At 47.9% G+C, this 57,671-nt stretch carries 47 protein-coding genes and 2 pseudogenes (1 of these 49 running past the window's edge); 21 read left to right on the top strand and 28 right to left on the bottom strand.

Features of this window, described 5'->3' with window-relative positions:
- From CIK99_RS00235 to CIK99_RS00215, 5 genes are all read left to right on the top strand, one after another.
- Positions 1-292, top strand: partial view of a TolC family protein gene (locus tag CIK99_RS00235; protein WP_094378561.1) — the 3' end only. It extends 1,055 nt beyond the left edge of the window; the window shows 292 of its 1,347 coding nt (coding positions 1,056-1,347); its start codon lies off the left edge, out of view; it ends in the stop codon at positions 290-292.
- A gap of 143 nt (positions 293-435) precedes the next feature.
- Positions 436-1,689: an efflux RND transporter periplasmic adaptor subunit gene (locus tag CIK99_RS00230; protein WP_094378559.1), complete on the top strand. Its 1,254-nt coding sequence runs from the start codon at positions 436-438 to the stop codon at positions 1,687-1,689.
- A 76-nt stretch (positions 1,690-1,765) separates the two neighbouring features.
- Positions 1,766-4,096: an ABC transporter permease gene (locus CIK99_RS00225; RefSeq protein WP_158215858.1), complete on the top strand. Its 2,331-nt coding sequence runs from the start codon at positions 1,766-1,768 to the stop codon at positions 4,094-4,096.
- A gap of 20 nt (positions 4,097-4,116) precedes the next feature.
- Positions 4,117-6,462: an ABC transporter permease gene (locus CIK99_RS00220; protein WP_094378555.1), complete on the top strand. Its 2,346-nt coding sequence runs from the start codon at positions 4,117-4,119 to the stop codon at positions 6,460-6,462.
- Between the two features lie 43 nt (positions 6,463-6,505).
- On the top strand, positions 6,506-7,171 hold the full coding sequence (locus CIK99_RS00215) for an ABC transporter ATP-binding protein (protein ID WP_094378553.1): 666 nt from the start codon (positions 6,506-6,508) through the stop codon (positions 7,169-7,171).
- Between the two features lie 600 nt (positions 7,172-7,771).
- On the opposite strand, the gene CIK99_RS15495 is transcribed toward CIK99_RS00215, so the two are convergent.
- From CIK99_RS15495 to CIK99_RS00190, 6 genes and pseudogenes are all read right to left on the bottom strand, one after another.
- Positions 7,772-7,978 (bottom strand): hypothetical protein, encoded by a 207-nt coding sequence (locus tag CIK99_RS15495; RefSeq protein WP_173805273.1) that lies wholly within the window; start codon positions 7,976-7,978, stop codon positions 7,772-7,774.
- Positions 7,920-8,093, bottom strand: a complete 174-nt coding sequence (locus tag CIK99_RS15970) for an AAA family ATPase (RefSeq protein WP_371590802.1) — start codon at positions 8,091-8,093, stop codon at positions 7,920-7,922. The genes CIK99_RS15495 and CIK99_RS15970 overlap by 59 nt, the downstream gene beginning before the upstream one ends.
- 282 nt (positions 8,094-8,375) lie before the next feature.
- Positions 8,376-8,519 carry a hypothetical protein gene (locus tag CIK99_RS15490; RefSeq protein WP_173805275.1) on the bottom strand — a complete coding sequence of 48 codons (144 nt, stop codon included), beginning with the start codon at positions 8,517-8,519 and terminating at the stop codon, positions 8,376-8,378.
- A 154-nt stretch (positions 8,520-8,673) separates the two neighbouring features.
- Positions 8,674-9,528 (bottom strand): annotated as a pseudogene (locus CIK99_RS00205) (IS3 family transposase); the annotation flags it as partial.
- The gene (locus CIK99_RS00200; protein WP_094378547.1) at positions 9,513-10,049 is read right to left on the bottom strand and encodes a helix-turn-helix domain-containing protein; all 537 of its coding nucleotides are present in this window, start codon (positions 10,047-10,049) and stop codon (positions 9,513-9,515) included. The gene CIK99_RS00200 and the pseudogene CIK99_RS00205, both read right to left, overlap by 16 nt.
- Before the next feature lie 455 nt (positions 10,050-10,504).
- Positions 10,505-11,410 carry an Abi family protein gene (locus CIK99_RS00190; RefSeq protein ID WP_094378543.1) on the bottom strand — a complete coding sequence of 302 codons (906 nt, stop codon included), beginning with the start codon at positions 11,408-11,410 and terminating at the stop codon, positions 10,505-10,507.
- Between the two features lie 51 nt (positions 11,411-11,461).
- On the opposite strand from CIK99_RS00190, the gene CIK99_RS14790 reads away from it, so the two are divergent.
- Positions 11,462-11,650, top strand: coding sequence for a hypothetical protein (locus CIK99_RS14790; RefSeq protein ID WP_144007843.1), 189 nt, complete (start codon positions 11,462-11,464; stop codon positions 11,648-11,650).
- 142 nt (positions 11,651-11,792) lie between these two features.
- On the opposite strand, the gene CIK99_RS00185 is transcribed toward CIK99_RS14790, so the two are convergent.
- The 5 genes from CIK99_RS00185 to CIK99_RS00165 form a co-directional block, all read right to left on the bottom strand.
- Complete coding sequence (locus tag CIK99_RS00185; RefSeq protein ID WP_094378541.1) at positions 11,793-12,176, bottom strand: hypothetical protein; 384 nt, start codon at positions 12,174-12,176, stop codon at positions 11,793-11,795.
- Between the two features lie 7 nt (positions 12,177-12,183).
- On the bottom strand, positions 12,184-12,726 hold the full coding sequence (locus CIK99_RS00180) for a hypothetical protein (RefSeq protein ID WP_216822778.1): 543 nt from the start codon (positions 12,724-12,726) through the stop codon (positions 12,184-12,186).
- A 22-nt stretch (positions 12,727-12,748) separates the two neighbouring features.
- Entirely contained in the window at positions 12,749-14,815 is a 2,067-nt protein-coding gene (locus tag CIK99_RS00175) for a hypothetical protein (protein ID WP_144007842.1), read from the bottom strand.
- A 127-nt stretch (positions 14,816-14,942) separates the two neighbouring features.
- The gene (locus CIK99_RS15640) at positions 14,943-15,797 is read right to left on the bottom strand and encodes a helix-turn-helix domain-containing protein (RefSeq protein WP_254047660.1); all 855 of its coding nucleotides are present in this window, start codon (positions 15,795-15,797) and stop codon (positions 14,943-14,945) included.
- Positions 15,798-15,839: 42 nt separating this feature from the next.
- Positions 15,840-16,922, bottom strand: coding sequence for a DHH family phosphoesterase (locus tag CIK99_RS00165; RefSeq protein WP_094378535.1), 1,083 nt, complete (start codon positions 16,920-16,922; stop codon positions 15,840-15,842).
- A gap of 165 nt (positions 16,923-17,087) precedes the next feature.
- Here CIK99_RS00165 and CIK99_RS00160 point away from each other — a divergent pair.
- Positions 17,088-17,306: pseudogene (locus CIK99_RS00160) on the top strand (winged helix-turn-helix domain-containing protein); the annotation flags it as partial.
- Between the two features lie 55 nt (positions 17,307-17,361).
- On the opposite strand, the gene CIK99_RS00155 reads toward CIK99_RS00160, so the two are convergent.
- The 8 genes from CIK99_RS00155 to CIK99_RS00120 form a co-directional block, all read right to left on the bottom strand.
- Positions 17,362-18,213 carry a hypothetical protein gene (locus tag CIK99_RS00155; RefSeq protein WP_144007841.1) on the bottom strand — a complete coding sequence of 284 codons (852 nt, stop codon included), beginning with the start codon at positions 18,211-18,213 and terminating at the stop codon, positions 17,362-17,364.
- A gap of 12 nt (positions 18,214-18,225) precedes the next feature.
- Complete coding sequence (locus CIK99_RS00150; protein WP_094378531.1) at positions 18,226-18,879, bottom strand: hypothetical protein; 654 nt, start codon at positions 18,877-18,879, stop codon at positions 18,226-18,228.
- Positions 18,876-19,391, bottom strand: coding sequence for an RNA polymerase sigma factor (locus CIK99_RS00145; RefSeq protein ID WP_094378529.1), 516 nt, complete (start codon positions 19,389-19,391; stop codon positions 18,876-18,878). Before CIK99_RS00145 ends, CIK99_RS00150 begins: the two co-directional genes overlap by 4 nt.
- Before the next feature lie 17 nt (positions 19,392-19,408).
- Complete coding sequence (locus tag CIK99_RS00140; RefSeq protein WP_094378527.1) at positions 19,409-20,248, bottom strand: head GIN domain-containing protein; 840 nt, start codon at positions 20,246-20,248, stop codon at positions 19,409-19,411.
- Between the two features lie 389 nt (positions 20,249-20,637).
- Positions 20,638-21,762 (bottom strand): PAS domain-containing sensor histidine kinase, encoded by a 1,125-nt coding sequence (locus tag CIK99_RS00135; protein ID WP_094378525.1) that lies wholly within the window; start codon positions 21,760-21,762, stop codon positions 20,638-20,640.
- A complete protein-coding gene (locus CIK99_RS00130) occupies positions 21,752-23,110 on the bottom strand; it encodes a sigma-54 dependent transcriptional regulator (RefSeq protein WP_094378523.1) in 1,359 nt (452 codons plus the stop codon). Before CIK99_RS00130 ends, CIK99_RS00135 begins: the two co-directional genes overlap by 11 nt.
- A gap of 172 nt (positions 23,111-23,282) precedes the next feature.
- Positions 23,283-25,625, bottom strand: a complete 2,343-nt coding sequence (locus CIK99_RS00125; protein ID WP_094378521.1) for an ABC transporter permease — start codon at positions 25,623-25,625, stop codon at positions 23,283-23,285.
- A complete protein-coding gene (locus tag CIK99_RS00120) occupies positions 25,622-26,299 on the bottom strand; it encodes an ABC transporter ATP-binding protein (protein WP_094378519.1) in 678 nt (225 codons plus the stop codon). The genes CIK99_RS00125 and CIK99_RS00120 overlap by 4 nt, the downstream gene beginning before the upstream one ends.
- Positions 26,300-26,478: 179 nt before the next feature.
- Here CIK99_RS00120 and CIK99_RS00115 point away from each other — a divergent pair, with 179 nt between their 5' ends.
- Positions 26,479-26,997: a response regulator gene (locus tag CIK99_RS00115; RefSeq protein ID WP_094378517.1), complete on the top strand. Its 519-nt coding sequence runs from the start codon at positions 26,479-26,481 to the stop codon at positions 26,995-26,997.
- Between the two features lie 2 nt (positions 26,998-26,999).
- Entirely contained in the window at positions 27,000-27,857 is an 858-nt protein-coding gene (locus CIK99_RS00110; protein WP_094378709.1) for a PAS domain-containing sensor histidine kinase, read from the top strand.
- A 76-nt stretch (positions 27,858-27,933) separates the two neighbouring features.
- Here the strand turns inward: CIK99_RS00110 and CIK99_RS00105 are convergent, their stop codons facing one another.
- The 4 genes from CIK99_RS00105 to CIK99_RS00090 form a co-directional block, all read right to left on the bottom strand.
- Positions 27,934-29,316 carry an ammonium transporter gene (locus CIK99_RS00105; RefSeq protein ID WP_094378515.1) on the bottom strand — a complete coding sequence of 461 codons (1,383 nt, stop codon included), beginning with the start codon at positions 29,314-29,316 and terminating at the stop codon, positions 27,934-27,936.
- Positions 29,317-29,397: 81 nt separating this feature from the next.
- On the bottom strand, positions 29,398-31,065 hold the full coding sequence (gene asnB / locus CIK99_RS00100) for an asparagine synthase B (protein WP_094378513.1): 1,668 nt from the start codon (positions 31,063-31,065) through the stop codon (positions 29,398-29,400).
- Positions 31,066-31,162: 97 nt separating this feature from the next.
- A complete protein-coding gene (locus tag CIK99_RS00095) occupies positions 31,163-32,446 on the bottom strand; it encodes an ammonium transporter (protein ID WP_094378511.1) in 1,284 nt (427 codons plus the stop codon).
- A gap of 103 nt (positions 32,447-32,549) precedes the next feature.
- Positions 32,550-32,906 (bottom strand): P-II family nitrogen regulator, encoded by a 357-nt coding sequence (locus CIK99_RS00090; RefSeq protein WP_094378509.1) that lies wholly within the window; start codon positions 32,904-32,906, stop codon positions 32,550-32,552.
- Between the two features lie 315 nt (positions 32,907-33,221).
- Between CIK99_RS00090 and dapF the strand changes: the two genes are divergently transcribed.
- The 5 genes from dapF to CIK99_RS00065 all read left to right on the top strand — a co-directional run bounded on the left by dapF (position 33,222) and on the right by CIK99_RS00065 (position 39,694).
- Positions 33,222-34,082, top strand: a complete 861-nt coding sequence (dapF, locus tag CIK99_RS00085) for a diaminopimelate epimerase (protein ID WP_094378507.1) — start codon at positions 33,222-33,224, stop codon at positions 34,080-34,082.
- Positions 34,083-34,125: 43 nt separating this feature from the next.
- Complete coding sequence (locus tag CIK99_RS00080) at positions 34,126-35,355, top strand: LL-diaminopimelate aminotransferase (RefSeq protein ID WP_094378505.1); 1,230 nt, start codon at positions 34,126-34,128, stop codon at positions 35,353-35,355.
- A gap of 51 nt (positions 35,356-35,406) precedes the next feature.
- A complete protein-coding gene (locus tag CIK99_RS00075) occupies positions 35,407-36,117 on the top strand; it encodes a hypothetical protein (protein ID WP_094378503.1) in 711 nt (236 codons plus the stop codon).
- A 37-nt stretch (positions 36,118-36,154) separates the two neighbouring features.
- A complete protein-coding gene (locus tag CIK99_RS00070) occupies positions 36,155-38,344 on the top strand; it encodes a glutamine synthetase III (RefSeq protein WP_094378501.1) in 2,190 nt (729 codons plus the stop codon).
- A gap of 255 nt (positions 38,345-38,599) precedes the next feature.
- Positions 38,600-39,694 carry a glycosyltransferase family 4 protein gene (locus CIK99_RS00065; RefSeq protein ID WP_094378499.1) on the top strand — a complete coding sequence of 365 codons (1,095 nt, stop codon included), beginning with the start codon at positions 38,600-38,602 and terminating at the stop codon, positions 39,692-39,694.
- Here the strand turns inward: CIK99_RS00065 and CIK99_RS00060 are convergent.
- Complete coding sequence (locus CIK99_RS00060) at positions 39,679-41,112, bottom strand: lipopolysaccharide biosynthesis protein (protein WP_094378497.1); 1,434 nt, start codon at positions 41,110-41,112, stop codon at positions 39,679-39,681. The genes CIK99_RS00065 and CIK99_RS00060 overlap by 16 nt on opposite strands.
- A 152-nt stretch (positions 41,113-41,264) precedes the next feature.
- Here CIK99_RS00060 and CIK99_RS00055 point away from each other — a divergent pair, with 152 nt between their 5' ends.
- From CIK99_RS00055 to CIK99_RS00045, 3 genes are read left to right on the top strand one after another with little or no spacing between them, the layout of a single operon-like run.
- Entirely contained in the window at positions 41,265-42,146 is an 882-nt protein-coding gene (locus CIK99_RS00055) for a phosphorylcholine transferase LicD (protein WP_094378707.1), read from the top strand.
- A gap of 8 nt (positions 42,147-42,154) precedes the next feature.
- Positions 42,155-42,871: a 2-C-methyl-D-erythritol 4-phosphate cytidylyltransferase gene (locus tag CIK99_RS00050; protein ID WP_094378495.1), complete on the top strand. Its 717-nt coding sequence runs from the start codon at positions 42,155-42,157 to the stop codon at positions 42,869-42,871.
- An 8-nt stretch (positions 42,872-42,879) separates the two neighbouring features.
- Positions 42,880-43,920: an NAD(P)-dependent oxidoreductase gene (locus CIK99_RS00045; protein ID WP_094378705.1), complete on the top strand. Its 1,041-nt coding sequence runs from the start codon at positions 42,880-42,882 to the stop codon at positions 43,918-43,920.
- Here the strand turns inward: CIK99_RS00045 and metG are convergent.
- The 3 genes from metG to CIK99_RS00030 form a co-directional block, all read right to left on the bottom strand.
- Positions 43,885-45,951: a methionine--tRNA ligase gene (gene metG / locus CIK99_RS00040; protein WP_094378493.1), complete on the bottom strand. Its 2,067-nt coding sequence runs from the start codon at positions 45,949-45,951 to the stop codon at positions 43,885-43,887. The two genes, CIK99_RS00045 and metG, sit on opposite strands and share 36 nt — an antisense overlap.
- Before the next feature lie 496 nt (positions 45,952-46,447).
- Positions 46,448-48,364, bottom strand: coding sequence for an alpha-glucuronidase (locus tag CIK99_RS00035; RefSeq protein WP_094378491.1), 1,917 nt, complete (start codon positions 48,362-48,364; stop codon positions 46,448-46,450).
- Between the two features lie 14 nt (positions 48,365-48,378).
- Entirely contained in the window at positions 48,379-52,260 is a 3,882-nt protein-coding gene (locus tag CIK99_RS00030) for an ATP-binding protein (RefSeq protein WP_094378489.1), read from the bottom strand.
- A gap of 524 nt (positions 52,261-52,784) precedes the next feature.
- Here CIK99_RS00030 and CIK99_RS00025 point away from each other — a divergent pair.
- Positions 52,785-54,182, top strand: coding sequence for an MFS transporter (locus CIK99_RS00025; RefSeq protein ID WP_094378703.1), 1,398 nt, complete (start codon positions 52,785-52,787; stop codon positions 54,180-54,182).
- A gap of 116 nt (positions 54,183-54,298) precedes the next feature.
- The gene (locus CIK99_RS00020; RefSeq protein WP_094378486.1) at positions 54,299-55,339 is read left to right on the top strand and encodes a family 43 glycosylhydrolase; all 1,041 of its coding nucleotides are present in this window, start codon (positions 54,299-54,301) and stop codon (positions 55,337-55,339) included.
- A 73-nt stretch (positions 55,340-55,412) separates the two neighbouring features.
- On the opposite strand, the gene CIK99_RS00015 is transcribed toward CIK99_RS00020, so the two are convergent.
- Positions 55,413-55,892, bottom strand: coding sequence for a DUF255 domain-containing protein (locus CIK99_RS00015; RefSeq protein ID WP_094378484.1), 480 nt, complete (start codon positions 55,890-55,892; stop codon positions 55,413-55,415).
- A 270-nt stretch (positions 55,893-56,162) separates the two neighbouring features.
- Between CIK99_RS00015 and CIK99_RS00010 the strand changes: the two genes are divergently transcribed.
- Both CIK99_RS00010 and CIK99_RS00005 read left to right on the top strand, forming a co-directional pair.
- Positions 56,163-56,822, top strand: a complete 660-nt coding sequence (locus CIK99_RS00010; protein WP_094378482.1) for a hypothetical protein — start codon at positions 56,163-56,165, stop codon at positions 56,820-56,822.
- A gap of 50 nt (positions 56,823-56,872) precedes the next feature.
- Positions 56,873-57,265: an MBL fold metallo-hydrolase RNA specificity domain-containing protein gene (locus CIK99_RS00005; protein WP_094378480.1), complete on the top strand. Its 393-nt coding sequence runs from the start codon at positions 56,873-56,875 to the stop codon at positions 57,263-57,265.
- Positions 57,266-57,671: the final 406 nt, after the last annotated feature.

The raw sequence follows: 57,671 nt of genomic DNA, 5'->3' as shown, positions 1-57,671 counted from the left end.
CCGTCTTGCCGAGATTGAGCGCGAGGAAACACGACTGAATGTCAGCAGCGACTACCGTCAGGCTCTCATCGACCGCGACGGATATATGAAAGAGGTGGCACTGATGGAGCGAAAGGTAACAAGCGACTCCATAGCCCATCACCTCAACACCCGCAAATATGAGGAGGGCATGCTCTCCACCTTCGACCTCCATACCTCGGCGCAGACTCTGCACAACTCGCGCGTGAGACTGTTGCAGACAAGGCTGATGGTGGAGATAAAGAAGAGGTTGGTGGAATATTATTGTGACTAAGAATATTTGGGAAGTTAAAGAAGGAGTTTCCTTGAGCAAAGCGAAAAAAGGACGAATGTTCAAGCCTCTGCACTTCCTTTACTGAATCGCAAAGACTAATGTCTTTAACTTCTTTAACTTCCTTAACTTCAAAATAAAAAACAATGGACATAAAGATTGAAAAGAAGAAGTATTTGGTACCGAAGAAATACTGGCCCTGGTTGGGCGGTGGTGCCGTTATTGTGGCTGTGCTCGTGTGGCTCGCCACTGGTAATTTTGCATCTACATTGAAGGTGGAGCGTCGTGGACTGAGCATTGGCAAGGTGGAGCGAAAGGAGTTTAACGACTATGTGTCGGTGGATGGACAGGTGGTGCCCATTCAGGTGGTGCAGGTGTCGCCCGAAGAGGGAGGCATAGTGCGCGAACGTGTAGTGGAGGAGGGTACAACGGTGAAGAAGGGCGATGTGCTTGTGCGCCTCTCCAACACCAATCTCGACCTCGAGATACTTCAGGCGGAAAGCGAACTTGCCGAAAAGCAGAATATGCTGCGCAATACGCATATCACCATGGAACAAGACAAACTTGCCAACGAGAGTGAGGAGGCACAACTTGCCCAGGATGTCATCACCAAGCGTCGTGCATGGGAGCATCAGGAGAAACTCTATAAGGAGCGTCTCGTGAGCCGTGAGGAATATCTGAAGGCGAAGGAAGATTATGAACTCTCGTCGAAGAAACTGTCGCTCGTGAAGCAGAAACTGAAGAAGGACGCACAGTTGCGCCAGTCGCAGGTTGACCAAATGGGAGACAACCTCGCGGCAATGCAAAAGAATGTCCTGCTCGTACGCCAACGCAAGGAACGACTGGAGGTGAAGGCTCAAACCGATGGCGAGGTGGGACTCCTCGACGTGGAACTCGGACAGAGTATCTCTGCTGGACAGAAGATAGGAGTAATCAACGACCTGTCAGACTATAAGGTGCGTGCACAGGTGGATGAACATTATATCGACCGTGTTCATCAAGGACTCACCGCCACTTTCTCACAGGGCGGTAAGAGCTATTTGCTCCGCGTGAGGAAGGTTTATCCTGAGGTGAAAGAGGGACGCTTCAAGATTGACTTTGTCTTCGCCGGTGAGCGTCCGAAGAACATCCGCACTGGTCAGACCTACTATGTTGACCTCCAACTTGGCGAGTCGAAGCAGGCAGTTCTTATTCCCAAAGGCACGTTCTATTCGGTGACAGGCGGCAACTGGATCTTCGTGCTCGACAAGGATGGTTCCAAGGCTTATCGCCGCAATATCCGCATCGGGCGTCAGAACCCGCAATACTACGAGGTGCTTGAGGGTCTGGAGCCTGGGGAGCAGGTGATCGTAAGCGGATATGAGGCATATAAGGACAATGAGGTGTTGGTAGTGGATTGATTATTTTATAGAAATGATTATGAGAGATATTATTAATGCTATACGGAATCTTGGACGGCGGGGACAACATAACGTTGTGAAGATATTATGCCTCGCCGTGGGCTTGGCGCTTGGATCGGTGATGATAGCCGAGGTGTGGTATGAGAAGAACTACGACACTTGGTTTTCGGGGCATGAACGGACTTACAGGGTTTATCTGTCTTTCTCGATGAACGGACAGGAAGGCGAGAGTCGATTTACATCAGGTGCCACGGCAATGGGACTGCGGAAATATTGTCCGCAGGTGGAGGCGGCTACTCGCTGGTGCGAACTGCTGGGCAAGGGACAGTTTATTGCTGCCGGTGACAAGAGGATAATGGAGCGGTGCAGGGTAGCCGACAGTTGTCTGTTTGATGTCTTTCCCCAGACAATTATTGCGGGCGATGTCAAGAAGACTCTATCTCAACCGTTCTATTGCGCGGTTAGCCGCGATTTGGCTGAGCGGCTTGGAGGAGTGGAGGAGGCCCTGGGCACGAGAATCACATCGCGCGACTTCCCCAAAGTGTCGCTTACAATCGGGGCTGTGTATGAGGACTTCCCACTGAGTTCCGACTTGCGCAACGAGCATTTGTTTTGCTCGATGGCGACTTGGAACAAGGTAAGCGATTGGGACTCACCCAACAACTGGGTGGGCAATGAGTGCTATCATGCTTATGTAAGATTGCGCGAGGGCGCGAAGCCCGATGACATAAAGATTGGTGTGAAGAAGATGATAGAGGAGAACATCGACCAGAATATGCTGAAGGAAGCGGGAATTGAGTTAGATTACTATCTGGTGAAAGCCAACGAGGTACACATGGATAGCGACTTCGCAAAGACTATGGTGATGCTGCTTTCGGTGTTAGCAGCCGTGTTGCTGTTCTCCATGGTGATGAACTATTTGCTGATTATCATAGGCAACGTGCTTACGCGAAGCCGCGAGATGGCAGTCAGGAAATGCTTTGGGGCGGGCAATGGAAACATACTATCGATAACGTTCTCCGAGACGCTCGTCCACCTTATCATAGCCTCTGTGCTTGCCACGTTATTAATATATGTATGCAAGGGAAGCATCGAGCAGCTTCTTGGTGCTCCCGTAGAGGTCGTGGTGTTTAATCGCGGGACATGGCTTCTTTCCGCTATCCTCTTGGCTATTATAGTTGTGGGCGGCATGGTGCCGGCATGGCTCTATTCCCACGTTCCCGTCACATCGGCTTTCCGTGGCTACCATACATCGCGCCGCCGCTGGAAGTTAGGTTTGCTTGCGTTCCAGTTTGTGGCTTCGGCAACTCTCGTGGCAATGCTTGTTGTGATACATCGTCAATACACAATGATGATGGACCGCTATATGGGTTACGACTACGACCGTCTGGCTATAGTGGAGGTCAACGGAGGTCAGCAGGACGAGAACTATTCAAAGTGTGAGGAAGAACTGGCACGACAGCCGGAGGTGGAGATGGTGTCTAGTTGCACTTGTCTGCCTCTCGACTATGCCAGTGGAAATAACGTGATGGTGCCGGGCGACCCTCGCAACCTGTTCAACATTGCTGACCTTTATTATGTTGGCAATGGCTACATCAAACTGATGAATATGAAAATCATCGACGGCAAGGGATTCACCGAAAACTCCGACAGCACGATGCGTGAGGTGATGGTGAGCCGCTACTTTGTGGAAAAGATGGACTCGCTGCTGCATTGGAATGGCAGGGCCGTGGGCAAGAAGGTCTTTATCAGTGAGCACAGTCAAGAATTGAACGACCTCTTTACCATCTGCGGAGTGTATGAGAACATACATATCGGCAACATCACCGATCCCGACACCCGCCCCAGCGTGATGTTCTACAACCGCAAGAACAATCCATACATCTTGGTGCGCCTGCACCATTTGGACGAGGCATCGATGAAAGCCGTTCGCCGTACGGTGGAAAGACTTTGCCCCGGGCGAGAGGTCCAGGTGGTTACCTATCCTTCGTTGGTAGCCGACAGCTATCAGGACGTTGATTCGTTGCGCAAGGTGGTTATGGCTGCTGGTGTAGTGACATTCCTCATTGCCTTGATAGGTCTTGTGGGCTACACCATCGACGAGGTGAACCGCCGTCGCAAGGAGATAGCCATAAGGAAGGTGAACGGTGCAAAGACCAAAGACATTCTCGTCATCTTCGTACGTTCGATAATGTGGATAGCCGTGCCGTCGCTCATTGCGGGCTGCATAATTGCCTGGCAGCTCTCGCGCCAATGGCTCATGGCGTTCAGCGAGAAGATAACACTGTCGCCAATGGTCTTTATCGGCTGTATGATAATCCTGCTGATTTTGGTGATTGCAATCATTATAGCAAACAGTTATAAGATAGCAAGTGGAAATCCAGTGAAATACTTGAAGGATGAGTGAATTAATTATGGAGTTAAGATATGAACATTAAGTCTTATATTACGTTTCTTTCGAGAAACAAGGTATATACCGCCATCAACGTCTTCGGACTCTCAGTCTCGCTGATGTTCGTCATGTTGATTGGCGTGTATGTGTGGCAGGAATATAGCGTGGACAGGCAGCACTCCAAGGCGGAGAGGATCTACACGTTGGGCATCGACATGGGCGGCGACGACCGGGTGATTGGTGTGTCGCGACAGGTGGCACCATACCTTAAGAGTCGCTACCCGGAGATTGAGATGACTTGCGGTGTGGCAAGTGACGAGACATTGATTTATATCAACGACTACCAGTTGGTGAAGAAATATGGGTTGTATGTGGATTCCACATTCTTCCAGATATTCGACTTCCCGCTTGTCAGAGGCGATTGCCGGAGTGTGCTGCGAGGGAAGGATGACTGCGTGGTTACTGAGGACCTTGCCCGTCAGCTCTTTGGCGACAGCGACCCGATAGGCAAGCACTTGAAGTTGGGTTATTATAACAAGGTGCTAAAGGTGACGGGAGTTATGAAGGAGATGGAAAACAGTTCGTTGCAGAAGGCGGATTTCGTTTGCCGCTTCGAGCATGTATCGAACGAAAGTCTTGTTAAGGGCCTGTCTAATGCCTGTGGTTCGGAACTCTATCTGCTTACCAAGCCGAATACCGACCTTCGGGCGAAGACTGCCGACATAACACAGTATTTCAAGGAGTTCTTTTGGATATACCAGTTGGAGGACATGGAGGCGAAAGCTATTGTCATGCCTTTCTCCGAGCAGTATTTCAGCGAGATAAGCGACGGCAGTCGGCATACCTCGCGAGGCAGTCTGAAACTAGTCAGGATGTTGTTTGCCTCTTGTCTTGTGGTGCTGCTGTTTGCCGTGTTCAACTATATCAACCTCACGGTGGCACAGGCAGGCCGACGGTCGCGCGAGATGGCTATGCGAAGGCTCCTTGGCAGCCATCGCAGTGGCATCGTCAGTAGGCTGATGTCCGAGAGCATCATGCTCTGTCTCTTGTCGTTGGTGCTGAGTGTGTTGTTGGCAGCAGCCTTTGCGCCGTTCTTCTCGCAGTTGCTCGAAACCAAGTTGCTGCTCGCCGAGGCGCTCACTCCGCTCAGCATCGGTGGTGTGTTGCTCTTTGCCCTGCTGCTTGGTGCTGTGGCTGGAGTCGTTCCTGCTGTGGTGTTATCGAGGGCGGAGCCGATAGAGGTTGTCCGCGGTACATTTGCCCACCACACGCGGATGGTCTTCAGTCGTGTGTTCATCGTCCTGCAAAACCTGATAACCATCGTGATGATAGCCGTGGCACTGACCATGTCGCTGCAGATGCACCACATTATCAGCGCGCCGATGGGTTTCAACAAGGATAACGTAGTGGTAATAAGAAATCGAGGCGACAGTATTCAGGCTTCTACCTTTACCAAGGAGGTGGAGAAACCGGCCTGCGTGAAACTCGTGAGTGCGTCGATGGGTACGCCAAGCGACGGCGGCAACAACAATACCATGACTTTGGACTCGAAGAAAACCGTCAGCCTGCAAATGCTGTTTGGCGACCGGAACTTCATGAAGATGTATGGCTTGAAACCGAAGAAAGAGAACACCGACGGCAGCAACATAAAGCTGTACGTGACGGAACAGACGCTACGCGAGATGGGTAATGAGTTACACGAACTCCGTTGGACCTCTATCTTGGGCGACAAGAGCGCGAACATCAACTCGCATGCCTGCGGAGTGCTCAACGACTTCCATATACATAATATAGAGCAGGAGACGCATCCAATGATTATCTTCATAAAGGATAGAATCATCGATCCGTGGCAGTTCTCCGTGCTCATCACGGGCAATCCTGTAGAGGCGCTCGACCAGATAAAGGACACCTATAAGAAGATTTACAACTATGACATGCCCGACGAGTACCCATTTATCGACCAGCAAATATCGGCATATTATACGGAGTCAATCCGTTTGTCGCATATCGTCTCTCTCTTTGCAACAATGGCATTGCTTGTGTCGTTGTTGGGGCTCGTCGCCATGTCCACCTATTTCATTCAGCAGCGTCAGAAGGAGATTGCCATCCGCAAGGTGTTTGGTTCGTCGAGTTCGCAGGTGTGCCGCAAGCTCATCCGCACGTTCCTCGCTTATGTGGCAATAGCCTTTATCATAGCCATACCAGTGATATGGTATCTCATGAGCGACTGGCTCTCTCAGTTCAGTTATCGTATCACGCTCTCGCCGTTGATATTCCTCGCTGCCGGTGCCGTATGCTTCCTCATCTCGTTGCTATCGACAATAATACAGAGTTGGGTGGCGGCGAATGAGAATCCGATAAAACATATTAAAGATAATTAATGGAGTTATAACTCCCCATCATAACTCCCCAAATAAAAAAACTATGATTAAAGTAGAAAATTTATCAAAGTCGTTCCGCACGGAAGAGGTGGAGACGATTGCATTGAATGGAGTGTCGTTCGAAGTGAAGGACGGCGAGTTTGTGGCTATTATGGGTCCCTCGGGATGTGGCAAGTCAACGTTGCTCAACATCCTCGGATTGCTCGACAATCCCACGAGTGGAAAGTATTGGCTCGACGGGAATGAAGTGTCTGCACTGAAGGAGAAAGACCGCACCGACGTGCGCAAGGGACAGATAGGCTTCGTGTTCCAGTCGTTCAACCTCATCGACGAGCTGAACGTGGAGGAGAACATCGAGCTGCCGCTCACCTATCTCAACATCCCCGCCAAGGAGCGAAAGCAGAGGGTGCAGGAGATTATGAAGCGCATGGCTATAAGTCACCGCGCCAAGCACTTCCCCCATCAGCTCTCGGGCGGTCAGCAGCAGCGTGTGGCTATTGCCCGTGCCGTGGTGTTCGGCCCCAAGATGATACTTGCCGACGAGCCCACGGGTAACCTCGATTCAAAGAACGGTATAGAGGTGATGAAACTCCTTACCGAACTACATCGTGAAGGCACCACCATCGTTATGGTAACCCACAGCGACCGCGATGCCTCAATGGCACAGCGAGTGATCAAACTCTTCGACGGAAAGATAGTTGAAGAGTGAATCAAGTAATCATTAAGCTGTATAACAGACTGCTGTAATTTATTATATAAGGCTATAATTATTTCATCATAATGAGTGTTTAGATGTTATACGAACACATGTTTGTTTTACGTTCCGCAGTGCGGAACGTATATTCCGCAATGGGGAATGTACATACCGCAGTGGGGAACGTACATTCCGCACTGCGGAATATAAAACAAAAGCCCTTTCCTGATACAATTACAAATAGCTTTCGTTATACAATTACAATAGCTTTCGTGATTATTTATAGATAACTGTCTTCATACATTAATAACAGGCAGGGAGGTAATGTCACTCTCACGCGCGTACACGCGCGCATCCTATGTTTTTTCAATTTCTTCTATCACTTCTATCACTAATAATGTTAACTATCATATATACAGGAGGTTATATAGTGATAGAAGGCGTGATAGAAGAGTGATAGTAGTGATAGAAGAAAGGCTTTTTAACGTCAAAATCTGTGATTTTCACATAAATTCACTATAAAAAGGGGGCATTCCGAAGGTTTATACCCTATAATAATTAACAGTTCCTCAACTCGAAGTCGAAGAGTGCCTGTGGCTTGGGAAATAACGATTGTTACTTCTGATTGAGAAACTCTCTTGCCATTCGTGTAAGTTCATCGGTATCTATCGGCTCCAAAATCACTTCTTCTGGTTCCAAATCAAGAAGGAACTGCATATAGGTTGGGAGTGTCAACAGGTCACCATCACGCCCAATGTTGTAGTCACCAAACTTGATGAAATGCTTTACGCCATATTTCTCTGGGTACATCCTTTGAATCATAGAAAGCTTCTTTCCTTCTTTTTTGCTTGATGAAATTGATATATACCACATGCTTGTAGTTCTCCTCTGCGAATAACTGGGAGATATATGTCTTTCCGCATTGACGAATGCCCATGATAACAAGTGGGAAATGGTTCGGTTGCTCCCTCCACTTCTTTAGCGTCTCAGATATTTTTCTTTTAAACATGATACATTAATTTTTGTTTGCAAAGATACGTTTAACGACTTTCGCAATAGTTGATGTCATTTTTCCAGCGACTTTTATGTATTTTTATGCCTTTTTCCTGACGAGATTCACATTTCCGTTGCTTTTTTCCCGAAAATAGCATCTATTAGTTCAGAGCCGAAATCCTTATAGGTTTATTGTTGGAATATGCCGAAATACTCAATGGAAATCCTATCCGAAAAGTCCATTAGTTAAGTTTACGGCATCCGCTTTCTTCTCCATCACCACGTCGGCATAAATCTCTGTGGTGTGGACGCTGGTATGCCCAAGAAGTTTGCTCGTCGTATAGATGTCTGTCCCGGCTGTCAGGGTCATTGTGGCAAAGGTCTACGACTTCAATACAGCTACTAAACTGAACAGTCAGCTGGTGAAGGCGCTCATGAACACCGGCCAGCTCGTGGCAGTCATTGGCGACCTCATCGTCGGGACAGGGGACAGGTCATGAAGTGAACCCAAAAAGTTGGACGGGTTAATAACTGTGAGCCTGTTCGAATGCCTTTCTGTATAAAACAGGTGACATACCGTTGAGTCTCAATTTTATTCTTTCATTATTATAGTATTCCATATACTCTTTTAAATCAGTTATAAAACAATCCATCGATGTGTATTTCTTTGCATACAGCAGCTCAGACTTCATTATTCCAAAGAAGTTCTCCATTACGGAATTGTCAAGACAATTTCCCTTTCTCGACATACTCTGAATAATATGGTGGTTTTTCAGACTCCTCTGGTATGCGGCATGCTGATAGTGCCATCCCTGGTCAGAGTGCATCAGCATGCCTTCTGTAGAGCCAACTTCGTCATAAAGTTGGTTAAGCATGTCCATCACCATCTTGAGGTTTGGAGACTCTGAGATTACATATGATAGAATCTCACCATTAAACATGTCAAGCACTGGTGAGAGATAAATTTTGGAACCGCCTATGCTTATTTGGGTTACGTCGGTAGCTACCTTTTGCAAAGGCCTGTCTGCCGTGAAATCCCTGTTAATCACATTGGACACAGTCTTGCCGACATCACCCTTGTATGACCTGTATCTCACTTTACGCACCTCACATTTAAGCCCCAACTCATCCATAAGCCTTTTGACTGTCTTATGGTTGATGCCATGGACATCTTTTCGCAACTCCTCAGTCACTCTCCGATACCCGTACCGGCCTTTGTGCTTGTGGAATATTGTTGCTATTTTGTCCTTCACATCCTTGTATTTGTCATCATTGCCAATATTTTTCATGTGATAGTAAAAAGTGCTGCGTGCCATCTTCTTCAACTCCAGCAGGAGATTGAGATCCACATGCTCCTCGCGCCTTAGTTCGTCAATGGCCCGCGCCCAATCCTTCTGTTTCGGGACTCTCTTTCCTCGACTAAGGCTTTCACTTTTTTTAGCAGCAGGTTCTCCGCCCTGAGGCGTTCGATCTCCTTGCGGAGCCTCTCGTTTTCCTTCTCACACTCTTCCTTTGGTAATCGTCTCATAATGCTCTTGGATTGTTCTCTTGGCGATGGTTGCTTACTTGCAAGCGCATCCTTTCCACCCTTGTTGAACTTGGACAGCCAGCCGACTAAGGTACTAGACGCGATACCATGCTTTGAACTAATCTCAGGCAAAGTTAGCTCAGATTCTTGATATTCACGAATTATTTCGCATTTTTTTTCAAATGAATACTGATTTTTCTTACATATACGCTTGTTTTCAAGCCCGGAGACACCTTTTTCTCTATAAATGTATAACCACTCATAAATTTGATGGTGTCCAATGTGTAAACGGTCAGACACTGAACGAGGAGAGTTCCCCGCCTCTACTAATCTAATAGCTTCTAACTTTTCTTCTAATGTTCTTCTTCGCATATGAACAGTAAGGGTTGTGTCCAACTTTTTGGGTTCATTTCAGTCAGTGTCCCGCTTTTGAGGTTATATTTTTGTCTTTTCCTGCGAGACAATGACTGAAGTGAACCCAAAAAGTTGGACGGGTTAATAACTGTAAACCTGTCCCCGATGATTCCTAGATTGGAAGGAAGGTGAGACTAATGATGACGTCCAAAGTGCAAAAGGTGCAGTTCAAAGTGCAAATTTTGCACTTAACCTTCCCCTAAAGTGCAAATCCTGCACTTTGGAAGAGATTGCTGTGCTCCGAGTTGTGCAAACAAATCCAACAGCCACACAGAATCAGATGGCTGCCACGATAGGAAAGTCGGAACGGACTGTTAAAAGCATCACTGTCTCACTACAGGAAAAAGAAATCCTGCGACGTGTTGGAGGAAAGCGAGACGGTAGATGGGAAATCCCGTCTTGATAAATTGACTTTAGCTTTGAGTGCTCCACAGTGGTTCGTCCTGCCAGTTGCCTAATGGGAAGCCCATCGAACGAGTTTGTATATCGGGGTTATCTTTTACCAGTTTAACCAATGCTTCTGTAAAATCAGAATTGGGCACGATGCTTTGCTCCATATATGCGAGATAACACAACTGATGATACAGCTTGTTTGGACGAAAACTATTTGTTGACACCCATGACTCAGGCAATCTCTGTGGCATAGTAGGCATAGTCGGAAAACGTTTGTTCCATATTCTTGCATGATGTGCGCATGCATTTCGTAGCACAACAGCGCATTTTATCCAGCTCTCCAAATACGTATATTGGGGCAAATTGAAATCTCTTGCCACTTGCTTCTTCACCTTTACATTCTTGAAGTTGCAGAAGAGCTTCGATAATGTTCCGAACGATACCACCTCCAAGGTCTTCCAAGCAGGAGGGAACTCAGGTGATGTATAGTTACGTCGATACTCCGAAATAAACACTTCCTTGGAACGGTTCACCTCGGAGGCAATGTTGTTGATGCACGTCTGATGAATACTTTCGTTAATGAAGAGATCATTTCTCATAAACCAGAAAGGTCCATGAGCTAATGAGAAATAATGAATAATCCGAGTACGAAGAGCCACCTCTATATCTTGAATTGAAGTAAAAACCAACGAGCGCAACTTTCGGTCAAAGTTGTATAAAGCGATTGCCGTATGCAGATGACTGTTTGGTCTGAAGGCGTGTGTGTCAGAGTCTGACTCCATTGGAACAAGATAACTTGTCAATCTAAAATAACTTATGGAGCGAAGACAGCGTAAAGCCTTGTCTTCATCATCAATTATCAGCCCTCGTTGTTTTAACAGACTAAGTTGGTCTGAAAAGTCAATAGCCTGTTTGGTGTACTGCATACTGCCATTGTTTGATGTTACATATACTCTATAAAAACACGAAGTCCTGCCGTGGTACGCATTCAAGGAAGAGGCGTGGCAGGAACTGTTGCTGCAAAAGTAAAACATTTATTTGGATTGTGCAAGGAATTTGAGGAAAAAATGTGCAAGGTGAGTGCAAAAAAAGCAAATTTACTTGTTTTTATTGCCGAGCCGCAGCCATTTTTATACAAAAAGTGCGGAAATGGAGGTTGTTTTTAACAGATGTTGGGTGTTTCGAGATGCTAAATGCGGCATCTGCAAACCAAAGTTGGGCATCTACACACCAAGGGTCATGGGGAGAGGTACGTTGGTTCACTCTTTAGGGTCGATGAACTGAAGTGAACCCAAAAAGTTGGACACATTACTTACGTTCAAATGCCAATTCTAATTTTTGGATGCCCCTCTTATTCGCATTGGCAAGAATAAGTACGTATGTAAGTTGCTCTCCTTTATTCATTGTGGTAGTCACGTAGCGGAAATCATCTTCCGTAACGATATATTTCAGCATGGGACCGCCGCCAGATGCCAACACAAGACGTATCTTGTCAGAAATAGGAGAGATAACGTATGCATAGCGGGCCATATACGTTGTACTATTGAACCTCACCAAATCAGTGTCTGTTGGGTCTAAAGTATTATTCAGATATATGCGGCAGTTCTTGTAAGATGGTCTTTCATTTCCCTCAGAATTGTATATTGTTCCGTTGCCATCCACAAATATAGGCGAGGACACGGAATACTTCATTACATCATTACCATACCTTCCAATCGTCAATCTGCTTGACAAGTCGCGAAACGGATTTCTTGCAATCATCTGGATAAGTCAGCATTTGTACGAACAAAAGTTTTCCACGTCTTACATATTTTGCATGATACTGATGACCGCTGATTTTACTGTCATCAATGTAAAGTGGACCTGACAGGAATATAGAATCGTTTTCCCATCGTTGTTCCGTGGCATGACAGACTGTGGCAAGGCTGTCCATAATATTCTCCACGGAAATACCGCCTGGACAATATGTCACGAAAACGGTCTGTTCTATCTGCACCATATTCCAAAAGCGGAACTGGCAGCTGCCAACGTCAATAATAAGTGAATCAGGAGTTTGTTCAAAAAAAGAGGGATAGTGTACGGTATATCCATAAAAACTATTTTTATAGCATTTCATAGGAGTAGAGTTCATCAATTGCTCTATTTTTTCGGGCAGCAGCATGAAGTCCTTCTTTTTAAGATTAAGGACTACAGCAGCCGACACAATCACGACAAACATTGTTATGTAGGTTATTTTCCGCATATATTTCCGTCACTACTTTCCTTTACTTTGCCACTCCTGTCTCCTTGTCCTTCAAGGAGTTTGTGTCGCGGTCGATGCCTTTGAAGTTGCGGCCTTTCGACAATATCCACGTCAGTTTTATGCCGATGGCATTTGACGTGTCGCGGTTGCGGGCTACAAGGAGCTTGTGGGCGAGGTGGTTGTGGTTTTCCACTTCTTCAATCTTGGCATTACGCTTGAACAGGTTTTGGCAGAAGAGACCTGCCGTGATATTCTTATATTTATAAGAAACACTTACAAAGTCGGAGAAGATGTTGCGGCTCTCGTATTCGTTTTCCATGAAATGATACCCGTTGTCCATAGTTGCCATTATCGTCCAATTGCCAAGCCAGGCAGTGAGACCTATGTTGAAGTTGAACGACGTGAGGCGGTGGCTATAGTCCTGTCCGTCGTTCCAGATGTTCAGCATTTCTGCCGACAGATAGGCATTGAGATGCTGGGGAATGATGTCGCAGTTGGTGTAGCTCTGCAGCATGAGCATGTCAATGCGTCTGCCTTCGAGGAAGGTCTTGGCGAAGCGTCCGTCCTCCGTGCGACGTACATGTTGCATGGCGGGATGGTCGTTGTGGCGATAGAATGTCATCAGTTGGGTGTATAGGCGTGGCGACTGATAGCTGAGGGTTAGCGTGTGGTCGTCGCGTCTTTCCATAATCAGTTCAGGATTGCCCTCCGAATATTCCATCCCGTTTGTCATGATTGACATTCCGCTCATGTTCTGCAGTTTTGAAGATGCAGGAGCGGAGGTGAGGGTGTAGTTGAGCCTAATACATTGTGAGAGGGGCAGTGAAAGGTTCAGTTTCGGACGAAGCCACACTCTGTCGTACTTGGTCTCTCCTTGGCGATAATATTCACGACTAAGCCCGAGTCCAACCATATATCCGATTTTCCCCAATGAGCCTTGTATTTGTGAGAAGGCATAGATGTTGCTTGAATGTATTTGCGACACGAGATTGGCATCTCCCGAATAGTCGTTGTCGATATATTTCTGGACATAGCAAAGTCCTGCAGAGAGGGTGAAGGGCTTCATGCGGTTTTCGTATATCGCCTCCGACTTGAGCGACCAAGCCTTTCCTAGTGTGTTGTAGCCAAAAGAAGTATCGTCGGATGTAAACTGATATGCATAATCGGTATGTGTGTATGAGCCTGTCGCATTGGCGATGAGGCTTTGGCTATTGCCAATTTTTGTTGAAAAATACAGGTCGAGCAGAGGGCTTAAGGTCTTCTCGCTGTTGTCAATTATCTCAGTCGTGTTTCTCCCGTCAGAGTATGCGACATCAGTCTTGTTGAAGTATCGTGGATTGTTATCTATTGATGTAGATAGAGTCGTGAGGAACGCTGTACCATCGGCATTTATCATGCTGTATCTTGCCTGTATATCATGCATTGTGTTTCTGTTGATGATGTCATTGGTATTTCTTTCCACCTTATTATATGTATTGTCCGACATGAGATAATCGGCATTTTCCACTGTGCTCATGCCGTTGGAGTGGCTGTAATATCCGGAATAGTTTATCGATAACTCGTTGTTTCCGCTGTTTAACTTGGTATAGGCATTACCCTTAACCATATCAGCCTTGGGCACGAGCGTGCCGCTTGCCCCTACTACATATCCACTTGTGACCTTTCGTGTTATGATATTTAAGACAATGCCTACATTCTCCCCATACCTAACTCCAGGCCTATCGATGAGTTCCACCTTCTCAACCTCTTTCGGTTGCATCGACTGTATATCGGCAGTCGTCGCTTCCACGTCGTTGATTCTCACTTGCACATTGCCCATAAGAGAGTTGGCGGCAGATATGGTCTCGTTGATGTCGTCAACTTTCACGTTAGGCAGTGGTAACATCTTTAAAAGAGTGTAACTGGATGATGCTGACTTGGTCATTTCCTCGGATGGGAAAATCAGTTTACCGTCGGTGCGGTTGACGACCCTTGCACCTCTCACTACCACTTCCTCAAGTTGCACACTATCGTTAGGGGCATCTGTCTGCGCTTTTAGCTCAGGCGATGTCCACATTGTCAATAATACGAAGATTAATGTACTTTTCATCTTTTGCATTCCTTTTTTACATTAGCGAGAAACCTTCCACGCTTTCGGAATGCAAAAGTAATAAGTAACTCTGAGATAAACCGTTTTTTTATACTGACATTTGTCTGACAATTATTCTGTCAGAAAGTCAACTTCCTGATTTTCTTTGCTTTAGAACATAAGCCCTGCCCCGGTCAGATATGATGTCGTAATTGCTTGTCTTGTCCAATTCGCGTTTCAATCTGCTTATCAAGGCATATAATGTCTCGTTAGCATCATCCTTCTTTGGCCATAGTACATCACATATTTCATGCTTTGACAGACGGTGAGAGTCGGAGGCAACAAACATCTCCATGAGCTGGCGCTGCATAGGAGTGAGATGGGTAGCACTGAAACAATCCATCGTTATCGGTTGACTTTGTCTTCCTCCTTCGCACCTCGGCCATTCAAGCGAGCTTGATGGCTCTCGGTTTGTCGTCGGTTGACTTTGCCTTCCTCCTTCGCACCTCGGCCATTCAAGCGAACTTGATGGCTCTCGGTTTGTCGTCGGTTGACTTTGCCTTTTGTCCCTGAACGACAAGGCGAGCGAAAGCAATGCCATGACGGTGAGCCATGCAGATAGCCTTTGGTCTGATAGGCTCCATATCATTGCAGCCGAACACTTTGCCTCAGTATCGAACGTCACCTTCCATCGTCCTCTTTCGCGTCCTACTGTATAGGTGATAAATGCCATCTCGCCCAACTGCTGATTACGGAGATGTCTGCGCAGGGTCTCGTCGCCCACAGCTATAGTCATCATCTCGCCCTCTGTGCGGGCGATGCTTCGGTAGGCGCGTATAGAGTCTTGGCGCATTGTTTCCACGCCCTTCTCGTTGATGGTCTTGGCGAGAGCCTGTTGCAAGTCGCTCTCGATGTTTCTCTGTGCCTTGCGATAGCTACCATAGCTTGTTGCCATGGCAGTGAAGCAAAGCACTATAAATATAAGTATCGGCAGTTTCTTCATATTGTATTTTTCTATACATCAGATACACTTTTCCAAGTTTTCTTAATTGTCCAATGTGTTTGTCATTCCTGCCAAAGCCTTGTTTATGGCAGGAATGAAATCGTTTTTGCGCGACAACTGTCCCTCGCATCTTATGTAGTCTTTGTCCGATTTGCCAAAAGCCTTCTCGACGGTTTCCTTCGCACCGTCGCCATAATATTTTATGTCCGTGTAGTTGTCTCTCTTGTTTATTATCATGGCAAACACCATTTCCCTCTTTTTCTTCTCCAAGGCAGTGGGCATGAATGTCGCCATCCGGTTGCGCAGGCTTACTTGTGCCGCCTCGTCGAGCGAGTTTACCACGGCAACACCTATCTCCTTGCCCACCGACTTAGCGGCGTAGTCCTTATAGTCAGAGAAGAAAATCTCCTCGTCGGTCATTCCCGAGTATGACGCCAACGAGTCTGCCATTTCCCTATAGTAGCTCTCCGCGTCGGTTATGCCCGAAAGTGGCAACAGCTCACGGTACATCACTCTGTCCAAGGCACTTGTCGTTGTCGAAGTCATGTTGTTCGTATCACTTAGCAGGGCAGACAGCATCAGTCCAGCCATGTCCTTGCCTATGGTCACTCCGTAATCCTTGAAGCTCGTATATACCACGCTGCAAGTCGATCCGACGGGCATTATACGGCAGTAGAGCGGAGCCGATGTTACAGCACTTCCCAAAGCGTGGTGGTCTATTATCTGCAATATCTTCGCCCTGTCCATTCCCTCAATGGCGTGTTGCAGTTCGCTGTGGTCTGTCATTATCATTCGTTCGCCATCGGCGTTGTCCATCACCTTTGGCACTTCAATACCAAATCGCTGCAGCACCATCTTCGTCTCGTTGTTCAACTTACCCGCAACCCTCGCCTCGCACTTATAGCCCAAGGCATTCATAAGGTATGCGTAAGTTATGGCAGAGCAAGCTGCGTCTGTATCGGGACTTTTATGACCTATGACGTATGTCGTCGTTCCCTTGCCCCAATCCAGCGCATCAAACACCCACTTGAACTTACCCGTTTCCACACTCTCGTTGTCGCTGCACGACGAGAAAGCGAGTATCACCATCAAGGCAAGTCCAAACACATAAAACACTTTCTTCATAAGTAACCAATCTTATTTGTCTATTTTACAAGATAATGCAAAGGTAGCTATTATTATCGAAAACACAAAAGTATTTCAATTGCGTCATGAATATTTATTTGCTATTTAACAATAATTAGGGACATATTTAACGCAACCGATAATGCAGACGCTGAGATTATCCCATTATCGCATCGGGAGTCGGAAATCCTTCGCCTGCTTTGCAGCAGCAAGGGCGAGGTGGTCAACAATCGTGACATACTGCTCGAACTATGGGGCGACGACAGTTATTTCAACACCCGCAGCCTCCATGTCTTCATCACCAAACTGCGCCGCAAGCTCTCCCGCGACCCTCGGCTCAGGATAATTAACGTAAGGGGGATAGGGTACAAACTGATTTGTTAGTGATGATTCTTGTTCATGATAATGAAGGGTGAAAATTACCGATTACTGTATTTAGCTATTTCTTCAGCGCAATCCTTGCCTCCTCAAGCATGCCTGTGAGATATACGTCGCCTAAGGAGTAGTTTTTTATTAGTTCAGAAAGGCTCTTGTCGCATGTGGCGCGCTCGTTGTCGGTGAGCAGCCTGCCGTGCTTCTTGCATAGTTCGGCAATCTTTACCACGAGTCCATAGAGTACCAATGTTTTGTCACCTTCGGTGGAGACGAACGACGCGCGCAGTGTGCCGAAACGCTTCATGAAGTCGAGATCGTCGTTGATGGTAGGCTCCAGGTTTTCCAATCCTGTCACTACGTATCCTTTGTTGTCGATTATCTGTTTGCCATCGTATGTGATGACGCGCTGTTGTGGGACTCGGGCTGGGTCGTTGCCGTAGATATGATAATGCAAGATTATTATATCGCTGCCTCTCTCATACCACACGATGGCATAGGCATGGCGTTTATCGGAATTTTTCTTGTCGCGGAAAAGGGCGACGAGATAGTTGTGGGTGGCATGTGAACCAAAGGTTACGGAATATTCGTTTTGTGTACCGTAAGGCACACTGAACTCCGACTTGAATGAGCTTGGAGCGTTAAGTGTCTTGCTATATAGTTTATATGCATCCTTCTCGTTCGTGAATGTCGTGACAAATGTCGCACCGAGTTTGCCGAAGGCTGACTTTGTCATCACGATCTCCTCGTAGTTGCAAAAGGTGGTCGGATTGTCGTTGTTGTCTTCATAATGATTCTTAGACAACAACGTCTTGTCGCCTCTTGCGTCGAGGCTACTAAACAATTTCTCGATACTCTCTTGGGCCGATGCCACAACGCTAATTGTCATGGCAATAAATAATATACTATATCGTTTCATAATAATATTTTTTTAATATTCTTCTTCATATTCAATATTACAAATCTCACTTATTCTGACTTCTTGATACACAGTCATCGCATTAATCAGACGTTCAGCTTCTTCAAGAGCCACTCGCATGCTGTCCTCGCCAATCCCGTTGGTTTGTGTAGCCTGTGCAATAAGTCTCCTTGGAACGGGAGGGGCGTATGGTAATTTGCGTTGCTTTTGTGGTTTTGCCTTTTGCGGGGAATGAGAGGATGGGACATTATTGCCGCTACCTTCCCTGAAAGTGTCAACAGGCAGAATGATGGCTTTTGCTGTGTCAGGAGGTGTCGCCTCGGCAACGACTTGCCTATTGTTTCTGCCGACATTAAGCAAAAAGGCCAAGACAAAGATTGCTGCCACAGCCGCTGCCGCAGAAAGCCATGCCACCTTGTTACCGTGAGCGTGGGCGACTTGCCCGTTGACTGTCTCAGCGATGTGCATTTGAGACTCCTGCTCTCCTGTTTCCCACTCCTCAAACTGGCGGAACATTGTCCTGTATGTTTCCCAGTCTTCCCCCGAGATGTTAGCAGGTCTGTCTTCGTCAGTGGCACTGCGGAAAAAATCTGTGAGAGCTGTTTCCTCCTCCACTGATGTCTCTCCGTCCATAAACCTCTTGAGCAGTTTTTCAATATCTTTCATTGTCTGTTCCTCATTTTTATGTCGTTAAACAATTTCTTTCGTGCATTGGACAGCATCACTTTTACTGATGCCTCGCCTATGCCTAACAGTCGTGCTATCTCTTTGTTGGAGCGATGTTCCATCTGGCGCATTTTGAGCACTTGCAGTTCTCTTGGCGGCAGCTTCTCCATCTGCCTGACAAGCCACCGCTCGTCTTCCTCCAGCTCCATTCGCTCCGAAGGACTCGACTCCTGCCCTGCCTTCTGCGCCAAGCCTTCCCCGGCATCGGCAAATATGGAAATGCGTTTCTTTTGTTTTCTGATGATGTCGATTGAAAGACGTTGTGAGATGACAGTGGCGAGTTTGAGGGCATGGTCGTCGTCCTTGAGCTGGGCATGTAGCGTCCATAGGCGCAGCATAACGTCGCCTGCGGCATCTTCTGCATCGTCAGCCGACGAGAGTATCTGCCTTGCCACGCCATGTGCCACAGTTCTTAACTGAATGGCAATTGCCTCAAACTCGCTTTGTGTCATCCTTTTATATAGAGATTTTATGGTCTTGCATTAATGTTGTTCACTGTCCTTGGCTTCTTTCGTAAAATCGAACGACCGTTGGTGTTGCTCTCGCTACTGTTGCCAGTTATAACAAGTTCATTCTTCTTAATTTCACCTGAGCCGGCAATCGAAGAACTGTAGTTGACCACCTTACCCTTTAGTTCTATCTCACCCGACCCGGCTACGCTGCATTTCAGTTCGTGGCAGTCAGAGAACGTCGCGTCAATATTACCCGAACCAGCCACCGAAAGTTCAGCCTTTTTGCATACGGAAGCAACATTGTCGATGTCGATGTCGCCCGAGCCCGCCACTGATGCGTTGATTTTTTCCGCATTAGCTTGCTGCAGGTCAATATCTCCTGAGCCGGAAATGGTCAATATCAACCAGTCGGCAGTCACTTTCCTGAGTTTGATGTCGCCCGAGCCAGTTACCTTGAAACGAATATCGTTCGTCTTGATATCTGTTGTGGCGATAAAATCCCCGCTGCCCAGACTTTCTGCCACCTTGAGTTCGGGTGATGTGACCTTCACAACAACCTCGTCAGAGAGTTTGGCGGAACTAAACGTCACTCCGTTTATCTTTTTCTTCTCGCTTTCCACGGAGATGTTCAACTGTTGGTCCTTCACTTCCACCTTAACATTCTCCATGTCCTTTGGCGAAGCGATGATGATACATTCGTATTTCGAGCCTTGGGCGTAGTTGACTGTGATGCCAGCTTTGATCATCACCTTATTAAATTGGGGCAGCGGTACAGTCTTCTTCACTCTGTCCATTCCGAGAGCGGTAATCGCTCCCATACACATGGCAATAGCCAAAATAAATAATACCTTTTTCATGTTCTAATCACTTTTATTGTTGTTCCTTTATCTATAATAACGAACGAAAGTCGAAAAGTTAATGCCAAAGACTGTGTTTATTTTCATTTTTTAGAGCTTAAAGGCTGTCACGCTTGTCACGCTGTCACACATGTCACGCTGTCACGCTTTGTAACACTCTATACTTGCAAGGATAAATACTGCTTTGAATATATTTGACACATGCGGAATGAGCATCTTTGTTATAATATTTTCAAATCATTTCTCTAACTGGAGATAATTTGTTCCCTAACTGGAGAAAATTATTTCCCTAACTGGAGAATTTATAATATATATAAATAGGCTCATTTTTGCCTATTTGGTCTATCCAGCAAAACGTTGTCACGCTTGTCACGCTGTTACGTTTGCGGTCAGAATTTGAGTCGGAAGAGAGTGGCGGTGGGGGCGGGTGTAATCAGTTCGATACTGCCGCCGCTTTGTTTCTTTATCTGGCGCGAGATGCTCAGACCGATGCCGCTGCCTGTAGGCTTGGTGGTGAAGAAAGGGACGAAGATTTGTTGGGCCTCCTCGGAGGGAATGGGGTTGCCGTTGTTACTGATGTCGATAATGATAGAGTCGTCGGGAGTGGTGTAAGCTGACAAGGATATAGAGGTAGCACCTGCCTCTACGGCGTTCTTCAGCAGATTGGTGACCACATGGGCTATGAGGCTTTCGTCGGCATAGAGGAGTAGGTCGGAGACGGGGATGTCAAGGTTGATGTTCGAGTCTTTGGAATACTCAGAGCTGATGGTTATCATGCGCTCAAGAAACGGTTTGACATAGAATAGCTTAGGTTGTGGTTTGAGAATGAGCGTCATGCGGCGGTAGTTATTCACGAAGTTGAGCAGTTGCTTGCCTGTGGTATTGATGACCGACAATCCTTCTTTTATATCATCGTCGTCGGCCTTATGGATAAGTGTTTCACTGAGCGATGTTATCGGTGCCACATTATTCATTATCTCATGCGTTAACACACGGATAAGCTTTGTCCATGACTCCAACTCGCGTGATGACAATTCATTGCGGATGTCGCTGAAGGCGATGATACGCACTTTCTTGCCATTGAGTAATGCTGCGGTCTCTCGTCTCAAGAAATTCTCAGATGCGAGTTTATCCATCACCTGACTCTCGAATGTCAGCACTTCCACACCAAGCAGACGGAGTGCCGCCTCATTATGCTGAAGCACGCCGCCTCGCTCATCTACCACCATTATGCCTGTCGATACGGCATTGATAATCTGTTCGTAGTATCGTTCACGCTCCATAAGGTCGTGTCGCGCCTTTTCGATGATGCGTCTGATGCGGTTGAGCGACTCGTTGACAAGACGGTCGCGCCCATGCTCAGGGAAGTGGAACGCAAAGTCGAGGTTGTCGATGGCATTAAAGAGGAACGTCACCTTGCCGATGGTGCGGCGGTAACGGCGATACAGCAGACTATAGCCCACGGCAGCTATCGCGGCTGTGGCGACGATGGCTATGATGACGTTATAGTCCATATTTCTTTATCTTGTTGTATAAGGTCTGTCGTGCTATGTCTAACCGTTGTGCCACGAGCGAAAGATTACCGTCGCATTCATGAATGGTTCGGGCGATGAGGTCGCGCTCCATGGAAGCCAAAGTGCCCCTCTGCACGCCAGTGGGAGGGATTGGCTGTTCACCGTAACTCGCATGGCTCAATCCTCCACCAGAGGATAGTGGAGCCTCACCTATTATCACCGCTCTCTCCATCGTATGTTCCAGTTCGCGGATGTTTCCTGGCCATGGATATTCGAGCAGTTGACGGCGGGTCTTCTCGTCTATTTCTATTGGAGTCTTATTGTAGAAGTCGGAGAATTTCTTCATAAACTGCTCAGCAAGAGGTATTATATCCTCTTTGCGCTCGCGCAATGGAGGCAGATGAAGGCAGATGGTGTTCATGCGATAGAGCAGATCCTCGCGAAACGAGCCTTCCTTCACCATCTGCTGCAGGTCGCGGTTGGTGGCGGAAATGAGGCGGATGTCTATAGGAATCTCCTTTGTGCCGCCTATTCGTGTCACGGTCCTTCGTTGCAGGGCTGTGAGCAGTTTGGCTTGGAGAGGATACGAGAGGTTGCCTATCTCGTCCATGAAGAGTGTGCTGCCCTCGGCCAGTTCCATCTTTCCCGGTTTGTCGCTCTTGGCGTCGGTGAATGCCCCTCGTACATATCCGAACAGCTCACTCTCAAATAGTGTCTCGGTGATGGCTCCCATATCCACCGTCACCATCTGTTTGGCACGTCGCCGCGACAGGCGGTGAATCTCTCGCGCCAGCACTTCCTTGCCTGTACCGTTCTCGCCGGTGATGAGGATGTTGGCATCTGTTGGCGCGACCTTCTCCACCATCTCCATCACTGTTGCCATGGCGTCGCAACGGCTTACTATTCCTCCATTTACCGTTGATGACAGCGACGACGTCTGACCGTCTGTGCGATCCTTTCCTCCCTTGGCAGGCAACTGGGCTCTGAGTTTCTCTATCAGCACCTCGTTCTCAAACGGTTTGACAATAAAGTCGGCCGCACCATCCTTTATTCCCCTCACGGCAAGGTCGATGTCGGCATAGGCAGTGAAGAGCACTACGGCCACGTCAGGTTCCATACGCTTTATTTCCCTCAGCCACAGGAGTCCCTCGTTGCCGTTGTTGATGCCTCGCCCGAAGTTCATGTCGAGCAGCACCACGTCGGGCCTTTTCCTCCGCATGAGCGTAGGAATGGCGTTGGGGTTGGTGGATGTCTGTACATCCTCGCACACGTTCTTCAATAGCATCCTCAGCGATACGAGCATCGCCTCGTTGTCGTCGATGATAAGTATATTGCCTTTTTTCTTCATTGTCTATTTCAGAGATAACGATGCAAAAGTACAAAAAAAAAGCCAAGGCGGACAAGAATGTAATCAGTAAACTTGTCTGCCTTATTTATTTTTAACAAACAGTTATGATTACTTATTGACTTCGTCGATTTCTGGCCATTGGACGTTATTGCACGGCAATCCCTAATTTTTATCATTCCGTCTTGATGCTCTCCACGGGATTACTTGTCGCAACCTTGAGTGTGCGACTGATGATGGATAGGAAGGCGATGGCGAGGGTGAAGAGGGCGGCTGCCATAAGTACCCACCAAGGCATTGGAATCTGATAGGTGAAGTCGCTGAGATAATGACGCATTGCCTTTATGCTCAGGGGTATGGCCAAGACGATAGCCACCAACGACATCACGAGGAATCGGCGCGAGAGAGTCCATACGGCGCTCGCTACAGTCGCGCCCATCACCTTGCGCAAGGCTATCTGCTTGCGCTGCTGCTCACCGTAATATACCGACATGGCAAACATGCCGAGGGCGGATATGAGTATCGAGACGAGCATGAAGGTGAGGACGAGCGACATGGCGTTTCGCTGCGACTTTATCCCCTCGAGCAAGGTGTCCTCGATGTAGTCGCAATGCATATCGATAGGCATACCCCTAATTTCTTTTGTCATCGCACAGCAAGCGTTTTTCACTGCGGCAAGTGCCTTGTCGTGATCGCCACGGGTCTTGATGAGCATTGTATAATAGTAACTGTCGTGCGAAACCACCCTGATGCCATTGTAAGTGTTCTTCATCTCTGTGGATATTGCATTGCCCGCACGATAGTCGGCAATAACACCGCAACATTCATATTGAGGTTTTCCATCCTTGATGCCAAAATAGGGCTTCTTTGCCGACACTCCCCAGAACCGCTTACCGCTTTCAGTCACCCAGACTTTCCCTTCTGTCGGAGCGCAATATTGCTCAACGACTTTTATCCCCAACATCTTTATTGCCGTGGAGTCGAGGTTGCACATCCTAATCCATGATTTACTGTCGCCATTTGCGTCGTGTACCCCATTGCAACCCGACTGTAATGTAGTACCTCCTCCTGGTGTGGCTTCAACCACTTCGGGCAGGGCCTTCAGACGGTTTGCCAACATCATCTGTCGCTCAAGGCTATAACCAATTTCTCCCGTCTGTGCTATGATGATGTCTTCCTTATTATATCCGTATGGCAAGGTATATAGATGATGCATCTGCAGGGTCATTGTCAATCCTACGGCTATGAGCACCGTACTCACTACGCCTTGCGCCGTGATAAACACCTTGCTGAACCACATCTTGTTTTTTATCCTAAGACTGCCCTTCACCACGTCGATGGGATTGAAGCGCGACACGACTATTGCGGGGATGATGCCGCATAAAAGCGATATCGCAAGGAGTACTGCCACGGCGACAAGCAACATCTGAGGAGACAATGCGAGAGAGATTTTCGTGTTGAGAATGTCGTTGAACACCGGCAGCAGGCATATCGCCATCAGCACACCAATGATGAAGCAGGTAAAGGTGAACAATGCTGACTCCTTGAAATATCGCACTACCACTCCCCACACGCTATCGCCTAACAATCGGCGGGTGGCCATCTCCTTTGCGCGCTTTCCGGCTTGCGCCACGGTGAGGTTGATATAGTTGAATATGGCGCACACGAGAAGTATGAGGGCCACGGCAAGCAATATGTCAACCAATTTCTTGTCGCCTTGGCGGAACTGCCAATTGGTTGTTTCGGAGAAATACAGTTTATCCATTCTTACCAACGACGAGCCCCACCAAAGAAACTTGCCTTCATTCTCGCGTGTATAGTGAAAATCTTTCCAGTAATCCACGTATTTGTCGAGAAGTTTTTCATTCACCTTGTCTGGATCTGCATCTTTGGCAAGGCGCACAAAAGGCACCGTCTCGCCGAAGTTATCCATCTTCACCGTCATTTCTTCCTTGTATTTCATTGAAACAAGCACATCGTATGGCGCGAATACATCAGACTTGCCGAAATCGGGCATCACTCCCGTTATCTTGAATGTGAGAGTGTCGCATTTCATAGTCTTTCCGATAGGGTTTTCGTTGCCAAAGGCTTTGGCGGCAAACGACTCGCTGATGATGGCCTCGTTCTTGGAGGTAAGTACCTTGTCGCGACTGCATCCACGGACATCATATCCGAAGAACTCGAAGAAATTCGGGTCGATGCAATATGCGTCAGTCTTGAAGAACGTTTCGCCTACCATAAATCCCGGGATGTTGTTGGCTTCACCAATTCTTGTCCACTCTTTTATCTCGGGAATGGAGGGGAAGAACTCCTGTGCGGTTCCCCATGTCATACCGAGATAGTCGCCGGAGCCTACGGCATAAATCTCTTTTGTATTCTCGTTGCCCTTGCCCACACTGTATTCCATCGTTGCATAGGCTCCGAGGATAATCACAAAGCTGAGGGCAACCGACAGCCCGAATGCCTCGATTGCCGTATATAGCTTATTGCGGGATAAAAACTTAAAATATGATTTCATAATTCCTCATTCCTTTCAACCACTTGTCCATCAAACAAATTAATGATTCTTCCGGCAAACGTCGCATCATGCAGCGAGTGGGTCACCATCACCACAGTCGTCCCCTCTTGATTCAGTTCGGAGAGAAGTTGCATCACCTCCTGACCGTTCTTAGAGTCGAGGTTACCCGTCGGTTCGTCGGCGAGGATGATTCTCGGTCTTCCTACAACGGCTCGCGCTATAGCCACGCGCTGCTGCTGACCACCCGAAAGCTGGTGTGGATAATGCTTCATGCGATGGCTCAGTTTCACCTTTCGCAGTATGTCGAGAACGCGTTGCTTGCGCTCCTTCTTCTCCACACCGAGATATTTCAGTTGGAGTTCGATGTTCTCCTCCACTGTGAGTTCGTCGATGAGGTTGAACGACTGGAACACGAAACCTATGCGGCTCTTGCGATAAGCCGTTCGCTCGCGTTCCTTCAGATGTCCCACCTCCTCGCTGCCGAGCCAATATTTGCCCTCGGTCGGACTGTCGAGCAGTCCGAGGATATTAAGCAATGTAGATTTGCCGCAGCCCGATGGCCCCATGATGGCAACAAACTCGCCGTCGTTCACTTCGATGCTCACTCCGTTGAGCGCCACCGTCTCCACTTCCTCCGTTCGGAAGACTCGTGTGATGTTTTCTGTCTTTATCATATTCTGTTGTCATGTTGTTTTCGTACTGCAAAATTACATCATTGAAGCCAAAGCACCAAGACTTTTCTTATGTGCAGACAACGATTGTATGAAAATCATACAGACTTCTGTGTGATAATCATACATTTCCTTCGATAAATTTCGTGAAGACACGGAAAATGATTAATTTTGCACCAGATATGAAATACGGAACAATATTAATAGTGGATGACAACACGTCAATACTCACGGCATTGAAGATATGTCTCGCAGATGTGTTTGAAAAGATAATCACATTGGCTAATCCTGACGGACTGCTTGCAAAGTTACAGCAGGAGAGGGTGGATGTGATATTGCTCGACATGAACTTCACCATGGGGATGAACAACGGACAGGAAGGACTCACATGGCTTCGCACCATCCATCGCTTGCATGCCGACATACCGGTGGTGCTCGTCACCGCCTTTGCCGATGTGCAACTTGCAGTGAAAGGACTCAAGGCAGGTGCGGCTGACTTCATCACCAAACCGTGGGACAACGACGAGCTTATCCGCACACTCAAGGATGCCATAGACAATAATAATAAGGTGGCGACACTCGAAAGTGTGGAAACTGAGCATGTACGGAAGGTGTTGGACAAATGTCACGGCAATGTCTCGCGTGCCGCTGAACTTCTCGGCATAACACGCCAGACACTCTATTCAAAAATTAAGAAATGAATATGATTGTAATAACAGCATTGTTGATTGTCGTAGTATTAACTCTGGCAATATACCTCTTTTATCACCATCAGTGCCGCCTTCGCGAGATGGCATTCCTTATGGGTGAGGCAGTGCGCAACGGTGACTTCACCTTCCGTATGCCAAGAAAGCGGATGTTTTTTGGCGAGAGGGCGCTGCTAAAGACGCTTAACGATATGGAGAACAATATCGGCAGACTGACGGCTCAGAATGAGGTGGAGTCGTGGGAGAAACTCACCCGAGTGCTTACCCACGAGATAAACAACGCCACAACGCCTATACTCAGTATATGCCAGTCGTATCTTGCCTCGCCATCCATCAAGTCCTCGCCTTATCGAGAAGGCATCGAGGCTATTCATGATACCACATCTTCGCTCAACATTTTTGTGGATAGCTATCGCAAGATGACACAGATACAGAAACCAGACCCGGTGGAGCTCAACCTTCTCGACTTTGTGTCGGGCGTGGCCTGTATGTATCCCTCTGTTCAATGGCATATTGACATTTCTTCAGCACAAACGCTATTCATAGACACCAATCTTCTTCGCCAGGCTTTTATAAATATTGTGAAGAACGCCATTGAGGCTGGGGCGAGGAACATTGGAGTGAGATGGAACCGCCAACTCTGCATAAGCAACGACGGGGCACCGATAGCGCCGGAAAACGCCCGCAACATCTTTGTTCCCTTCTTCACAACCAAGAGCCATGGCTCAGGCATCGGCCTGCCTCTCTCCCGGCAGGTGCTGATGATGCAGGGCTACGACCTTTCTCTCGCCCAAATGCCACAAATCGGATTCCATGTCACATTCATTGTTTCATCCACTTGTGGGTCATGTTGATGTTTCATCCTCAGTGTTGACAACATTGAGCGAAAGAAAGGAAGTCTAATTCAATTTAGTTTCAAAAGTACCTTTTTTATTTGCTATACTTGCGTACGATATACTCTTCATACTCGGCTATCTCACGCTCTCCCACATGAGCCAAGCCATAATGCTCATCGTGCTGACTGTAGTCGAGACCAACGCGCTCACTGTATTCGCTGACACGCATAGGGATGAACTTGTCGATCAGCCAATAGCCGAAATAACTCATGACAAAGGTATATGCGATTACCATAGCTACGGCAAGAAGATGGTAAAGGAACACCACAAAACCATCGGGGGTGCCAGCCACAAGACCTTCCTGGATGAAAATACCAGTTAGAACCGTACCGAAGATACCTCCAGTGCCATGGGTGGGGAAAACGTCGAGAGCATCGTCGATGCGCGAGTGAGAACGCCAATAGACAGCCGTGTTACAGATGAGCGTGATGACAAAAGAGATGAAGATGCTCTCGCCCACAGTGACATATCCCGCTGACGGCGTGATGGCTACAAGACCAACCACACATCCTACGGCTGCTCCCATGGCTGACGGTTTGCGACCACGCAGGCAGTCGAAGAATATCCATGTCATCATCGCGGTGGCTGAAGCCGTGTTCGTGTTCAGGAACGCCTTCACCGCTACGCCGTCGGCATGAAGCGAACTGCCAGCATTGAATCCAAACCATCCCAACCACAACATTGCGGCTCCGAGAAGAACAAACGGGATATTGGCTGGCTCTGACTTGCGAGTGCACGACTTTCTACGACCTAAGAATATGGCGCCTGCCAACGCAGCCACACCGGAAGAGGCATGTACCACGATTCCTCCAGCGAAGTCAACCACTCCCCACTTTAAGAACAACCCGTCGGGATGCCACGTCATGTGGGCCAGCGGACAATATATCATCACGAAGAAGAAAATCATGAAAAACATATAGCCCGAGAACCTCACTCGCTCAGCAAACGAACCCGTGATGAGCGAAGGCGTGATGATGGCAAACTTCATCTGAAACAGTGCATAGAGAGCCAAAGGAATAGTGGCTCCGCCAAGTATCTTTCCCGTAGGCGTGGTATAAACATCGCCTCCCACGTTCTGGAACATCAGGAATGTGGTGGGATCGCCGATGACACCTGCGATGTCGTCGCCAAAACACAGCGAGAAGCCGAACACCACCCACAACACCGAGATAATGCCCATGGCAATGAAACTCTGAAGCATTGTTGAGATGACGTTCTTCGCACCTACCATGCCACCATAGAAGAACGACAGACCGGGGGTCATCATAAGCACAAATATCGTGGCGGTAATCAACCATGCCACGTCAGCAGCATCTATCTTTGAAAAATCGCACTCAAAACTGGGTTCGGGAGCGAAAAGACCCGCTATGGAAATAAGCACCATACAGGTCATAAGGATTATCCAACGTCTTTTCATATATTCTTTTGTCGTATTTACCCAACTTACTTGAAGTTAAGGTGTTAAGAAGTTAAGAAATTAATGTGTCTTGGAGAAAGACTACAGCGGAGAGGCTTCATGCACTCCAGCCACAGCACGTCCGCTCGGCTCGTTCATGTTCTTAAACGACTCGTCCCATGCAAGCGCCTCGGCCGTAGAACATGCCACACTCGGCACACTCGGCACTGTGCGTGCAGCTGAGTCGCTGGGAAAATGCTCAGCAAAGATGGAACGATAATAATATTCTTCCTTGTTGCGAGGAGGATTGATGGGGAAGCGTTCGGCTGCATGTGCCATCTGCTCGTCACTTACCTGATCGGCGGTGATCTGCTTGAGCGTGTCTATCCAGGAATATCCCACTCCGTCAGAGAACTGCTCCTTCTGTCGCCATGCAACAGCTTCTGGCAGGTAGTCGGCAAATGCCTCACGCACAATCTTCTTCTCAATGGTCTTTCCAGGACACATCTTGGCCTCGGGATTGGTTCGCATGGCGATATCGAGAAACTCCTTGTCGAGGAATGGCACCCTACCCTCAACACCCCAAGCTGACAGACTCTTGTTGGCTCGCAAACAATCGTAAAGGTAGAGCTTGGATAGCTTACGCACCGTCTCTTCATGAAACGCCTTGGCATCGGGAGCCTTGTGGAAATACAGATAACCACCAAACACCTCGTCGGCACCTTCGCCCGACAGCACCATCTTTATTCCCATAGACTTTATCACACGGGCAAGAAGATACATCGGAGTAGAAGCGCGTACCGTGGTTACATCATAGGTCTCAATAAAGTAGATAACGTCGCGTATGGCATCGAGACCTTCCTGAATGGTATAGTTTATCTCGTGGTGAACGGTTCCTATATGGTCTGCCACCATCTTAGCCTTTGCAAGGTCGGGCGCACCTTTCAATCCTACAGCAAACGAGTGAAGACGTGGCCACCATGCCTTTGAGTTGCTGTCATCCTCGATGCGACGCTCAGAGAAACGCTCGGCAACGGCACTTATAACTGACGAGTCGAGGCCTCCCGAGAGCAACACTCCGTAAGGCACATCGCTCATCAGCTGGCGCTTGACAGCGGCCTCAAGTGCATCATGAATATCCTGAACACTTGCGCTATTGTCCTTGACTGCATCGTAATCCATCCAGTCGCGGGTGTAATAACGCACCATCTTTCCTTCGCGACTCGAATAATAATGTCCTGGCAGGAACACCTCATAGCGGTCGCAATTACCTTCGAGGGCTTTCATCTCGCTTGCGACATAGACCTTTCCGTCATCGTCGTATCCTATATATAGCGGTATGACACCTATAGGGTCGCGCGCAATAAGAAACTCATCTTTCTCTGCGTCATAGAGCGCGAAGGCGAAAATACCACTTAAGTCTTCCAAAAAGTTTATGCCTTTTTCACGATAAAGGGCAAGGATCACCTCACAGTCGCTGCCGGTCTGAAACTGGTATTGTCCGGCATATTCGCGACGGATGTCTTGGTGATTATATATCTCACCGTTTACTGCCAGCACCTGTTTCATATCGGGGCTGAACAACGGTTGTTTGCCTGATTCAGGATCTACAATAGACAGACGCTCGTGACAGAGTATTGCAGAACCACCATCGTAGATACCGCTCCAGTCGGGACCACGATGACGTATTTTCTGGCTCATCCTCAACGCCTTTTGTCGCAGTTCAGGTGTCTGTTCCTGAACATTAAAAATTGCTACTATTCCACACATAATTAATTATTTTTTTTGATGTTTGACGTTTGCTGTATTTAATGAAGAGTGAAGAATAAGTTCTCCGTTCATTCTTTATTCTTCACTCTTCATTTACTTAGTTAAAGCAGCTCTCTCCATGCTCGTAGATGTCGAGACCTTCTTCTTCTATTCTCTTATCCACTCTCAGACCTGCTATCTTCTTTATACCAAAGAACATTATCACTCCGGCAATGGCTGCCCATGCGTCGATTGCGAGAACACCGAGACACTGAGCTCCGAAGAAGCCCCAACCACCGCCGTAGAGAGCACCGCCGTCAAGGGCAAGAAGACCGGTCATGATGGTTCCGAAGATACCACATACTCCATGAACAGAACTTGCGCCGACGGGATCGTCAATATGCAACTTACTGTCAATAAACTCGATAGAGAACACGAGAAGGACACCTGCCAAAAGACCAATTATGGCGGCACCGAAAGGACTGACAAGGTCGCAGCCAGCCGTGATTGCCACAAGACCTGCAAGCACACCGTTCAGTGTGAGCGAGAACGAAGGTTTGCCGTACTTTATCCAAGAGGTGAACATCGTGCCTATTCCGCCAGCTGCTGCAGCAAGGTTGGTAGTGAGGAACACGTGCGAGATAGCCGTGCGATTGACTTCGCCTGAAGCTGCAAGCTGAGAACCAGGGTTGAAGCCAAACCATCCAAACCAAAGAATGAACACACCTAAGGCAGCCGCCATGAGGTTGTGACCAGGAATGGCACGGCTCTTGCCGTCCTTGCTGTATTTACCGATACGCGGACCGAGAGCTATGGCACCGATGAATGCCAGCACGCCACCAACGGAGTGGACGATAGCCGAACCCGCAAAGTCGTGGAATGTGGCACCGAAGGTATTCATCATAAAGGAACCGTCTTCGCCATTGCAAAGCCAACCGCCTCCCCAGGTCCAGTGTCCTGATATAGGATAGATGAGCAGCGAGATGAATACCGAATAGACACAATACATCGAGAACTTCGTGCGCTCTGCCATCGCTCCCGACACGATAGTAGCCGCAGTGGCACAGAACACAGTCTGGAAAATCAGAAATCCTTCAGTTGGCAGGTCGCCCTCATAGAACGAGATGTCGCCGAAATTTGGCATTCCGACAAAGCCCTCGCCTCCATTACCGAACATAAAGCCAAAGCCGACCAGCCAGAACAGAAGCGAACCGAAGGTGAAGTCAACGAAATTCTTAAATAAGATATTTGCCGTGTTCTTACTACGCGTGAAACCAGCCTCACACAAGGCGAATCCTGGCTGCATAAAGAAAACCAGCATTGCTGCAAGCAGCATCCATACCGTATCTACAGAGAGTGACAAGTCTGTCACCGGATCTGTCGCTAAAAATATGTTTGTCATAATCGTATGCGTTTAAATTTGTGTTGTATATATAATAATGTGTTGGTGTGTTGTGTTTGTGTTGCTTCATCCCGTACTTAACGGGCGTTATCCATTCTCCGTATTATTTCTCTTGCTCTGCATTATAAAGTGCTATATCGCCACGCTCAGCAGTGCGTATGCGGATGGCATCCTCGATAGGGATGATAAAGATGCGTCCGTCACCAACCTCTCCGGTATGTGCTGCATGCTGAATGGCGGCTACGGTCTTCTCTACATTCTTGTCGCGAACAACGACATTGATCAATACACGCTCGATACAACTCGTATCGTACATCACGCCACGGTATATCCTTGCCTGGCGCATCTTTCCTTCGCCTCTGACATCGTAGTATGAGAACCACTCGATGTCTGCAGCGAGCAGAGCTTCTTTTACATCCTCAAATTTCGTCTTACGGATGATTGCTTCAATCTTTTTCATAATATGTCTCCTATTTAAATGATTATTGACATTTTGTTATCTTTCGGGTGCAAAATTACTACTTTTTGACATAATACACAAGTGTTTTTAAGCAAAACGACAACAAACATAACAGTTTCTTAACAATATATCAATATCTATATTACAGCTCTTACAGATTATATTAATTTATATTCAGTTTTCTTACAATTTGATAGAAAACGTTATTTTCTTGAATAATAAGATCCGAAAACTCTTGATTTATCTGTCAAATTGTTGTAACTTTGCAGCGGAATTAAACAAAAGAACAATATAAAATATTAGAAAGTTAACAAAATGGCAACAATTGTAAGATTCACCAAAATGCATGGCGCCGGCAATGATTATATATATGTTAATACCTTATTATATAATATACCCGACCCAACGAAAGCAGCAATAGCATGGAGCGCCCCTCACACAGGAGTGGGCAGCGACGGACTGGTGCTGATAGGTGAACCTAACATGCCAGAGGCCGACTACTCGATGAGGATATTCAACGCCGACGGCTCTGAAGCCATGATGTGCGGAAACGCATCACGTTGCATCGGAAAATACCTCTTCGAAAAAGGACTGACCGACAAGACCGTTATCAGGTTGCTGACGCTCTCGGGAATAAAGATCCTAAACCTGCATCTCGACAAATCGGGAAAGACAGTGGAGAGCGTGACTGTAGATATGCTCGAGCCTGTACTTGCCAACAAATCGCAACTGGCAAGCGAGGATGGGTCGATGACCGACGGACTTGTTGACGTCGTAGATACTGAATTTAGAGGCACATTCGTATCGATGGGCAATCCTCATTTCGTGATCTTCGTGGACGACATATCTTCCATCGACGTAACAAAATACGGGAAAGCCCTTGAATACGACTCGCTTTTCCCAGAGAGATGCAACATTGAGTTTGCACAAGTGCTCGGCGACGGAAGCATCCGCACACGAGTATGGGAACGTGGCAGCGGCATAACAATGGCTTGCGGAACAGGAGCTTGCGCTACAGCCGTGGCGGCAGCGGTGACAGGCCGGGCATCCAGAAAGAGCGACATTGTGATGGACGGCGGTACGTTACATATCGAATGGAACGAGGCTGACAACCATGTCTATATGACAGGACCTGCGGCTTTCGCCTTCGAGGGAGAGATAGCGCTACCAGAATAACAAAGGCAAAACTTCAACAACAATAAAAAGAATCAAGAATAATATGGCATTAGTAAACGAACACTTCCTTAAGCTGCCAAACAACTACTTGTTTGCAGACATTGCAAAAAAAGTCAACGCCTTCAAGGTGTCACACCCTAAGGCAAGCGTCATAAGCCTCGGCATAGGCGACGTTACAAGACCTATCTGCCCTGCGGTATTAGAAGCCATGCACAAGGCTGTAGATGAGATGGGAGAGAAAGCCACTTTCCGTGGTTACGGTCCCGAACAAGGCTACCAGTTTCTACGTGAGGCAATAGTAAAGAACGACTTCCTGCCACGAGGCATACACCTCGACCCAAGCGAGATATTCGTTAACGACGGTGCAAAGAGCGACACAGGCAATATTCAGGAGCTGGTAAGATGGGACAACAGCATCGGTGTCACCGACCCTATTTACCCCGTATATATCGACTCTAACGTGATGATAGGCAGGGCAGGTGTAGTGGAGGACGGCAAATGGAGCAACGTTGTATATATGCCTTGCACAGCGGAAAACAATTTCACTCCGGCATTGCCCGACAAGAGAGTTGACATCATATACCTCTGCTATCCCAACAACCCGACGGGAGAGGTGATAACGAAGGAAGAACTGAAGAAATGGGTGAACTACGCCATAAAGAACGACACGCTCATCTTCTACGACGCAGCATACGAGGCTTACATCCAGGATCCTGATATTCCTCATTCAATATATGAGATAAAAGGAGCAAGAAAGGTGGCCATCGAGTTCCACAGCTACTCGAAGACAGCGGGATTCACGGGAATAAGATGCGGCTATACCGTCGTTCCAAAAGAACTCACAGCCGCCACACTCAAAGGCGATAGAATAGAGCTCAACCATCTGTGGTATCGTAGGCAGTGCACCAAGTTCAACGGCACAAGCTATATCAGCCAAAGGGCAGCCGAAGCTATCTATACGCCCGAAGGCAAAGAGCAGATCAAGGCTACCATCGACTACTACATGAACAATGCCAAGCTGATGTACCGCACTCTGACAGAACTCGGCCTTGAGGTATATGGCGGAAAGAACGCTCCATACCTGTGGGTGAAGACTCCCAACGGAATGGGCAGTTGGAAGTTCTTCGAACAGATGCTTTACGAAGCTCATGTGGTCTGCACACCTGGAGTGGGATTCGGTCCTGCAGGCGAAGGATATATACGTCTCACAGCCTTCGGCGACAAAGACGACTGCATAGAGGCAATGGAAAGGATAAAGAAGTGGCTGAAGTGACATTCACCGACACAGACATAAATCAACACAAACAATAAAATATTTACGATTATGAAGAACTTGAAAAGATTGGGCTTCACAGCCATGATGATTATGGCGGGAGCAACAGCGATGACAGCACAGGACGAAGTGGAAGCAACAGTATCAGCCGACGTAGTAAACCAGTATATATGGCGTGGTACGAAATGTGGAGAACTAAGCATTCAGCCTACGTTAGGCGTTGCATACAAGGGACTATCTCTCTCGGCATGGGGAAGTACAGAACTGAGCAACTGGGGTGGCTCAAAGGAGTTTGACCTCACCATCGCTTACTCTACAGGCGGATTCAACATCGGCATCACCGACTATTGGTTTGACGGTGGCAGCACGAAATACTTCAAGTATGAAGCTCATTCCACCGCACACATCTTTGAAGCCAACATAGGCTATGACTTCGGTCCGTTGGCCATCCAGTGGTACACCAATTTTGCAGGTTCTGACTATAAGGGTGATGGCGATCGCGCCTACTCGTCGTACGTGGAACTCAACGCACCGTTCAAACTCGGCGGTCTTGACTGGAATGCCACTGTAGGCGCAGTGCCTTTTGAAGACAACGGGGTATATGGCGGATGCGACAAATTTGCAGTTACAAACCTTACGCTCAAAGCATCAAAGGAACTGAAGATAACAGACACATTCTCTGTCCCAGTGTTTGCACAGGTAACAGGAAACCCACACGACCAGAAGGCATATTTCGTATGTGGATTCACACTTGTACCATAAGGAATAAAATAACATCAACAATAAAAACTTTAAAACAATGGCAAATTTAAGATTTCAGGTTGTAGAGGAGGCATTTAAGAAAAGACCCCTCGCCGTAGAGGCCCCCAAAGAACGTCCCTACGAGTATTTTGGCAAATATGTCTTCAATCGTGAGAAGATGTACAAGTATCTGCCAAAGAACGTTTATGAAAAGCTTATTGACGTTATAGACAATGGAGCTCGCCTCGACCGCAGCATGGCTGACGCCGTTGCATCTGGCATCAAGCAGTGGGCTGTTGAAAATGGCGTGACACACTATACTCACTGGTTCCAACCACTCACCGAGGGTACAGCCGAGAAGCACGACTCCTTCATCGAGCACGACTTCAAGGGCGGTATGGTAGAAGAGTTTTCTGGCAAGCTGCTCGTACAGCAGGAGCCTGACGCTTCTTCATTCCCTTCAGGTGGTATCCGCAACACCTTCGAGGCTCGCGGCTATTCGGCTTGGGACCCCACATCACCCGTATTCATCATCGACGACACACTTTGCATCCCAACCATATTCATCTCTTACACTGGTGAGGCTCTTGACTACAAGGCTCCGCTGTTGCGCACACTGCACGCAGTGAATGTTGCTGCAACTGACGTTTGCAAATATTTCTACGACGACGTGAAGAAGGTGCAGAGCAACCTCGGTTGGGAACAGGAATACTTCCTCGTGGATGAGGGTCTCTACTCTACCCGACCCGACCTGCTGCTCACTGGTCGCACACTGATGGGTCACGACTCAGCAAAGAACCAGCAGATGGAAGACCACTATTTCGGTACCATTCCTGACAGAGTACAGGCATTCATGAAGGATCTTGAGATTCGCGCTCTCGAACTCGGCATTCCTTGCAAGACTCGTCACAACGAGGTTGCGCCAAACCAGTTTGAGCTTGCTCCAATCTTCGAGGAGACAAACCTTGCCGTTGACCACAACATGCTCCTCATGTCGCTCATGAAGAAGGTGGCCCGCAAACACGGTTTCCGTGCCCTGCTCCACGAAAAGCCATTCGCCGGCATCAATGGTTCAGGAAAGCACAATAACTGGTCGCTTTCTACCGACACTGGCGTACTGCTTCACGCTCCAGGCAAGACTCCTAAAGACAACCTTCGTTTCGTGACATTCATCGTCGAGACACTGATGGGTGTATATCGTCACAACGGACTACTCAAGGCGTCTATCATGAGTGCCACAAACGCTCATCGTCTGGGTGCCAACGAGGCACCTCCAGCAATCATCTCTTCGTTCTTAGGCAAGCAGCTTACCGAACTGCTCGACCACATTGAGACGGCCGATACTGACGACCTGTTCAATGTGGCAGGCAAACAAGGTTTCACCATGGACATTCCTGAGATTCCTGAATTGCTTATCGACAATACCGACCGCAACCGTACATCTCCATTTGCGTTCACTGGTAATCGTTTCGAGTTCCGTGCCGTAGGTTCCGAGGCTAACTGTGCATCGGCCATGACCGCCCTCAACGCTGCTGTAGCAGAAGCTCTTGTTGACTTCAAGAAGCGTGTTGACGCTGCCATTGCATCTGGTGTAGATCAGACAAAAGCCATCGTTGACGTTCTTCGCGCTGACATCAAGACCTGCAAGCCTATCAGATTTGACGGTAATGGATATAGCGACGAGTGGGTTGTAGAGGCTACTAAACGCGGTCTCGACGTGGAGAAGAGCTGTCCGAAGATCTTCGAGCGTTATCTCGACGACTCAAGCATAAAAATGTTTGAAGGCCTTAACATCATGACAAAGAAGGAGCTTGAGGCACGTAACGAGGTGAAATGGGAGACATACACAAAGAAGATCCAGATCGAAGCACGTGTGATGGGCGACCTCTCGATGAACCATATCATTCCTATAGCCACCCACTACCAGTCGATGTTGGTGAAGAACGTGCAGAACATGCGCAGCATTTACCCTGCCGAGAAGGCCGACAAACTGTCTGAGCGCAACTTCAAGCTCATCGAAGAGATAGCTGAACGCACGCAGACCATAGAAAAGGGTGTTGACGAGCTCATCGCTGCCCGCAAGGTGGCAAACAAGATTGAGAACGAATACGACAAGGCTGTTGCCTACCACGACACCGTGGCTCCAAAGATGGAAGAGATTCGTTATCAGATCGACAAACTAGAGCTCATCGTCGAAGACGACCTCTGGACATTGCCAAAGTATCGTGAACTTCTGTTCATCCGATAATTGACAATAATAAACGATACGCAGACAATCTATTTCTTTTTTTGGTTGTTTGAAGTTTGCGACGGGGAATGGCTGTGAAGCTGTCCCCCGTTTTCTTTGTCCTTTATTCTTTCCTTATCCACAGTTTCCGTCGTCTCTAACAGCTCATGTCACAAAAATAGTGAAAAAACATCCCGTTATTCATCTTTTCTACGTTTTTTTATTACTTTTGCATAAGAATTATACATCAAGACAATACACAGGAGGTAAAAGACATTGAAAGTATTTCATATCATATCGCATTTTGACTTGGGCGGTGCAGAACGTGTGGCGGCAAACATTGCAAAGAGCAAGACCAAAGGCATCGAAAGCCATATAGTAGAAATGATGCGGGGAAAGTCGGAGTTCACCAGTCAGTTCATTGAAGAACTAACCACGAGCGGTATCACATGTCATAGGGCATGGATGCCTGACGCGAGATGGCATTTCGTTTTCGAACGCCTGGCGGCTCTTCTCTTCCCATTAAGGTTCCTGCTGATATGGTGGAGATGGCGTCCCGACGTCATACACACTCACACCGAAGCTCCCGACATGGGCATCGTGCTGACCATGAGACTATTCCCATGGATTTGCAAACGCTGTAAGATAGTGAGGACCATTCACAACAACTGTCTGTGGTCGGGCCAACAGCGCATTGGTGAGGCATGCGAGCACTTTTTCAACCTCCATGATTCAAACATCGCCATCTCTGACTCTGTCAGACGTTCATACTTTGAGCGCTATGAACATGACACACCTATTATATATAATGGTGTTGCCGAAACCGCCCAACGGGAATACGGGAATCTGAAAAAAGACAAGAGAAACATCGTGTTTGCCGGAAGATATGAAAGACAAAAAGGCATCGACATCCTTGTAGAGATAATAAGCCGAATGAAAGACGACAAACGATACCACTTTCACTTGTTTGGCGATGGCAGCATGAGACACTTTGTAGAGGAAAAGCTCGGCTGTCAGCAAAACGTAAGCCTCAACCCTCCTCTCTTCGGGCTATCCTCCTTTCTGGCCTCGTTTGACTATATGCTGATGCCATCGTATTTTGAGGGTCTAAGCATCGTGGCTATAGAAGCGTCGATGGCACGACTGCCTAACATTATCAATTCTTGCTTTGGACTGGAAGAAACATTGCCCGCGACATGGCCTTTGAAGGTGAAAGACAACGATATCAACAGTTACATGACATTGTTCACGGATGTTATTCCATCGTTGTCACACGCCGAGATAGCAAACGAAGCCTATGTTTATGCGGCACGCCATTTCTCGATAAGACAGATGCAGGAAGCATACGAACGCATCTATTTCCTGAAATAGGCAATACACTCTTCAAGTATCTTTACTTTTGCCACTTTCATCACGACAAAATAAAGCGATGCAGCAACGACAATCCTTACGGGAAGAAGCAGCCTCGGATCGGCAATGGCCGAAGTGACGAAATAGGTCGTTGTCATCACCGCTGCAGCGGCAAGCATAAACGGCAAAACGTCAGACAGCGCCTCGACGAAAGTCACGCCGATGAGTTTGCGTACATTCCATTGCCATACCGCAAGCCATGCTACAGTAAAGACGGTGTATGCAACCACCATACTTACGATGCCTTGACTATGAAAAAGCAAAATGATGATGAGCTGGATTACTATCTGCCCGATATTGCACCACATGTAGATATCAGACCGTCCCTGGGCGATAACAAGATGCTGATAAAGTGTATAGAAAGTGAGAAAAGCACCGCCTATACACAGTGTCTTGAGCAGAGGTACGCTACCCAGCCACACGTCGGAGATGGTGACAAGTATCAGTTCTTCAGCCACTAACGACATTCCAAACAGAGCGGGGAAAGCGAGGAATGCAGTAAATCGAAGCATCTTCCTGAACACCCGGCGCTCACGGTCGGGGTCGTCGCTAATCTGCGCAAGCACAGGCTGAGCCACTTGTTCTATCGTTCCCGAGATGGTGGTTGAAGCCATGGTGTTCCACTTCGACGCCTGAGAATAATTGCCCACAGCCTTCATCGGGAACAGATTACCGAAGATGAACGTAAGTATATTGTTGTTTATTGTATTGATTATCGAGGTTATCAACACCTTGACGCTGAAGGGGAACATCGTCTTAACGGGAGTAAAGTCTATCTTCAGCGTAGGCCGCCAGATATGACGGGTAAAGAAGTAACGGCAGACGTTCTGCACGAAAGAGAACGTGACGGTCTGCCAAGCAAGACTCCAGTAGGCATATCCAAGATAAGCGAGCGATAATCCCACCATGCCCGACGTCAGCAATGCCACCATTCCAGTTATGGCTCGTTCGCGTGCCATGATACGCTTGAACATTATGGCATTGCGTGTGATGCCGAAGGCTGAGATAAGCACGCCAAGGAACACAAACCGCGACAGGCGTGTCAACTCTGGCGTGTGAAAGAACCATGCGATAAGCGGAGCGGAGAAAAACAGCATCACATAACATGCCGATCCGGCAATGATATTAAACCAGAACACTGAGTTATAGTCGTTGGCCGTAGGTTGCTTGATATTGGTAAGTCCCTGTGTAAAACCGCTGCTCTGGATATTTCCGGCGATGAGGGTGAATATCGTAAGCACACCCACGATGCCATAATCGTGAGGTGTAAGCATACGTGCGAGAAAGATGCCAAACACAAGGTTCAGCAGCTGCATAGTGCCACTGTTCATAGCTCCCCAAAACAGGCCTTTGGCAGTTTTCTCTTTCAGTGTATCCATCTATCTTGTCGTTTTTGCTTGCAAAAGTACAATAATTATCCGACATTAGACAAAAAACCACCTTATTATTTTTGTTGAAAGAGAAAAAAACGCTAACTTTGCCGGGGAATATGCGTGCAGCTATTGTCATGCGCAATGAAAAGACAAATATAATGGACATAAAAAACATAAAGCAGAGATGGAACGCCACGATACTCGACATACTCAAAGCGTTCATTGACATCTGCAAACGTCACGACTTGACATTCTATTGCTGTGCAGGCACGGCAATAGGTGCCGTGCGCCATCACGGCATCATCCCATGGGACGACGACATCGACGTCATCATGCCTCGGCCCGACTACGACCGTCTGCTCGAGATAAGCAAGAGCGAAGACTGGGGAAAATACGAGCTGGTCACTCCATACGACAGGGACGATTATCCCCTTTACTTCTCTAAGATCTCCGACCGCACCACCACGCTCGTCGAAGAGCGTGAGCGTCCTTGCGTCATAGGTCTCTTCGTGGACATCTTCCCTCTCGACGCCACCGACGACGACCTTGACGAGGCGAAAAGGCTGAAAGACCGCTACACGAAAGTCATCAACCGCCTTAATGCCGTTTCCACACACAACACCTTTGCGGAATATATCTCGCTACTCGCCGACCCGAAAGAATGGGGACGTTTCGCAATAAAGACGGCGGCATACTTCTTTCGCAGTCCCATCCGCCGCCGCCTGTTGGCGCAGATGGATGCCATAAGCCATCTCTACGACTACGACAAGGCCAAGAACGTACAAGTATATACGGGCTCGTATGGCTATCGTGAGACATTCCCCAAAGCATGGCTCGGACGGGGAAAGATGTTTAAGTTTGAAGATATTGAAGTGCCGCTGCCAGAGGAATACGACAAGTATCTAAGGCATTTCTTTGGCGACTATATGCAGCTGCCGCCCGTGGAACAGCGCATAGAAAAACATCATCGCGCGTATCTCAACATGGATCGCCGCGAGAGTATCGAGGAGATAAGGAAACACTCTGACATAAAGATATAACAACAGATATGAACTACGCTCTCATTATTGCCGGAGGCTCCGGCAACCGTATGGGTCAAGACATACCCAAGCAGTTTATGCACGTTGACAACTGCCCAATCATCATTCATACGATGCTTGCGTTCCAGCGTCATCCCGACATCGACGGCATCGCCGTGGTGTGTCTCGACGGTTGGCAAACAGTGTTGCAGTCATACGCCAACCAGTTTATGGTGACTAAGCTGAAATGGATATTCAAGGGCGGCGACAACGGTCAGGAATCAATCCACAATGGCATATACGGGCTGAAAGATGCCGGCATAAAAGACGACGACCTCATCCTCGTCCACGATGCCGTACGCCCGTTGCTATCACAAGACATCATATCCTCTAACATTGCCATCTGCCAACGTTATGGCTATGCCATCACTGGCATAAAATGCCGCGAGGCGATACTCGAGAGCGACGATGGCTTCTCGACCGAGACGAGCATCCCGCGCGACAAGCTCATCCGCACCCAGACGCCACAGACTTTCCGTCTCTGCAATCTCATTGCCGCCCACGAGGAAGCTGCGCGACGCGGCATCACCAACTCAGTGGCTTCTTGTACCCTTATGGCGGAATTAGGTGGACGCGAGATGCATATCGTGCCCGGTTCGGAGAAGAACATCAAGGTCACGACGGTAGAAGACCTTGAGATTCTCAAGGCTTTGATGCATGTGGAAAAAGAGAGTTGGCTGAAATAACATATAAGATGAAAGACTATTTTGACGACATAAGGGAAGCGGCGGCAGAGCAGTTGCCATGGGAGAAACTTGAGGGGAAAAACATCCTTGTCACTGGCGCCACGGGCCTCATTGGCGGTTGCTTGGTCGAAGTACTAATGGCTCGGGAGGGAGGCTATCATGTCTATGCCGCTGGGCGCGACGAGGAGCGGGCCAGACAGCGGTTTCTTGATTACACATCAGACAGAAGGTTTCATTTTCTGAAGTTCGACGTCAGCCTCCCACTTCAGTCAGACATCACGTTCCACTACATCGTTCATGCTGCATCCGGCGCATCGCCGTCGGCTTTCGCCACCTCTCCCGTCGAGGTGATAAAAGCCAATATCCTTGGCGTGTCAAACCTGCTGGACTATGGCATCGACCACTCTCTTGAGCGCATGTTGTACGTATCGTCGGGAGAGGTCTATGGCGAAGGAGGCGCAACCATCGACACGCCTGACGGAAAGGCTTTTGACGAAACAGACAGCGGTTATGTGGACTGTGCCACGCAGCGTGCCTGTTATCCATCGTCGAAGCGCGCCGCCGAGACGCTTTGCATATCTTACTGTGCTCAGTATGGCGCCGACGTGGTCATCGCCCGCCCGTGCCATGTCTATGGTCCTTTTTTCACCTGCCACGACAACCGCGTCTATGCCCAGTTTCTGCGCAACGTGATGCGTGGCGAGGATATTGTCATGAAGAGCGACGGCAGCCAGTTCCGTTCGTGGTGTTATGTAGTTGACTGTGTGCGTGCCCTTCTATATATATTGTTAAAAGGTGAGAAGGCTTCGGCATACAACATAGCAGACGCGGGCAGCAACGTCTCCATTCGCCAGTTGGCAGAAACGATAGCTTCTTTGGGCGGCAGGCGTGTGGTAATAGAAAAGCCCGACACCAAGGAGGCATCGGGCTATAATGTAGTAAAGAAATCTATTTTTTCCACCTCAAAGCTCCAACGGTTAGGTTGGACGGTGGAGGGAGGCATGGCGGAAAAGTTATCCCACCTGGCTTCCTGCCTTCACCTCTCTTAACGTTGTTGTCACGCTGAGGCTTCCGTCGAAGTTGACGGCAGACAGGATCATGCCCTGGCTCTCTATGCCCATCATCTTGCGTGGCGCGAAGTTTGCCACGAAGAGCACATCCTTGCCCACGAGGTCTTCCGGCTCATAATATGCAGCTATGCCGCTGAGGATGGTGCGGTCGGTACCACTACCGTCGTCGATGGTGAACTGTAGCAGTTTCTTCGACTTCTTCACCTTTTCGCATTTGAGAACCCTTCCCACACGGATGTCGAGTTTCTCAAAGTCGTCGAACGACACTTCTGGTTTTATTGGCTCAGCCTTGTAGGCGGCAGCCTCGTTGGCCTTCTTTGTTGCCTCGAGCTTGTCGAGCTGCTTTTGTATCGTCTCGTCGTCAATCTTCTCAAACAGCAGTACAGGCTCGCCAAGCTGATGTCCAGCCTTGAGCAGGTCGGTGCTTCCGAGCTGTTCCCATTCGTAGTGGTCCACGTTAAGCATCTTCAGCAGTTTCTCGCTGCTGAACGGCAGGAATGGCTCGAAGGCGATGGCGAGGTTGGCGCAGAGCTGGAGCGAGATGTTGAGAATGGTCTCCACACGCTTCATGTCGGTCTTTGCCACCTTCCATGGCTCACAGTCGGCAATGTACTTGTTGCCTATTCGTGCGAGGTTCATGGCCTCTTTCTGTGCGTCGCGGAACTTGAACTGGTCGAGCAGTTTCTCCACGTTTTTCTTTACGTCCTTAAATTCCTCAAGGGCCTTACGGTCTATCTCCTCAAGCTCGCCGCAGGCAGGAACGATGCCGTTCCAGTATTTCTTTGTGAGCTGCAGGGCGCGGTTGACGAAGTTGCCATATACCGCAACGAGTTCATTGTTGTTGCGATCCTGGAAGTCTTTCCATGTGAAGTTGTTGTCTTTTGTCTCGGGAGCGTTGGCAGTGAGCACATAGCGCAACACGTCTTGCTTGCCAGGGAAGTCAACGAGATACTCATGGAGCCATACTGCCCAGTTGCGCGATGTGGAAATCTTGTCGTTCTCGAGGTTGAGGAATTCGTTTGAAGGCACGTTGTCGGGCATGATGTATCCGCCGTGTGCTTTCATCATCACGGGGAAGATGAGGCAGTGGAACACGATATTGTCTTTTCCTATGAAATGAACAAGTCGTGTGTCGGGGTCTTGCCACCACTTCTGCCATGTGCCCCAGCGCTCAGGGTCTTTGTCGCAGAGTTCCTTTGTGTTGGAGATATATCCGATAGGAGCGTCAAACCACACGTAGAGCACCTTTCCTTCAGCTCCTTCCACTGGCACAGGTATGCCCCAGTCGAGGTCGCGTGTCATGGCGCGTGGCTGGAGGTCCATGTCGAGCCACGACTTACACTGTCCATACACGTTCGGTCTCCACTCCTTGTGTCCTTCCAGTATCCACTGCTTCAGCCAGTCCTGATATTTTCCGAGAGGCAGATACCAGTTTTTTGTAGGCTTCTTCACGAGGCCGTGTCCTGGGTTGTTCTTGTTTGTGGGGTTGATAAGCTCGTCGGGTGAGAGTGTGGCGCCACATTTCTCACACTGGTCGCCATAGGCTCCCTCAGCTCCGCATCGTGGACATGTGCCGACGATGTTTCTGTCTGTAAGAAACTCACCGGTCACTTCGTCGCAGTACTGAAGCTCGGTTATCTCCTCCAGTTCGCCCTTGTCATAGAGAGTGCGGAAGAAGTCGGCTGCAAACTTGTGGTGAATGTCTGATGTGGTACGGCTGTATATGTCGAACGAGATACCGAAGTCCTCAAACGATTTCTTTATGAGCGAATGGTAGCGATCTACCACTTCCTGTGTCGTGATTCCCTCCTGGCGAGCCCTTATCGTGACAGGTACTCCGTGCTCGTCGCTTCCGCCGATGAACACCACTTCCTGCTTCTTCAGTCTGAGGTAACGGGCGTAGATGTCTGACGGGACATATACTCCAGCCAAGTGTCCGATATGCACTCCTCCGTTGGCGTATGGGAGTGCCGCTGTGATGGTTGTACGTTTAAATTTCTTATCTTCCATTTCGTCGTTTTTTAATTTCGGTGCAAAGTTAGTATAAAAAATCGATTAAGCGAAGTAAAAGAGAATTTATTTTCTTTTCTAAGCCTGAGATTTTTATCTATAAGAGCGAAAATGACAAAAGAAAATCCCGTTTTTCTTCAATACCTCTACAATTGCTGCTCTGTGAATATGAGAGCAGTAAACAAAGCAACGACATATCACTGTTGTTATTGTCTTATTGTCGAGTGTCGTAATTTTCTAATGACAACTATAATAATTGTATATAATTGCCTGCTGTAATTTACTAATGACACGTTTCGGTTTTATGTTCACCACTGCGGAACGTACATTCCGCAGTGGTGAACGTACATTCCGCAGTGGCGAACGTACATTCCGCAGTGCGGAATATAAAACCAACAAGGTATATAGATAAAATTATAATGGCTGTCGTTTATAAGTCTAAACGACTGCCATTATACATTTATAACTGCTGACCAGCCACCGCCATGTTTGAACATCATTCAGCAAACTGACTGAAATATCTGAGACAGGTGTCACGCCAGAGACGGGCGTTCTCTTCCTGAAGCTTCAGTCGTTGGTCAACCTCTTCAAAGCGTTGGTTATCGACGAAAGGCTTCATCTGATGCCATGTGGCGATGTGGCTTTCCACTGCCGACACTCCACGATTGTAGAGATAGGTCATCTCGCCCCAAAGCGTGCGGCCGCTCTTCATCCTATAGTTCCAAGGTAGATGATGGAACCAGAGAATATATTCCTCAGGACATGTGGCGAGGTTGTCGTACTCGCTGCAGAACGGTTCGCGATACTGGCTCACTGCACCAGTGCCATGGCTCGAACGGTCGAAACCGATGCCTTGGCGGTCGGCCTTGTGGTAGTAAACGGGTTTCCACTCGTCGGGGAAGTGCGGCTGGTTGCCGTCGGGTTCAGGACCATAGTGATGGTCGCCCTTGAAGATATGGTGAAGACCAAGAGGCATCATGTAGTCAACGCATGCCTCGCGGCTCTCTTTCATCACTGTTGTCATGGGCTCCACAAAGTCTTTCTCGCACGAGAAGGTCTGGCAAAGCCACTCGCGGGCTATTTCCTCCGACGACAGTTGCGGATTCCAAGCCAGACGACCGAAGGCATACCAGTTGGCCTGTGAGAAGTGGTGACCGCACCAGTTGGCGTCGTCGCCGATATTTGCCACTCCAGCAATGCCCACAAGAGTCTCGGGCTTAACAAACTGGAAGAACTCCTTCCACATTGGCGCAAGATACACGAGATGGATGCTTTGTCCGAGATACTCCTGAGTGATCTGCAGCTCGGCCATGAGCGGGGTCTTCTTCATCACGTCAAAAACCGGGGCGTATGGCTCGCGTGGCTGGAAGTCGAGCGGTCCGTTTTTGCTTTGGAGGATCACGTTTGTACGGAACTTTCCGTCTTCAGGAAGGAATTCCGTCACAGCCTGCTTCACACGGTCTTCGCCCTTGTGTTTGTTTCCATATACGAAGCATCGCCACATGATGATGCCTCCGTATGGCTTCACCGCATCGGCCAGCATGTTGGCACCTTCTGCGTGAGTGCGGTTGTAGTCGCCTGGTCCGGGTTGTCCTTCTGAGTTAGCCTTTACGAGAAATCCGCCGAAGTCGGGAATAGCCTTGTATATCTCTTTAGCCTTTGCCTTCCACCATTTTGCCACCTTCGGATCGAGAGGATCTGCCGTCTTTAGTCCGCCCTCAGCCATAGGCGAGGCGAAGTTGACAGAGAGATAAGTCTTTATGCCGTATTCGCGCAGGATATCGGCAATCACTTTCACCTTATTTATATATATAGTAGAAAGCATCTTTGGCGAAGCGTTCACATTATTGAGCACAGAACCGTTGATTCCTACCGACGCGTTTGCGCGGGCATAAGCCTCGATCTTTGCTCTCAACGAAGCCGAGCATTTCATCTTCTTTGCCGACAGGCCTTGTATCTCGTCCCACAGCCATATGCTATGTCCGGCATATCCACGTTCTATTGTTCCGTCGAGATTATCCCAATGGTTCAGTATTCTGAGGGAGAAGGCAGGGATATTGTCTCCGACAGCCATTGGCAGCATTGCCTCCTGTCTGCGTATCAGCTCCTGTGCGCCGTAATAGATGCCGGCAGGACAAGCCGCCTTGATGCATCCCTCTTCTATACGGAATCCGTCTTTCAGTTCCGTCATGCCATTATCTACCACGAGCGAGATGTCGTCGCCATGCCAATAGCGGTTTATCTCGTCGGCAGCCTTCTCGACGATGGTGTTACGATACTTGGGGTCAAACGAGGCCTTGATGTTTTTCGTCTTGTTGTGCATGGCCCGCAACCATAATCGCGAGCCGTCCTCCGCCACTACATTTGTCGTGCACATCACCATGCACAGAGCCAAAAATAATACTTTCTTCATATCAGACTTTTTTATTAATAATTTGGTGTATTGTTTTCTTTGTTGTTAGCATATTCGCTTGGCGACATGCCGAAGTGTTTTTTAAACACTGTCGAGAAATGAGTCTGGTTGTTATATCCCACGGTATATGCCACCTGTGTGATGTTTATCTTTCCTTCCTTGATGAGTTTTGCCGCCTGTTCGAGACGGATATTGCGGATAAACTCACTTGAAGTGATTCCCGTGATTTCTTTCATCTTGCGGTGGAGCTGCGCACGACTAAGCCCCACGTCGGCACTCAGTCGTTCGACGTTGAATTCTGGATCTGAGATATGTGCATTGACAGATTTCATCACTCTCTTCATGAGTATGTCGTCGTTGCCTTCCACCTTCAGTTCTTCCACCTTATCTACCTGATCCTGCTGTCCGGAATACTTTCCTTTTATTCGTCTGAAGTTGTCAACGAGATTGTCTATCCGTATCTGCAGTTCCTCGATACTGAACGGCTTGCCAAGGAAGGCGTCAGCTCCGCGTTTCAGTCCTTCGAGTCGGTCAGCCACCTCTGCCTTTGACGTGAGCAGTATGACGGGGATGTCGCTTATCTTTGCATTTGTCTTTATGGCACGGAGCAGCGAGATGCCGTCCATCTCCGGCATCATCACGTCAGACACCACTATGTCGTACCTTTGTTCTCCGAGCAATACCTTGATAGCTTCCTTACCGTTATGCACGATGGTAAACCTATAGTAGGCAGACAGTTCGTTATAGATATACTGTGCTATCTCCTCGTCGTCATCCACCACGAGTACCCTGATGTTCTTCGATGGTTGTTTTCTCTGTCCCTTTGTCTCTGCGTCAACCTCGCCTGCGGTTTCTATCTCTTCGGGTTTCAAGTGGTTGTTTCCTAACGGAATTGTCACCGTAAAGACAGAGCCTTGTATGCCGTCCTCTCGGTTAGAAGCCGTAATGTTTCCACCATGCAGGCACACAAGAGCATTACAGAGGTTGAGTCCGATGCCTGTGCCTACTGAAGACACCTCGCGTGCGCTCTTGCTCTGATAGAAGCGTTCGAAGAGTCTCTCCACCTTTTCTTCTCTCAGTCCTATGCCGCTATCGGTGACGGCGATCACTCCGTTCTTGCCGTCGTTGTCTATTGATATGGTTATAGAACCTCCGTCGGGTGTGTATTTGAAAGCGTTAGAGAGCAGGTTGGCAATCACCTTATCGAAGTGTATGCGGTCTATCCACAGCTTGAGGCTATCCACCTTTTTGTCCATCACGAGACTGATATTGCGTTGTTCCGCACGGAAAACATACGATTTCATCGAGTTTTTCACATATTCGGTTATCTCCGTCTCATTGCAGTGAAGCTTCATCTGGTTCTTGTCTATCTTTCTCTCGTCGAGTATTTGGTTTACGAGCAGCAACAGGCGCTGGGCGTTATGGTTTATAGTCTCGATATATTCCTTCCCATTGCCGTCGCCGATGATGGTCTTAAGACGTGACAGCGGTCCGAGGATAAGCGTCAATGGCGAACGTATGTCGTGTGTGGCGTTGATGAGGAACTGCATCTTTGCCTCTTCAAGTTCTTTTCGTTTATGCCTGCGATACATCACAAACGCCATTCCCACGACGGCCAATGCCATGAGCGCATATATAAGGTATGCCACGGTGGTATTGTACCAAGGATGTTCCACGTCGAGCACTATGGTCTTTGTGTTTTTCGACACTATACCATTGCACACTGCTCGGACCTCAAGACGATAAGTGCCTGGCATCATCCGGTTGAAATATATGGTGTTGCTTCCCTCAGGGATCGACGTCCATTCGTTGTTTTTGTTCAGCCTGTACTCAAATCTTATGTTTTGCGTATTGCTGTAGTCAAGCATCGAGAACTGCATGAGGAAGTTGCTGTCGCCATAAGGAATGGTAAACCTGTCTTGCTGGCAGTCTTCGTATCGTCCTGCCACGAAGAAGTTTGTCAGGTAAATCTCTCCAAGCGAGATGTTCATCCGCTTCACGTCATCGGGCTTGAAGGCGGTGATGCCATCGTTAGCGCCAAAACAAATAAAGCCATCTTTTTGTACCGCCGAGCCGCGACGATACTCTCTCGACATCAGTCCATATCCGTGTATATAGCTGAGGAATCTGTCTGTGCCGTGTTCGCATAGCCATATACCGTTTGATGTGCCGAGCCAGATATTATTGTCCTTATCGGCTATCACATTGTTTATCATCTTGCCGTAGAGCACGCTTGACGACTCCACGAGTTCTATCTTGTTTGTATCGTAACTAAAGCGGTATAGTCCTGAGTTTGTTCCCACATAGATGTTCCCGTCTCTGTCTTCGGCTATGGCAGTACAGTTGGTCTCGGGTAAGAGACAGTCGCCGTCGAACTTGGTGAATTCACCCGTCTTGGTATTCATTCTCGACACGCCTTTTGCCGTGGCTATCCACAACATTCCGCGGCGGTCTATCGTCATAGCCATTATCCAGTCGTTCCATAGATAGCCTTTGGTCTTGCTGTATTGGTTCATCGAAAAGCTTTTCGAAGTGCCTTTTTTCTTGTCATAGACAAACAGTCCCTTTCCAAAATTTGACACATACAGTCGTCCGGCCTTGTCTTCCACAAAGCAGCTCAACCCCCATCCGTCGAGGTTAGCCACGGGTGTCGCCTCCTCTCGTGCGGTATTGTACTTATACATCGTCTTTTCGGTACATAGCCAGTAGTCGCCTTCGTTGTCGCAGTATATCATTCCGGTTCCTACTGGTGCCTTAGGATGAGCCACGAGTGTGCCATTATTGTCAAAGACATATATTCCATTGTTCTGCATTGTACACCAAAGTCGTCCGTCTTTTCCCAAAGTCATCGACGAGAGTCCGCTACCGGTCTTGATATCGTTTGACGAGAACACCAGGCACTTGAATGGCTTGGGGGTGTTGTCTTTCTTGTACAATCCTCTGTTATAGCATGTTGTCCATATATTTTCGTTTTTGTCTATCAGCACGGCATTGGCATTGGCCGTAAGTAATATGTTGTCGGCGAAAGCCTCGACGAGCTTCGTGGTGCCGGCAGCTATCTTCATCAGTCCATTGCCCGAGGTACATACATAAAGGTTGTGGTGCTTGTCGTATCCAGCATTTCTTATCGACACATTATTATATAGTGCCGAGAGGTCATACCCTGCGTCTGTCAGCTTTCCTGTCTCCAAATCGTAAGCCATGATACCGTAAAGGCACACCACGAGCATTGTCCGTTTGTCTTTTTGCAGGAAACATACGGCTGCTCCGTATGGCAGCGAGAAACGTTCTGTTTTCACCGTATGATTATCTTTGTCAAGCAGATAGCGCGACAACTTCGCCTCGTGGCTTCCTCGCCACAGCCATCCTTTCGGATCGAAATACATCCTGTTGTAATAGTCCTCTTCGCTGTTCTGTAGCTTTGGCGACTCTGGCCTCAGCATATCGGTTCCCTTGCGTATGCTGAACAGGCCGTATCCGGAAGTGCCTATCAGCAGGCCGTTGCCGTTCTCGACTATCGACGACACACGAGGCGACAGGTCGCCGGGGAAGCTGTATCTCACAAAGCTTTGGCTGTGATAGTCAAATCTCGACAATCCATGGGCAGTGCCTACCCACAGCTGTCCCACTTTGTCAACATACAGCACGGAGATATCGCTGTCAGACACTGTCGTAGTGTCTTTATTGTCGGCAAAATAGTGCATGAAGTGGTAGCCATCAAACTTGTTCAAACCACACTCCGTGCCCACCCATATATATCCATAGTTATCTTGGCAGATGCAACTCACCGAACTACTCGTCAGTTCGTCAGACGTGTAAAGCCGTCCTGAGTCTGCCTTTGCCTTGACGCCTAATAACACATTAATTATTATCGTCAGAATCAATATTCGCTTCATAAGGTTGTCAGTTATCTTCCCTCTGTCAGTTAATGTTTATCTATCAAGCCGTGATACAGCTTACTTTCTGCAAAGGTACATCAAAAGAATCAAAAAGCAAAAAAAAAGAAGAACAAAATCGATAAAATGGGAGAAAATGTACCATTTTTTGCCTTTTTTTGTTACATGTACCCCATAGAAATACATCAAAACGCACAAATGAAACAAATTAAAATATAATAGTTACATTTTTTCTTGGAGAATAACTCGAAAACGCATTACCTTTGCAACGAAATTTAAATCCAATTAGGTTTTAAGGCTGTGCAGCAGTCTTTTTCTAAAGATGCAATGTTTCATAGCAACACGTTTTTTAAGTTAAGGTTAGTTTGTTTCGGTTTGCCCCCCGCCGCTGCTTCGGGAGAAGCTGCGGCGGGGGTAACTGAAAAAAAGACAATCCTCCGCTTATAGACATGACGAGACCTAATATATTATTTATCTTTCACGAATTTTAAACTTGAAACGAAATAACTTTAAACAATATGGGTATGACTAACACCAACATTGGAGAATCACGTGGATTCTACAAACTCTCATGGCTGCAGCGTATAGGCTTCGGCTCGGGCGACCTTGCCCAAAATCTCATCTTCCAGACTACATGTATGTACCTGCTGTTTTTCTACACCGACATCTATGGCCTCGACGCCGTCGATGTATCTGTGATGTTTACCGTAGGTAATGTGGCCAACGTCATCTGGGACCCCATCGTAGGAGCTCTTATCGACAAGAACAACCCAAGACTCGGCAAATACCGCGCCTATCTTGTCTTTGTCGGCATTCCGCTATCGGGTTTCGCCATCCTCTGTTTCTGGAACGGATTCGCGCCTTCGTTGCTCTACGCTTACATGACGTATATCGCCATGACTCTCCTTTATACCTTTATTAATGTACCTTACGGAGCCCTGAACTCGTCGCTCACACGCGACACCGACGAGATCACCATCCTTACCTCCGTACGTATGTTTATGGCTAACTGCGGCGGACTGGCAGTAGGTTCAGGCCTTCCACTGCTCATAGCTTACTTCACCAACGACAAGGCAGAAGGTCTGCCAAAAGACCCTCAGGCATGGTTTATCACCATGACCATCTATGCGTTGGTGGGACTCTTGCTTCTCTTGTTCTGCTTCTCGCAGTGTAAGGAGAAAGTGGTGATGAGTGCTGAGGAGAGCGCCAACGTGAAGATCAGCGACCTGTGGATGGAGTTCTTCCACAACCGTCCGCTGCGCGTCATTGCCTTCTTCTTCATCACCGCCTTTGCCATGATGTCTATCGGCAACGCCGCTGGCGCATACTTCATCAATAGCAACATGCACGGCAGTCCCGAGCAGCTGTCTATCTTCATGGGACTCGGCTCTGCTCCTTCGTTCATCTTCATGCCTTTGGTACCTATGATAAAGAAGGCTGTAGGCAAGAAGAATATGTTCTACATCTTCCTCACCGTAGCTATCATCGGTATGACCATCCTCTATATCGTGGCAAAGATGGATAACCCGAGCATGACCTATGTCTATATCGCACAGTTTATCAAATCTACCGGTGTCATCGTGGCTACCGGATACATGTGGGCTCTCGTGCCTGAGGTAATCTCTTACGGCGAATATGTCAGCGGCAAGCGCATCGCCGGCATCGTGAATGCATTGACCGGTATCTTCTTCAAGGCCGGAATGACCCTCGGCAGCGTGGTGGCTCCAGCCATCCTCGCATACGTGGCTTACAACCCCAAGGAGGTGACACAGACTCCGTTGGCTGAGGAGGGAATCCTCTGGCTGGTGTGCGTACTGCCCGCCGCCCTTCTGCTGCTCGCCATCTTCATCATCTCGAAGTATGAACTCACCGACGAGAAAATAGACCAGATAAATAAGGAAATAGAATCAAGGAATATTTAATCCAAAGGAGAGTGGAGTGAGGAGAGTGGAGTGAGAATAGTTTTACCCTTACAAAATGCGGTGTCGGTATTCTCTCTCCTCTCTCCACACTCCTCACTCCTCATTAATACACGCTTATGAAAACAGTAAAACGTTATCTCTTTCCTGCCGACTATATGGCAGACCCATCAGTTCACATCTTCGACGGCAAGATTTATATCTATCCCAGCCACGACTGGGAGGCGTCGAACGTTGAAAACGACAACGGCGACCAGTACATCATGAAGGACTATCATGTCCTCTCTATCGACGGCGACCCTATGACGGGCACCGTCACCGACCATGGTTGCGTGCTCCGTCAGGAGGATATTCCATGGGCAGGACGCCAGCTCTGGGACTGCGACGTACAGGAGTATGTACAGGAAGTACCAACAAATGCCGAAGAGCAGGCTGCTGGCATGGGCTACAGCAAGAAGGTGAAGAAATACGTTATGTACTTCCCTCTCAAAGACCGCAACGACGTGTTCCACTGGGGAACAGCCATCGCTGACAATCCCGCAGGCCCGTTCATCCCTCAGCCAGCTCCAGTGGCTGGAAGCTACAGCATCGACATGTGCGCCTTCCGCGACGATGCCGACGGCGAGGTGTATGTGTATTTCGGCGGTCTCTGGGGCGGTCAGCTTCAGCGCTATAAGGACAATATCCATCTCGAGACACCACACCTGCCTGAAGGCAAGGAAGATGCTCTGCCAAGCCGTTGCGTACGCCTTACCAAAGACGGCATGAACTTTGCCGAGGCTCCACGCCCCATCCTCGTGGTTGACAACGAGGGCAACCCACTGAAGGCCGACGACCCACATCGTTTCTTCGAGGCTTCGTGGATGCACAAGTACAACGGAAAGTATTATTTCTCTTACTCTACCGGCGACTCTCACCTCCTGTGCTATGCCGTGGGCGACAATCCTTACGGACCGTTCACTTACCAGGGTGTGATCCTCACTCCTGTAGTAGGTTGGACCACTCATCACGCCATCCTCGAGTATGAAGGCAAGTGGTATCTCTTCCACCACGACTCTGTACCATCAGGCGGCAAGTCTTGGCTCCGCTCACTGAAGGTTTGCGAGATTGAATACGACGCCGAAGGCAAGATACAGACCATTGAAGGCATCGATGAATAACTCACAATAAAAAACGACGACACCCTACTCTCACAGTCAAGTTTGAGTAGGGTGTCGTTTTTTTTCAGTATCTTTACTTTACTGCCGCTGGTCTCCAGCATTGAAGGAAACGCATCACTTTCTTCCTGTCGTAGCTATCGCCACTCTCAAGGAAACTGCTATCTTGCGTGTGCAGCACCTTACCGTCAGCGTCGAGCACCACCATCACGGGGAAACCAAACCTCACGGGATTGCCAAGTTTCGCCATCGCCTTCAACATATCTCCGTTATCTGTTCCACGACGATAGTTCACGTGGATATATACATAATTGTCGGCCACCGTGTTACTTATATCCTGGTCGGCCTCAATAAAGGCAGCAAAACGCAGACACCACACGCACCAGTTTCCGCCCACTTGGCAAATCACGTGTTTTGCCTCAGCCTTGGCCACGGCGAGAGCCGAGTCAATCTGTTCCACACCATTGCGTTTCTCGTCATACACGCGTTTCAGTCCTTGCGCCTCCACGCCCTGCAGCATAGTCAGGACGACGGCTGCAATCATCAGTCTTTTCATTGCTCTATCTTTTTTTGTAAATCCATTATCCCAGCCTATCTTTTGCAAGAATGGAATAATAAATAATGTCAATAATTCGTGATACTCAGCAAAAGTACATGTTTTCAACCATCGGCGCAAGTGTTTTGTCGAATTATTATTGTTTATTAACAGTATCATCGGCTCAAATGATGCATTATTTCGGTTATTATTCTTACCTTTGCATGAGTTCTAACATAAAGTAGATTTTGCAACTAAGGATTTGAAGGAGTATAAACACTATTTACAAATATGAAAACAAAAGAAAACATCGAATCGCTTTTCAACAACCTAAAGACTTGGATTGAGTTTCCAAAATATCAGGCAGAAAGAAGACTTGACGTGTTCTTCGGCCTGTATCTTGAGGATATCCTGAAGAGATGCCGCAACGAACTGTTCAGAAAAGAAGACCATCTTGTCTTAATACCGGAATTTCCTCTTCAGAAAAACGACACAAACAATGAATGCACAAATATCGACTACCTGGTGTTCAACACCACGAAACAAAGTGTGCATGCCATTGAACTGAAGACTGACAATCATTCTATTGACGATGAACAGATAAAATATTATCACAAATTCAAAGACAATATTGAACTGAAAGAACTTTTCGATTTCGTCAAAAGGCCAAGAACAGGAAGAAGCGGGAAGAAATACAAAGCACTGTATAAATACATCAAAGACAGTGCATTGGAAGACTGCTCCACTAAGGGCAATGTAATTTATTTACTGCCATTGGAATTGCAAACAATAAAAGACGAGGGATTCGACTCTATCCCTTTCTCTGAGATAGTTGAGAAAATGAAACCTTACACATCTGAAGATGAGTTGTTAGACTCGTTCTTGGATTGTTTGAGTCACATAGGCCTACAAGAACAGGAAAAGGAGAACAATAGACGACGTCGTTCTTAAGCAAACGCATAGTAACACACTGCAAACATGAACATCAATTAAGCAAGACCATGGAGTTTTTTACACATCGAGAAGGCAAGTCGTCACGTCATCTGTTCTCGTTCAGCCCCTCGTCGTATAACGATGGCTTATTTCGCAAGATATTGCGGACAGGTATGGTTATGGTGATTGGAACTTCACAAATAGAGAAAATCCGTGACCTCATCCATAAACTGCCAATAGAAGAGACAATCCTCATTTACTCCTCATGGGACGGATATTACAGAATCCCTGAGCAAGTAAAGGCCAATCCAAAATACAAGGAGATGCGCGATATGTTTCAAAATGTTGTTGACATCCACACCTCTGGACATGCCGACAAAGCCACAATACGAAAAATGATAGAAATAACAAATCCTAATGAAGTCATCTGTATCCATAAGGAGGCCGATGCGGAATTATGAAACCCTCGCAATATAAAGTCTATTTATTTTATCTCATTGGAAACTGTCTGATGCACATCAGAAGCCATCTGATGTTCGTCAGAAGGCTTCCGACAAAGAAACGACAATGTATGATTCTTCTTTCTTTCATTGATAAAAGTAAAAATCCCTCAGCTTGAGCATTAATGGATAAAAATTTATTCTCTTTTGATAAGATAGGCTGCATCTCGGAAATAAAAATATAAAAAGTTCCTTTTTTATTTTGTATTTCACTCGATTTGCACTATCTTTGCAGCGTATTTGCGACATGAAGTCGTACAGATAATTGTTCTTTGAAACTAATGAACCTCTTATTCCGTTAAGAGCAGCCTACCGAAGCGTGCGTAGTTGGCAACGACTGGGTGCGAAGCCTTCGGGACAATATGGC

Origin of the sequence: Prevotella sp. P5-92, from assembly GCF_002251245.1 — a bacterium.
In the GTDB taxonomy this organism is placed as follows: Bacteria; Bacteroidota; Bacteroidia; order Bacteroidales; family Bacteroidaceae; genus Prevotella.
This window is presented reverse-complemented; position numbering and strand designations above follow the sequence as displayed.

Coding starts and splice junctions, on each gene's coding strand:
- CIK99_RS00230 (WP_094378559.1), top strand. CDS start 436: ATGGACATAAAGATTGAAAAGAAGAAGTATTTGGTACCGAAGAAATAC.
- CIK99_RS00220 (WP_094378555.1), top strand. CDS start 4,117: ATGAACATTAAGTCTTATATTACGTTTCTTTCGAGAAACAAGGTATAT.
- CIK99_RS00215 (WP_094378553.1), top strand. CDS start 6,506: ATGATTAAAGTAGAAAATTTATCAAAGTCGTTCCGCACGGAAGAGGTG.
- CIK99_RS15495 (WP_173805273.1), bottom strand. CDS start 7,978: ATGATTCAAAGGATGTACCCAGAGAAATATGGCGTAAAGCATTTCATC.
- CIK99_RS15970 (WP_371590802.1), bottom strand. CDS start 8,093: ATGGGCATTCGTCAATGCGGAAAGACATATATCTCCCAGTTATTCGCA.
- CIK99_RS15490 (WP_173805275.1), bottom strand. CDS start 8,519: ATGACCCTGACAGCCGGGACAGACATCTATACGACGAGCAAACTTCTT.
- CIK99_RS00200 (WP_094378547.1), bottom strand. CDS start 10,049: ATGCGAAGAAGAACATTAGAAGAAAAGTTAGAAGCTATTAGATTAGTA.
- CIK99_RS00190 (WP_094378543.1), bottom strand. CDS start 11,410: ATGCAGTACACCAAACAGGCTATTGACTTTTCAGACCAACTTAGTCTG.
- CIK99_RS00185 (WP_094378541.1), bottom strand. CDS start 12,176: ATGAAGTATTCCGTGTCCTCGCCTATATTTGTGGATGGCAACGGAACA.
- CIK99_RS00180 (WP_216822778.1), bottom strand. CDS start 12,726: ATGCGGAAAATAACCTACATAACAATGTTTGTCGTGATTGTGTCGGCT.
- CIK99_RS00175 (WP_144007842.1), bottom strand. CDS start 14,815: ATGAAAAGTACATTAATCTTCGTATTATTGACAATGTGGACATCGCCT.
- CIK99_RS15640 (WP_254047660.1), bottom strand. CDS start 15,797: ATGAAGAAACTGCCGATACTTATATTTATAGTGCTTTGCTTCACTGCC.
- CIK99_RS00165 (WP_094378535.1), bottom strand. CDS start 16,922: ATGAAGAAAGTGTTTTATGTGTTTGGACTTGCCTTGATGGTGATACTC.
- CIK99_RS00155 (WP_144007841.1), bottom strand. CDS start 18,213: ATGAAACGATATAGTATATTATTTATTGCCATGACAATTAGCGTTGTG.
- CIK99_RS00150 (WP_094378531.1), bottom strand. CDS start 18,879: ATGAAAGATATTGAAAAACTGCTCAAGAGGTTTATGGACGGAGAGACA.
- CIK99_RS00145 (WP_094378529.1), bottom strand. CDS start 19,391: ATGACACAAAGCGAGTTTGAGGCAATTGCCATTCAGTTAAGAACTGTG.
- CIK99_RS00140 (WP_094378527.1), bottom strand. CDS start 20,248: ATGAAAAAGGTATTATTTATTTTGGCTATTGCCATGTGTATGGGAGCG.
- CIK99_RS00135 (WP_094378525.1), bottom strand. CDS start 21,762: ATGGACTATAACGTCATCATAGCCATCGTCGCCACAGCCGCGATAGCT.
- CIK99_RS00130 (WP_094378523.1), bottom strand. CDS start 23,110: ATGAAGAAAAAAGGCAATATACTTATCATCGACGACAACGAGGCGATG.
- CIK99_RS00125 (WP_094378521.1), bottom strand. CDS start 25,625: ATGAAATCATATTTTAAGTTTTTATCCCGCAATAAGCTATATACGGCA.
- CIK99_RS00120 (WP_094378519.1), bottom strand. CDS start 26,299: ATGATAAAGACAGAAAACATCACACGAGTCTTCCGAACGGAGGAAGTG.
- CIK99_RS00115 (WP_094378517.1), top strand. CDS start 26,479: ATGAAATACGGAACAATATTAATAGTGGATGACAACACGTCAATACTC.
- CIK99_RS00110 (WP_094378709.1), top strand. CDS start 27,000: ATGATTGTAATAACAGCATTGTTGATTGTCGTAGTATTAACTCTGGCA.
- CIK99_RS00105 (WP_094378515.1), bottom strand. CDS start 29,316: ATGAAAAGACGTTGGATAATCCTTATGACCTGTATGGTGCTTATTTCC.
- asnB (WP_094378513.1), bottom strand. CDS start 31,065: ATGTGTGGAATAGTAGCAATTTTTAATGTTCAGGAACAGACACCTGAA.
- CIK99_RS00095 (WP_094378511.1), bottom strand. CDS start 32,446: ATGACAAACATATTTTTAGCGACAGATCCGGTGACAGACTTGTCACTC.
- CIK99_RS00090 (WP_094378509.1), bottom strand. CDS start 32,906: ATGAAAAAGATTGAAGCAATCATCCGTAAGACGAAATTTGAGGATGTA.
- dapF (WP_094378507.1), top strand. CDS start 33,222: ATGGCAACAATTGTAAGATTCACCAAAATGCATGGCGCCGGCAATGAT.
- CIK99_RS00080 (WP_094378505.1), top strand. CDS start 34,126: ATGGCATTAGTAAACGAACACTTCCTTAAGCTGCCAAACAACTACTTG.
- CIK99_RS00075 (WP_094378503.1), top strand. CDS start 35,407: ATGAAGAACTTGAAAAGATTGGGCTTCACAGCCATGATGATTATGGCG.
- CIK99_RS00070 (WP_094378501.1), top strand. CDS start 36,155: ATGGCAAATTTAAGATTTCAGGTTGTAGAGGAGGCATTTAAGAAAAGA.
- CIK99_RS00060 (WP_094378497.1), bottom strand. CDS start 41,112: ATGGATACACTGAAAGAGAAAACTGCCAAAGGCCTGTTTTGGGGAGCT.
- CIK99_RS00055 (WP_094378707.1), top strand. CDS start 41,265: ATGGACATAAAAAACATAAAGCAGAGATGGAACGCCACGATACTCGAC.
- CIK99_RS00050 (WP_094378495.1), top strand. CDS start 42,155: ATGAACTACGCTCTCATTATTGCCGGAGGCTCCGGCAACCGTATGGGT.
- CIK99_RS00045 (WP_094378705.1), top strand. CDS start 42,880: ATGAAAGACTATTTTGACGACATAAGGGAAGCGGCGGCAGAGCAGTTG.
- metG (WP_094378493.1), bottom strand. CDS start 45,951: ATGGAAGATAAGAAATTTAAACGTACAACCATCACAGCGGCACTCCCA.
- CIK99_RS00035 (WP_094378491.1), bottom strand. CDS start 48,364: ATGAAGAAAGTATTATTTTTGGCTCTGTGCATGGTGATGTGCACGACA.
- CIK99_RS00030 (WP_094378489.1), bottom strand. CDS start 52,260: ATGAAGCGAATATTGATTCTGACGATAATAATTAATGTGTTATTAGGC.
- CIK99_RS00025 (WP_094378703.1), top strand. CDS start 52,785: ATGACTAACACCAACATTGGAGAATCACGTGGATTCTACAAACTCTCA.
- CIK99_RS00020 (WP_094378486.1), top strand. CDS start 54,299: ATGAAAACAGTAAAACGTTATCTCTTTCCTGCCGACTATATGGCAGAC.
- CIK99_RS00015 (WP_094378484.1), bottom strand. CDS start 55,892: ATGAAAAGACTGATGATTGCAGCCGTCGTCCTGACTATGCTGCAGGGC.
- CIK99_RS00010 (WP_094378482.1), top strand. CDS start 56,163: ATGAAAACAAAAGAAAACATCGAATCGCTTTTCAACAACCTAAAGACT.
- CIK99_RS00005 (WP_094378480.1), top strand. CDS start 56,873: ATGGAGTTTTTTACACATCGAGAAGGCAAGTCGTCACGTCATCTGTTC.